This window comes from Cupriavidus oxalaticus (assembly GCF_038900635.1).
GTDB classification, from domain to species: Bacteria; Pseudomonadota; Gammaproteobacteria; order Burkholderiales; family Burkholderiaceae; genus Cupriavidus; species Cupriavidus oxalaticus_B.
Map to the genome: position 1 here is coordinate 566,088 of NZ_JAYMRX010000001.1, position 56,010 is coordinate 622,097.

A 56,010-nucleotide genomic window follows, 5' to 3' on the forward strand; every position below is an offset into this window, starting at 1 on the left:
GTGCCCAGCGCCGTCACCCGGTAATGGATATTGATCGGCATGCCGGTCTGCGGATTCCGGACCTTGGACGGCTTGCGGATCTCTTCGATAAAGCAGCGCGGCGCCGCGGCGGCTTCGCGCAGCGTGACACCGTCGCTGGCGGGAATGACGATCACGCTGGTGTTGGGCTCGGCGTTCACGCTGGTATCCCAGTTGGACGGCACCTCCCAGAACTGGCGGCCGTCTGCATCGAGATAGCCCAGCTTGAGCTGGCCGCTGCTGTCGACCGGCGGCCTGGCTGCGCTGACGATCGCGCTCATGTCCTTGCGGTACATGCGGTTGAACAGCGCGGCCGGCTGCCCCGTGACCACCACCCCCTCGCAAAAGCGCAGCCCCAGCTCCGCCGCCTGGAACGCGACCTGATGGTCGCGGTTGTTGCCCGCGAGGCGTTCGTCGAACAGGCTGCCGCGCATGCTCCATATGGTCAGCAACGACACCACCGCGATGATCACCAGCGCGACCACCAGCACCACGCCGCGCGCGCGGCGCCTGCGCAGCGGCGGCCTGCCCCCTTGTCTGTCCATGCGCTGGCTCATCATCCCACCCGGTTGCGCAGCGCAAAGCTGCTGGTAAAGCGCCGGCGCAGGCGGCCGTCGGCAATGTTCTGCACGTTGTCGGCACAGTCGCGGTAAGTCGTGGCGACATCCGCGTTGACCGGGCTGGGATCCGCCACCAGCAGGCATACGCGAACGCTGACCACGCGGCTCCAGTCGGCCGCCGCCAGCGCGCTGGCCGGCTGGTATTGCGTGACGTTGGCGGAGTCGGCGTCCTGCGCCACGCCGTAGCTCAGCTGCAGGTCCTGGACGTTCTCGAGGATCGGCTCGGCACGCGACGCGGCCATGGTGGCGCCATCCGAGCCGCGGCACATCAGCGTGTTGCCGGTCACGTAGAAGGCGTTTTCGGCGATGCCGCGTGCCACCGGGACTGCGCGCCCGTTGCAGTCGGTGACGCTGGCCAGCGAGCCGTCGATGCGCTGGTAGCGCACCGTGATCGCATCGGCGTTAGCGGTCGCGGGTGCCACGCAAGCGCCCGTGCCGACATCGGCGAGTCCGCCTTCGCAACCAAGCACGGGCGCGCCATCGAACGTGACCGGGCGCGCGCTCAGCAGCGACAGGTCGACACGGCCAAGCCCGGCCAGCCGCAGCTGGTCGCCGATGACCGACAGGGCCCAGCGCGCGCCGTCATCGGCGCTGCGCAAGCCTTCCTGCGTGCGCGTGCTGCGCTGCGTGGTCAGATACAACGCGGTGATCGCCCCCAGCAGCAGCAGGCTGAGCACCAGGGCAATCATGATTTCCACCAGCGAGCGTCCGCGGCTCGCGATGCGGCGCCGGATCAGGGCCGGAGCGTGACGGTCGCGCATGTGACTCCCCTGGTGTCAAACCCGGCCAGCGAGGCGAAATAGGCGTTGGCCGCAGCGGAGCAATCCACGGCGCCAACGTTCGATGCTGGATCCTTCCAGTACAGCTCCAGCCGGTAGCTGACAAAGCCGGCCGGCACCGTACCGGCCGGTGCCGCGACCGCCGGCGAAGTCCATGCCGCGACGCCCGCGCCGGGCAGTTGCGCCGACAGCGCGCGCCACCATTGCGAGACGTCCCAGGCGGCATACTCCGCCCCATCGCACGTGACCCGGCTGCAGTCCTTCGCAGGCGCGGCGGGAGGCTGCACCGCCAGGGCATCCAGGTAAGCGTTGGTGCCTTCGGGCACGCCTTCGGCCAGCCCGGACGCATTGGCGCGGATGCGCTCGGACAGGTCCGTGGCGGCGTCGACGATGGTATAACGCACGCTGGCCCCGGAGCGGTAGCGCAGCGACGCCGCCTGCAGCGACATCATGCCGATCAGCACGATCGCGACCAGCACCATCGTGATCAGCACCTCGATCAGGGTTGCGCCGCGCTGGCACACTGCGGTCCGGCTGCTCAGCTGCATGCTGCCGTCCTCTGGTCGACGCGCCCGGCATGCGACACGCAGATATTCAGCACGCGTTCATCCGATCCGGACGGTGCCACCCGCAAGGCGAGCGCGCCGTCGGCCGCCAGGAAGCCGCGCGCACTGACCTGGATCGCCTGCACCGGCGCCACCAGCAGCACCGACAAGCCGCCATTGCCGGCATCGCGCATGCGGATGATCTCTTCGCCGGCCGCACGGACCTGGTCGTTGTTGGTGTCCTGGAACAGGATCCAGCGGCCGCCCCAGTCCGCCTGCGCGTCCTGCGCGCAGACGGTGCTGGTCGCCGTGGTCGCCCGGCAGATCGTCACCGGCACGTTGCGGCGAATCGCTTCGCTGCGCGCCAGCGAGAACAGGCCAGCCACCTCGGCCGCCGCCGCATCGGCGCGCGCGCGCTCGAGGAAGCGCTGGAACGATGGAATGGCGATCGAAGTCGTGATCGCGATCAGCGCGATCACTACCATCAGTTCAATCAGCGTAAAGCCGGACGAAGGCCGCGGGCGCGCCACGTGTGGAGCGCGCACGCCATCGATGCCCGCGCGATACACGCGGGCAAACGGCGAGCGCCTTCCACACCCGGCTGCGCGGGTGCGAATGGGACTGCCCATGTCAGCGCAACCGGCTGACTGGCAAGCCTTGCTGCCAAGCTCGTGGAACGACCCTGCTCATGATGACCCCCGGAAAATTCCGTTCTGGCGACGGGTGCCTCTCTGCGGAAGCACGCCGTTGCCACACCCGACTGCGTTCTTTTGATTTTGTCAGCCTGCCGTGGCGGCGGGCCTGAGCCGGAAGACTGTGGATCAAGTTCCGGCCGAAGCGATACCCCGGCCATAGTGGGGAATTCAATATGAGGTGTCAATAGCACTTGGCAAGGAGATGATTCTCATTTGTCGCTGGCGGACAACGCAGTGATGGATGGCCGGCGACCGGTTCATCGCGGTCTTACCAAATTTTGCGCATTCATATCGGGCGTCTACAAACCGCATCGCGGCGGCGGGATACGGTGGAGGTCCCGAAACGCCCTGACGCCGCGCGCCATGCACCATCCCTTCGCCCTGTCCAGCCGCCTGCTTCGTCGGCTTTCTCGTTGCTTGCCTCGTTGCTTTCCCCTGCGTGGCACCGTTCGCGGCTACATCCTGTTCGAATCGCTCTGCGGACTGGCGCTCTTCACCGCCGGCCTGGCTTCGCTCGTGATCCTGGGGCCGACGGGACTCGGCTGGCAGCGAGCGCTGGACCAGGCCAGCCATGACACGCGCAGCACGGCAGAGTTGGCCGAACTGGCGCCATGGCCAGCCGGATTACCGCTGAACCGCGTCGGCGCGGGGCTGCCATGAGAACGCTTCCGATGCGCCGCAATGGCCTGGGCTTTTCGCTGACCGAAGCCATGGTCGGCCTGGCGCTCGGGCTGATCGTCGCCGCCGTCGCCACGGCGGCTTGGCAAGTGGCACTGTCGGCCTACCGCAGCGCGGCGGAGCGCGTACTGCTGGAAGAGCGCGGCCAACGCGCGCTCGCCATCCTGACTGCGCTGCTGCGCCAGGCTGGCTGGCATGCCGGCGCGCTCGACGCGTCAGCACCGCCCGCCGTCAGCGGCGCCGATGACTGCGGGCAGCCAGCCATCGCCGAAGTGCCGACGTGCACCCGCCACGGCGTCGCTCACAGCGACGTCCTGCTGGTGCGGTTCAGCGGCCAGGGGCAACCCGGCGATCCGAGCCAGCCTGACGAGACGATGATCGATTGCAGCGGGTATCCGCTGGCGGCACGGATGGCGGGGGCCAGCAGCGCTTCGGATTTTGTCGCGGCAAACATGCTCTATATAGCCACCGCCACGGACGGTGAGCCGCAACTGCTGTGCCGCTACCCGTCCCGCCGCAATGGCCAGGTCGACGGACAGGGCTGGACTTCGGGGGCACTGATCCGCGGCGTCGCATCGATGCAACTGCGCTTCGGGGTGGACCTGGACGGCGACCGTCAGCCCGATGCGTTCCTGCCTGCCGCACAGGTCCAGGCCATGGGAGCGCACGTGTGGCATCGCGTGCTGGCGGTGCAGATCGCGCTTGCGATGCAGGGCGAGCAGCGCGGCGTTCCCCGTGACGCTGCCGTGACGGCGCGCGCCGACGATGCGCTGGCCGACCTGCAGGCAGCACCGGTCGACACGCACCGCGCCAACCGGCGCGTGTTCGCCACGACGGTCCGCCTGCGCAACGCCCCGCGCTGCGAGGAGACGCTATGCTGAGGCCGCACGCCATGACGCAGGCCGGCGGCATCACGCTGCTGTTCGCGGCGACGATGCTGCTGCTGGTCGCCGCCACCGCAGCGGCGATGCTGCAAATGCTTCTGGCAGGCCGGCAACTGGCGCTCGCCGGCCGCGATCGCGAGATCGCGTTCCGGGCAGCAGAAGCCGCCCTGCTCGAGGCGGAGGCGGAACTGCTCGCCGCCGCCGGCGGCAGTGACGACCGCTTCGGCCAATGGCCCGCCCCAGGCGAATGCGGCCGCGGCGCGCAGGCAGCGCTGTGCAACACTGCGCATGCACGCACGCCCGTGTGGCAGCCGTGGCTTAATGGCCTCGCTGCTGACCTGGCGATTGGCGTGCCGGCAAGCGGCGTTGCCGTCGTGCCGGCGGCCACCTTGCCGGAGGCGTTTGCAGGTTCGTACACGGCGCCGCGCTACGTTGCCGAGTTGCTCGACGACGGCCCCATGCTCGACGAAGGCCGGCCGGCCTTGCCGCGGCTGCGCATCACCGCCGTCGGCTTCGGCCGCTCGCCCGCGGTACGGGCCGTCGTGCAGAGCATCGTGCAGCCATGAACGTACGCGCCGCCCTCCTTGCCATTTTGCTCGCGCTGCTGCCAGTCCTGGCGGCTGCGGCGAGCAACGACAGCGCTGCCGGCCAGCTCCCGCTCGCCTACCAGATCGAACCCGGAGCAAGACCCTGGACTGGCCGGTTGCGCGCAGTCGGCTGGGAAGCCTCGCTCGCCGCCACCGACGCTGATCACCAGCCGCTGTCGGGCCTCTGGGAAGCGGGTGCATTGCTGGATGCCAGGCAGCCCGCATCGCGCAGGATCTACACCTCACTGCCCGCCGCACTGCCCCAGCCAGAGCGGCTGGTGGCGCTCCAATGGCCCGACCTGGACGATGCCATGCGCGAGCGACTCGACGTCCAGCAACTGGCCTGGCTGCGCGGCGACAATAGCAATCCCGCACTGCGCCCGCGCGAGACGCGACTGGCCAGCGCGCGTGGCGCACGCGTGCTGGTGGTCGCACCACCGGCGTGGCAGCCGGGACAGCCTGGCCATGCTCCCTTCCGCATGCGCCATGCACAGCGGCCACATATGGCATGGCTCGGCACCGTCGATGGCCAGCTGCACGGCTTCAGTGCCGTCACCGGCGAGGAGCTTGCCGTCTACCTGCCACGCGCGCTGCTGCCGTTCGCCGCCGCCATGGCCGAGTCCGAGGCACCGGTCGCGCCCAATCCCTGCCCCCGCGCGGAAAGCACCGACGCCGTCGTCGGCGGTGCCTGGCGCACGCTGCTGCTGTGCGCGTTCCGCGGCGGGCCGGAAGGCATCGCCGGGGTATTTGCACTGGACATCACCGAACCAGACGCCGCGCTGCCATTGCGGTTGCTGTGGGAACAGGCGGCCACGCCTGAATTGCCGCTTGCCGGCATCGGGCCGGTGCGCGCAGCCGCGCTGGGCGACGGCCAGGCGCAGCGCTGGCATGCCATCGCACTGCTGGCGGCGCCGGCGGAGCCCGGGCTCGCGCTGCTGCCGCTCGACACGCCGGCGTCCTCATGGCGCATGCTGCGCGTGGCCAAGCAAGGCTGCGACGGCAAGCCATCGGCGGCCGCGCTGCGCGCCGTGACAGTGGCCATGGCGTTTGACGGCACTGCGCTGGCCGCGTACGCCACTGATGATGACGGCCAGCTGTGGCGTTTTGCGCTGGGCGATGTCCTGCGGCAGCAGCCCGCGCCGCCGGCCACCTGCCTGCACCGCCTGCGCGGCGGGGCCGGCCTTGCCGAGCCGGCCCCGCCGGTGGTGCTGGGTACGCCGGCGCAACCGCTGGTGGTCTATGCGGCCGGCAACGAACTAGCCGCCGTAGCCGATGGCAACCATGCCGCCAGCCAGCCCGCCAGCATCGAAGTGCGCGCACAGGGCGCCGGCTTTGTCCTCCGGGCCGCACCGGGCCAGAGCACTTTGGCGCAAACGGCGGGTTGGCACCTCGTCCTGCCCGATGCCAACGAACAGGTCGAGCGCGTCAGTCTGGCCTCGCCGGGCTACCTCGTCATCGTGACACGGCTGCCGGACGACAGGCAGCGGACCTACCTGGTGCTGGGTGCCACTGGCGAATCCGTTGGCCGCAACACGGACGGCGCGCCGGTGCTTCCCTTCGTCACCGGGCAAATCAGCGAAGACCCGCCGATCCTCACCCGTCAGGCACTGCCGGGAATGACACCCCAGCCCGGCACTGCCGGCCGCGAGGTCCATGAACTGGCGCTATGGGCAGTGGAGAACGGCGTGGCAGCGCGCCTTGCGCACGTGGTGGCAAGCCGTCGCACAGGCCGGCTCGCATGGCGCGAACTGGCGGGGCCGGCGAAGGAGACGGCACCATGAGTCCGCGCGGCTTCTCCCTGATCGAGCTGATGGCTGCAGTGGTGATCGCCGCGCTGCTGGCCTCGCTCGCCGTGCCCGCCTGGCACGAGCATCTGCGGCGCGGCTGGCGCGCCCAGGCGCGCGCCGAACTGGCCTCTGCCCTACTGGAGCTGGAGCGGCACGCCGCAGGAACCATGAGCTTCGCCCGGCAGCCGGGAGACGACACCGTGGCGGGCGACTGGCCGCGCCCGGTGCCCGCGACCGGCCAGGCACGCCATGTCATTTCGGCAACGCCCTGCCCGGCGGCAAGCCTCGATGCCTGCGTCGAACTGCGCGCCACGCCGCACCAGCCCGACCGGCAGTGCGGCGTGCTGATCCTGCGCAGCACCGGCCAGTGGCTGTCCTGGCCGGAGAACGCCGACCGGCCCGGCCCGTTGCCGGCGGATTGCTGAGATGCCGCGCGTTCCCCGCTGCGCCGGCATGTGCCTGGCCGAGCTGCTGGCCTGCCTCGCCATCCTGGCGGTGCTGGCCGCCATGGCCTGGCCATCCTTCAGCGCACTGCTGGCGCGCCAGGCGGTGGACCAGGCCGCCGACCGGCTTGCCGCGTCGCTGGCGCTGGCGCGCTCCACTGCGATGGCCCGCCGCATCGAAGTGACGCTGCAGCCGCTGGATGGGCAGCCCGGCCTGGACCACGGCTGGCAGCTGCTGGCCGGCCCTGGCCCGGATACGACGCCGCTGGCGGTGGTCGAGCCTGCCGCGTCCTGCCTGCGCGTGGCGCTGCGGCAGACCGGCCGCGACAGCCATACGGTGCGATTCACAGCTGTGGGATACTCTCGGTCTGAGCAAGGCGGCTTCCAGGCCGCCACCTTCGCGCTCAGCTGCCGCGGCGCGCAGCGCCAGGTGCGCCTTGGCGCCCAGGGCCGCATCCGGCTCTGCACGCCTGGCCGCGACAGCGATTGCGACGCGGCGGACGGCTCCGAGCCGCCGTAACCCTGGAACCCCGGACAGACTCTCCTCCCATCCACAGCAAACCGGCCACGAGCTACAGGCGCCATGTTTTCCGATACCGACCACGCCGCCATGCAACAGGCCCTCGCGCTCGCCGCGCGGGGCATGTTCACCACCACGCCCAATCCCCGCGTCGGCTGCGTGCTGGTCAAGGACGGCCAGGTCATCGGCCAGGGTTACACCCAGCCGGCCGGACAGGACCATGCTGAAATCCAGGCGATGAAGGACGCGCTGTCGCGCGGGCTGGATCCGGACGGCGCCACCGCCTACGTCACGCTCGAGCCGTGCAGCCACTTCGGCCGTACGCCGCCATGCGCCGACGCGCTGGTGCGCGCGGGCGTGGCGCGGGTGGTGGCGGCAATGGAAGACCCCAACCCCTCGGTATCCGGACGCGGCCTGCAGCGGCTGCGCGATGCCGGCATCGACGTGCGCTGCGGCCTGCTGGAAAAGGAAGCGCGCGATCTCAACATCGGCTTCGTGTCGCGCATGACGCGCGGGCTGCCGTGGGTGCGGGTCAAGGTGGCGGCGTCGATGGACGGCGGCACCGCGCTGCATGACGGCACCAGCCAGTGGATCACCGGCCAGGCGGCGCGCGACGACGGCCATGCCTGGCGCGCGCGCGCCTGCGCGATCCTGACTGGCATCGGCACGGTCCGCGACGACGACCCGGCGCTGACCGTGCGCGCGCTCGCCACCCCACGCCAGCCGCAGCGGGTGCTGGTCGATTCGCGGCTGGAAGTGCCGCTCGACGCAAAGATCCTGACCCCGGACGCCGGCGAGTTCGCCAAGCCGGTGCTGGTGTTCTGCGCCGTGGAAGACCGCGAACGCCAGCGGGCGCTGGAAGCGCGCGGCGCCGAAGTGGTGGTCCTGCCCAACCCGCACGGCAAGGTCGAGCTGCCCCGGATGTTGCAGGAGCTGGGCCGGCGCGGCATCAACGAATTGCACGTCGAAGCGGGCTTCAAGCTCAATGGCTCGCTGGTGCGCGAACACTGCGCCGACGAGTTGCTGATCTACCTGGCGCCCAAGCTGCTCGGCGACGCGCAGGGCATGTTCAACCTGCCGCCGCTGGCGCGGCTGCAGGATGCCACGCAGTTCCGCTGGCATGAAATCCGGCAGATCGGCGACGACCTGCGGCTGATCGCGCGCCGCAACGACGCGTGACCGGCAAACCCAGATTGACCAAGACAGAAGACACCACCATGTTCACAGGCATTGTCGCGGCCGTCGGCCGCATCGAAACCGTAACCCCGCTGGGTGCCGCCGATGCCGGCGTGCGCCTGCATATTGCCGCCGGCGGCCTGGACCTGTCCGATGTGATCATCGGCGACAGCATCGCGATCCAGGGCGCCTGCATGACGGTGATCGCCATGGGCGCGGACAGCTTCGACGTCGAGGTCTCGCGCGAGTCGCTCGACAAGACCGTCGGACTGGAGCACGCCGGCCGCGTCAACCTGGAGAAGGCGCTGCGGCTGGCCGATCGCCTCGGCGGCCACCTGGTCTCCGGGCACGTCGACGGGCTGGGCGAAGTGTTGCATTTCGCCCCCGTCGGCGAATCGCATGAACTGCGCATCCGCGCGCCGCGCGAACTGGCCCGCTACCTGGCCTACAAGGGCTCGGTGGTGGTCAACGGTGTCTCGCTGACGGTCAACCGCGTCAGCGATGAAGCCGACGGCTGCGTGTTCTCGATCAACCTGATCCCGCACACGGTCGAGGTCACCACGCTGCAGGAACTCAAGCCCGGCGCCCGCGTGAACCTGGAAATCGACCTGATCGCGCGCTACGTGGAGCGGATGCTGTCAGCCGCTGACGCCGGCAAGTAGGCTCGCGCCGCCGTCGCACTTTCCCGCCGCGCGGCCGCCCGCACCGCCTGCCTTGGCGTACAATACCCGGCTTGACTGGGCATCCTGCCGGGCGTATATGCCCTGGCGGGCCAGGCCCGACGCCCCGCCTCAGTCCGGCCGCCTTCCGACGCGGCCACCGTTCCCGTCCGCCTTATTCGCGGCATTTCGCTCGTTTCGCCTCAATTTGCCGTCCTGCACGCCATGACAATCGCCCGTACCGAAGACATCATTGCCGACATCCGTGCCGGCCGCATGGTCATCCTTGTTGACGAGGAAGACCGCGAGAATGAAGGCGACCTGGTGCTGGCTGCCGACTTCGTCACTCCGGAAGCGATCAACTTCATGGCCAAGCACGGCCGCGGCCTGATCTGCCTGACGCTGACTGCCGAGCGCTGCCGCCAGCTGGACCTGCACCCCATGGTCACCCGCAACGGCACCCAGCACGGCACCAACTTCACGGTGTCGATCGAGGCCGCCGAAGGCGTGACCACCGGCATCTCGGCCGCCGACCGCGCCCGCACCGTGCAGGCCGCAGTGGCCCGCGACGCCAAGCCGGCCGACCTGGTCCAGCCCGGTCATATCTTCCCGCTGACGGCCCAGCCCGGCGGCGTGCTGATCCGCGCCGGCCATACCGAGGCCGGTTGCGACCTGGGTGCCCTGGCCGGCCTGACGCCCGCCGCCGTGATCTGCGAGATCATGAAGGACGATGGCACCATGGCACGCCTGCCCGACCTGATCGAATTCGCCCGGGAACATGACCTGAAGATCGGCACCATTGCCGACCTGATCCACTACCGCAGCCGCACCGAGAGCATCATCGAGCGGGTCGGCGAACGCGACATGCAGACGCCGTACGGCACCTTCCACAGCATCGCCTACCGCGACAAGCCGACCGGCCAGGCTCACCTGGCACTGGTGCGCGGCACGCCGACGCCGGACAAGGAAACGCTGGTGCGCGTGCATGAGCCCTTCTCCGTGCTGGACCTGCTGGAAGTGAAGTCGACAACGCATTCGTGGAGCATCCCGGCGGCGATGCAGGCCATCGACCAGGCCGACAGCGGCGTGATCGTGCTGCTGAACTGCGGCGACACCGTCGAGCAGCTGTTCACGCAGTTCACGGCCCTCGACGCACCGCAGACCCGCCCCCGCCGCAAGCCGGACCTGCGCACCTATGGCATGGGCGCGCAGATCCTGAAGGATGTCGGCGTCGGCAAGATGCGCGTGCTGGCCGCCAGGCAGCGCATGCCCAGCATGACCGGCTTCGACCTGGAAGTGACGGGCTACCAGCCCATGAACGGCCAGGCCGACTGAGCCTTCCCGGACTAAGCTTCCCCCAATACCCCGGCCGCGGCGCCAAGCCGCCGCGGCCGCCCCGAAAACTGGAGAACTGAACAATGGATCACGGCTTCTACCCCAGCAACCTCGACGGTGAAGGCCTGCGTATCGGCATCGTGCAAGCCCGCTTCAACGAGCCGGTCTGCGCCGAACTGCTCGAAGCCTGCGTGGCCGAGCTGGAAAAGCTTGGCGTCGAAGGCGAGGACACCCTGGTGGTGACCGTGCCCGGCGCGCTGGAAGTGCCGCTGGCGCTGCAGAAGATGGCCGAGAGCGGCCAGTTCGACGCGCTGGTCGCGCTCGGCGCCGTGGTGCGCGGCGAGACGTACCACTTCGAGCTGGTCTCGAACGAATCCGGCGCCGGCATCACCCGCGTCGGCCTGGATTTCAACGTGCCGGTCGCCAACGGCATCCTGACCGTCGATACTGACGAGCAGGCCCATGCCCGCACCCGCGAAAAGGGCCGCGACTGCGCCCGCGCCGCGGTGGAGATGGCCAACCTGGTCGATGCGCTGGACTCGCTGCGCGGCCAGGAAGACGATGAGGACGATGATGAGTGATACGTCCAACGCCCCCGACAATGCGGGCGGCAATGACGGCGGCAAGTCCGCCGGCAATAACGCCGGCAACAAGCCCGCGGCCCGCACCGAAGCCAAGGCGCCGCCCAAGAGCGCGCGCCGCCGCTCGCGCGAGCTGGCGCTGCAGGGCCTGTACCAATGGCTGCTGAACCGCAACGACATCGGCGCGATCCAGGCCCACCTGCATGACGCGCAAGGCTTCAACAAGGCCGACCGCGAGCACTTCGACGCGCTGCTCAATGGCGCCGTGCGTGAAGAGGCCCGCCTGACCGCCGCGTTCGAGCCGTTCCTGGACCGCACCGTGGACGAGCTGTCGCCGGTGGAGCGCGCCGCACTGCTGGTCGGCAGCTACGAGCTGGTGCACTGCGTCGACATCCCGTACAAGGTCGTCATCAACGAAGCGGTCGAGCTGACCAAGACCTTCGGCGGCGTCGAAGGCTACAAGTACGTCAACGGCGTGCTGGACAAGCTCGCCGCCCAGGTGCGCGCGGCCGAGGTCGCGGCGCGCCGCTAAGGCAATCGCCGGCTGGCTTCCGCGCCGGCCAGGACCTGACGAACACCCGCCGCGGCGGGTGTTTTCGTTTATACGTATGCTTTTTTGCTGAACGGGCTCCGCCCGCCTCTCCCAATCGCCATGGACATGCAACGTCTTGCCACCGCCGCCCGCGTCGCCAATATCAATGCCTTCCACGTGATGGAACTGGCCAAGCAGGCCGCCGAGCTTGAGCGCGTCGGCCGCCATATCGTGCACATGGGCATCGGCGAACCGGACTTCACCGCCGCCGAGCCGGTGGTGCGCGCGGCCGAGGCAGCGATGCGCCGCGGCGTCACCCAATACACTGGTGCGCTCGGCATCCATCCGCTGCGCGAGGCCATCGCCGGCTATTACAAGACGGCCTACGGCCTGGACCTCCCGGCACGCCGGGTGATCGTCACGGCGGGCGCTTCCGGCGCGCTGCTGCTGGCGTGCGCGGTGCTGGTCGAAATTGGCGCCGAAGTGCTGATGCCCGATCCCAGCTACCCGTGCAACCGCCACTTCGTCGCCGCCTTCGACGGCGCTGCGCGCATGATCCCGAGCGGCCCGGCGGAGCGCTTCCAGCTCACCGCCGCGCAGGTCGAGGCCAACTGGAGCGAGCAGACCCGCGGCGTGCTGCTGGCCACGCCGTCCAACCCGACCGGCACCTCGATCCTGCCCGACGAGCTCGGCCGCATCCTGCAGGCGGTGCGCGCACGCAACGGCTTCGCCATCGTCGACGAGATCTACCAGGGCCTGTCGTACGACGCGGCGCCGGTCTCGGCGCTGAGCCTGGACGACAACGTGGTCACGGTGAACAGCTTCTCCAAGTACTTCAACATGACCGGCTGGCGGCTGGGCTGGCTGGTGGTGCCGGACGCGCTGGTCGAGGCCTTCGAAAAGGTCGCCCAGAACCTCTTTATCTGCGCCTCCGCCGTGGCGCAGTATGCTGCGCTCGCCTGCTTCACCCCCGAGGCGCTGGCCATCTACGACGAGCGCAAGGCCGAGTTCCGCCGCCGCCGCGACCTGATCGTGCCGGCGCTGGAGGGGCTGGGCCTGCGCGTGCCGGTGCGCCCGGACGGCGCCTTCTACGTCTATGCCGACTGCCGCGGCGTCAACCACCCGGCCGCCGGCGACGCCGACCGGCTGACGCAGGCAATGTTGCACGATGCAGGCGTGGTGATGGTGCCGGGGCAGGATTTCGGGCCGCATACCGCCAGCGACTACATCCGCATCTCGTATGCGACCTCGCGCGAGAACATCGAAGAAGCGATGACCCGGCTGGCCAGGCTGTTCCGCTGAGCCGCCAGGAGGCACCAAAAGGCGCCAAAAGGCGCCAAGAGGCGCCAGGCAAAGAAAAAAGCACCCCGCAGGGTGCTTTTTCAATTGGCGACCAGTCGCAAGCCTCAGGCGTTGTTCGAGCCGTTGTTGGCTTCCAGCTTCTCGGTCGGCGCGGCATGCTCGGCCGGTGCCTTGCCGCTGCCACCCGCCTTGCCGTTGTCGGCCGGCGCCGCGCGCACGCCGATCAGCTGGCGCAGGCGGGCACGCTCGGCCAGCACCTTGGCGCCGTAGCCGCCATCGGTCGCCGTGGTGGCGCCGACGTAGTACTTCAGGCCGCCCTCGATCGAGCCGGCGCGGGCGATGCAGTCCTTCAGCACCAGCGCACCGATCTTGATATTGGCGTACGGGTTCAGCGCCGCGGCGACGCCGCCCACGGCCTCGTACTTGTCCTGGTGGACCTTGGTCATGACCTGCATCAGGCCCTGCGCGCCCACGCCGCTCTCGGCGTACGGGTTGAAGCTGGACTCGATCGCGATCACGCCCAGGATCAGCAGCGGGTCGATACCGACCTCGCGGCCGGTCAGGTAGGCTGCCTTGACCAGTTGCGCGGTGGCCTGCGCCGCCACGCGGTACTTGCGGGCGATATAGTCGGCCACGGCCGCCTGCTCGCGCGCGGTGCCGAGCGTGGCGGTGTTGCGGGCATCCGCCGCCACGCGCGTGACCGGGATCCGCTCGGCCAGGTGCGCGACCGACGGCACCTTGGCGTTCGCCGCCAGGCCATATTCGTCCACGCCCGAAACCGTCGGCAGGCCGCCCTTGCCGCGTGCCAGACGAGCAGCCGCGGCGTCCGCCGACAGGGCCGGCACGGCTGCGCTGGCCACGGCCGGCGTGGCTTCCGGCGTCGGCATGGCGGCGGCGACCAGCACCGCCGGTGCCTGGTCCCCAGCCAGCAGTGCCGCCAGCGTGGTGCGCCATTCCTGGCTCAGCCACAGCGACACGGCCGAGACGACCGCGACCACGCCAAGGCTGTTCAGCGCGTATTTCAGCGTTGTGCGGCCACCGCGCAAGGCGCGGCCCGCGACCGGATGCGCGAGACGGACCTGCAATGCCCGACTCACTCCGGGTACCGGCTGTCGGAGGCGAACCTGCAAGGCGCGTCCGATACCGGGAAGATGAAGGGTTTTCCAACCGCTCATGCTTACCTCCATCCGTTGCCCGCTTCGCATGCCAGACTGCGGCATACGTCCGATCTCAACGTACTCAAGTAAGGATGCCGCGCCGTCTAGCAGTGACAGCCAAGCATCTGTTGGCAGGCGCTCCCCATGCGCCCAACTGGAAACAGGGTCGACTCTGGGGGAGCCCACCCTGCCACGACTAATCTCGACAACCGTAAAACGCTCCGGCTCCCTGCCGGAGGCAACCGCCTCGGCCCGCTATTGCATCGGGCCGGGAATCTCGGTCTGTTCGATCTGACTGGAGCGAATCGTGCGATCCCCCGCACTTTTTCTATGTGCACCCCTTGACACAAGGGTGAAATCTATGTTGCGACGCAACACTCCATCAGCAAGACCGGATTGTAGGAACGGTGTTATACCTCGTCAAGAATAAGAATAACGATTCACACTACTTTTGGTTATTTGTAACAAGCCTTATCTTGTCGCGCCCGCATCACTCGGGCACCCGCAAACGTAGTCCAGGCCTAGCCTCGCAGACCTTGACGCCACGCTTGCGACGACAAAAAACTTACAATTTCCCCCACCCCGATTTGCTGATTTTTTTGCCGGGGCGCCGGTGTATGTGTATCGTCACCGACCTGGATGCCGCAATGCGCCGGCCGCACGCGGCCCGCGCCAAACCGAATTCACTATGCAATACAAAGACTTGCGCGACTTTATCGGCCAACTCGAGCAGATGGGCGAACTTCGCCGCGTCTCCCGCCCGGTTTCGCCCAACCTGGAAATGACCGAGGTCTGCGACCGGCTGCTGCGCGCCGGCGGCCCCGCCGTGTTGTTCGAGCGGCCCGCCGGCGCGGGGGCCGGTGACGGTATCTATAGCGTCCCGGTACTGGCCAATCTGTTCGGTACGACACACAGGGTCGCACTTGGCATGGGCGCCGAATCGATGGAAGACCTGCGCGACATCGGCCGCGTCCTGTCAGCCCTGAAGGAACCTGAGCCGCCGCGCGGCCTGCGCGAAGCGGGCAAGCTGTTCACGCTCGCCAAATCTGTGTGGGATATGGCACCAAAGCGCGTCAGCAGCCCGGCCTGCCAGGAGGTGGTCTGGGAAGGCAATGACGTAGACCTGGCGCGCCTGCCGATCCAGACCTGCTGGCCCGGCGACGCCGCGCCGCTGATCACCTGGGGCCTGGTCGTCACCAAGGGCCCGCACAAGAAGCGCCAGAACCTGGGCATCTATCGCCAGCAGGTGATCAGCCGCAACCAGGTCATCATGCGCTGGCTGGCGCACCGCGGCGGCGCCCTCGACTTCCGCGAGCATGCACTGGCCAACCCCGGCAAGCCGTTCCCGATTGCAGTGGCGCTGGGCGCCGACCCCGCCACCATCCTGGGCGCGGTGACGCCGGTGCCCGATACGCTGTCCGAGTACCAGTTCGCCGGCCTGCTGCGCGGCAGCCGCACCGCGCTGGCCGGCTGCGTGACGCCGACCCTGTCCGAGCTGAGCGTGCCAGCATCGGCCGAGATCGTGCTCGAGGGCCATATCCAGCCGGACCCGAACCACCCGTCCGGCTACCAGCATGCGCTGGAAGGCCCGTTCGGCGACCACACCGGCTACTACAACGAGCAGGACTGGTTCCCGGTGTTCACCATCGACCGCATCACCATGCGGCGCGACCCGATCTACCACTCCACCTACACCGGCAAACCGCCCGACGAGCCCGCCGTGCTGGGCGTGGCGCTGAACGAGGTGTTCGTGCCGCTGCTGCAGAAGCAGTTCCCGGAAATCACCGACTTCTACCTGCCGCCGGAAGGCTGCAGCTACCGCATGGCGCTGGTGCGGATGAAAAAGCAGTACGCCGGCCATGCCAAGCGCGTGATGTTCGGGGTATGGAGCTTCCTGCGCCAGTTCATGTATACGAAGTTCATCGTCGTGGTCGACGACGATGTCGATGTGCGCGACTGGAAGGAAGTGATCTGGGCCATCACCACGCGCGTCGACCCCAGCCGCGACACGGTGCTGGTCGACAACACGCCGATCGACTACCTGGATTTCGCCTCGCCGGTGTCGGGCCTGGGTTCCAAGATGGGCATCGACGCCACCGACAAGTGGCCCGGCGAGACCACGCGTGAATGGGGTACGCCGATCTCCATGGACGCGGCGGTCAAGGCCAGGGTCGACACCATGTGGGAAAGCCTGTTCGACCGGCCGGCGGGCACCTGACCGGCAACCGTCGCCATCCCCGGCTATCATGTCACGCTGATGCCCGGGTGCCGCCACAGGCGCCCGGGACGCCATCGCCCACCATCCGATACCCGCGACAGACGGGCCCAAGGAGGAGACATGAGCAGCACTGCCCCTTTGACCGAAGGGAACCTGATGTGGACGCCGTCCGAGGCGTTCCGCGACAGCAGCCAGATCGCCGGCTTCATGCGCTGGCTGCGCGCCGAGCGCGGCCTCGCCTTCGATGACTACGACAGCCTGTGGCAATGGTCGGTCACCGAGCTGGAAGCCTTCTGGGACGCGGTGCGCGCCTACTTCGACGTCCGCTTCGACACGCCCGCGGCGCAGGTGCTGGACCGGCGCGCCATGCCGGGCGCGCGCTGGTTCGAGGGCGCCACGCTGAACTATGTGCAGCAGGTGTTCCGTCACGCCGGCACGGGCGCGGCCCGCGAGCGCACCGCCATCCGTTACGCGGGCGAGGCGCAGCCGCTGGCTGAACTCAGCTGGGCCACGCTCGAAGCGCAGGTCGCCTCGCTGGCGCACGCGCTGCGCCAGATGGGCGTGCAGCGCGGCGACCGCGTCGCCGGCTACCTGCCCAATATCCCCGCCACCATCGTCGCCTTCCTGGCCACCGCCAGCCTGGGCGCGGTCTGGTCCGGCTGCGCGCCCGACATGGGCCAGGTGGCGGTGATCGACCGCTTCCGCCAGATCGAGCCGAAGGTGCTGATCGCCGTCGATGGCTACCGCTACGGCGGCAAGACCTATGACCGCGGGCCGGTGCTGGCGGATCTGGTGTCCGCCCTGCCCTCGCTGACCGACCTCGTGCTGGTGCCGCAAGCCGGCGCCGGCGTACCGGCGCTTGCCGGCGTACGCACCCATGCGTGGCCCGACGTGCTCGCGCACGACGCCCCGCTGGCCATCGAGCCGGTGCCATTCGACCATCCGCTGTGGATCGTCTATTCCTCCGGCACCACCGGCATGCCCAAGCCGATCGTGCACGGCCACGGCGGCATCGTCATCGAGCAGCTCAAGCTGATGGCGTTCCACAACAACCTCGGCCCGGATGACGTCTTCCACTGGTACAGCAGCAGCGGCTGGATCATGTGGAACGCGCAGGCCGCCGGCCTGCTGCTCGGCACCACCATCGCGCTCTATGACGGCAACCCGGCCTGGCCCGATGCCGGTGTGCTGTGGCGCTTTGTCGACGATGCCGGCGTGACGATGTTCGGGGCCGGCGCGGCGTTCTTCACCAACTGCATGAAGGCGGGCATCGAGCCGGCGCGCATCGCCGACCTGTCGCGGCTGCGCGGCCTGGGCTCGACCGGCTCGCCGCTGCCGGTCGAGGCCTACGACTGGATCTACCGCCATGTGCGCGAAGACATCTGGCTGGTGCCGATGTCGGGCGGCACCGACTTTGCCGGCTCGTTCGTGGCGGGCTGCCCGCTGCTGCCGGTCTATTCGGGCGAGATGCAGTGCCGCTGCCTGGGCGCCAAGGTGCAGGCGTTCGACGACAACGGGCAGGCGCTGGTCGACCAGGTCGGCGAGCTGGTCTGCACCGAGACGATGCCGTCGATGCCGCTCTTCCTGTGGGGCGATGCCGACGGCAAGCGCTACCGCGACAGCTATTTCGACACCTATCCCGGCGCCTGGCGGCACGGCGACTGGATCAGGATCACGCCGCGCGGCGGCGCGGTGATCTACGGGCGTTCGGACGCCACCATCAACCGCCACGGCATCCGCATGGGCACCAGCGAGCTGTACCGCGTGGTGGAAGACCTGCCTGAAGTGCTCGACAGCATGGTGGTCGACCTGGAGTACCTGGGCCGCGAATCCTATATGCCGCTGTTCGTGGTGCTGCGCGAAGGGCTGGTGCTCGACGAGGCCCTGCGCGACACCCTGCGTGCGCGCATCCGCGAGGCGCTGTCGTCGCGCCACGTGCCCAACGAGATCGTGCAGGTGCCGGGCGTGCCACGCACGCTGTCGGGCAAGAAGATGGAAGTGCCGATCAAGAAGCTGCTGCTCGGCCACGCGCCAGCCAGCGTAGCCAACCGCGATGCCATGGCCAACCCCGATACGCTCGACTGGTACTTCGACTACGCCGCGCGTTTCCTGCAGGCGCGGCAAGCCGAGTCGGCGACGGCATCTGCCTGACAGGCAGCGGCAGGCAGCGGCGGCCGCTAGAACTCGACGTCCAGTTCGCTGATCTCGTCAGGTTCCGCGCGCGCCGCCGCGATCCACTCCTGCAGCTCCGGCATCGCCAGGATCTGCTTGCAGTAGGAGACCGGCTCCGGGTCGAGCATCACGCCGTAGGTGACAAAGCGTGTCACCACCGGCGCGTACATGGCGTCGGCCATGGTGCGCGAGCCAAACAGGTAAGGTCCGCCGTAGCGCGTCAGGCAATCGGTCCAGATCGCCGTGATACGGTCGATGTCCGCCTGCGCGCGCGACCACACCTTCATCCCCGGGAAATTCCCCTTCAGGTTCATCGGCAGCGCCGAGCGCATCGCCGCAAACCCGGAATGCATCTCGCCGCAGATGGCGCGGCAATGCGCGCGTGCAGCGCGGTCCTCTGGCAGCAGGCCGGCCTTGGGGCGGATCTCGTTCAGGTATTCGGCGATGGCGAGCGTGTCCCATACCGTCACGCCCTGGTGGCGCAGGCAGGGCACCAGGATCGACGGCGACAGCAGCAGGATTTCGGCGCGGGCGGCGGCATCGTCCGGCGGCACCAGCACTTCCTCGAACTCCAGGCCGGCAAAACGCGCCAGCAGCCAGCCGCGCAGCGACCACGACGAATAGGTCTTGCTGCTGATGGTGAGTGTGGTCTTGCTCATCACGCCTCCTTGGCGGCGCACTTGGATGGTGCGCGCGTGCGGCACCATATAGCACCAGTCTGATGCCTGCGCCCCGGCACACATCATGAGACGATGCCACGCCGGTGCGGCGGGCGCAGCTTGCACAACTTTACGCATGCATCGCTGCCTTGCGCGTGGCACCGCGCAAATCGCATGCAAGGCGCGCGCCAATGGCATGTATATTGCGGCATGGGGACACCAGAACCACGGGGGCCCAGCCATGCTGTATTACGCGTACCAGACCTACGCGGACATCATACTGCCGGCATGCACGCTGGCGGAACTGGCCGCGGCAACGCTGGCCGCCCATCCCAGGGCGAGCGGCTTCGATGCCGTACGCACGCTGCGCGCCGCGTGCGAGATCGTCGCGCTCGGGCGCCTGACGCACCATCGTCCGGCCTTCGGCATCGACAGCGCGATGGTCGCCGGCCAGCCGGTGCCGGTCACCGAGGAAGTGGTGCTGCGCACGCCGTTCTGCTCGCTGCTGCACTTCCGCCGCCAGGGCATCGGCAGCCAGCCACGCGTGCTGCTGGTCGCGCCGATGTCGGGCCACTTTGCCACCTTGTTGCGCGGCACTGCGCAGACCATGCTGGCCGACCACGACGTCTATATCACCGACTGGCACAATCCGCGCGATATCCCGCTGGTGGCCGGGCGCTTCGGCTTCGATGAATTCGTGCAGCACCTGATCCACTTCCTGCAGGCGCTCGGCGGCGGCACCCACGTCGTGGCGGTGTGCCAGCCTACCGTGGCCGCACTGGCGGCGGCGGCCATCATGGCCGAGGACGGCGATCCCGCCCAGCCGCCCAGCCTGACCCTGATGGCCGGCCCGATCGACGCGCGCGTCAACCCGACCAGGGTCAACGAACTTGCCACCAGCCAGCCGATCGACTGGTTCGAGCGCACGCTGATCGGCATGGTGCCGCTGCGCTTTGCCGGCGGCATGCGGCGCGTCTACCCCGGCCACGTGCAGTTGCTGGCGTTCATGAGCATGAACCTGGAGCGCCATGAGCAGGCGCTGCGCGAACTCTACGCGTATCGGGAGCGCGGCGAGCACGACAAGGCCGACGCCATCCGCGACTTCTATATCGAATACTTCGCCACCATGGACCTGACGGCGGAGTTCTACCTGGAAACCGTCAGCCTGGTGTTCCAGCGCTTTCTGCTGGCGCAGGGTCTGCTCGACGTCGCCGGACGCCGCGTGTGCACGCGCGCCATCCGCCGCACCGCGCTGCTCACGGTCGAGGGCGAACGCGACGACATCTGCGCCATCGGCCAGACCATGGCCGCGCAGGACCTCTGCCCGAGCCTGCGGCCTTACATGCGCATGCATCACGTGCAGACCGGGGTCGGCCACTATGGCGTGTTCAACGGCAAGCGCTGGGAAACGCAGGTGTACCCGCTGGTGCGCAACACCATCTACACGAGCAGCTGAGCCTTCCGCCTGCCCACGGCCTGGCATCGCGCTGGCTTATCATGGCGGCTGCTCGCGCCGGCGTGGCGCCAAGGACCAACATGCCATTGCTTCCGACACAAGACTTCCAGGGCCAGTCGCTGGTCCGGGTCGGCGATGCCGACAACTTCCTGCTGCTCGCCCCGCAATACGGCGGGCGCCTGGTGCGCTGGGTGCACCATGGCGAAGATATTCTCTACTGGCCCGACAACGCTGACTGGAGCCGTCCGGCCAAGGTGCGCGGGGGCAATCCGTTGCTGTTTCCGTTTATCGGCCGGCACTTCGTGGATGGCGTCGCCGGGCAGTGGCGCGACCGGCAAGGCGCCGTGCACACGCTGGCCCAGCATGGCTTTGCGCGCGACCTGCCTTTCGAGGTCGGCATGATCGATGCTGCCGGGTCGATCACCATGACGCTGCGCGACAACACCCAGACGCGGCCGGGCTTCCCCTATGCCTTCGTGTTCGACGCGGTGTACGCGCTTCTGCCCGACGGGCTTGAGGTTACGCTGCGCACCACCAACACCGGAGACCAGCCGCTGCCCTGCTATCCCGGCCATCACTTCTACTTTGCGCTGCCGCATGCGCAGCGTGCCGGGTCGACATTGGCCTTGCCGACCGTCGATCGCGTGCGCCAGTTGCCAGACGGCGCGCCGGGCGCGGCCGAAGCCGGCGAGCCCGTCTACCGGCTCGACGATCCGCGCCTGCAGGACACCTACCACGTCTTGCGCGGCGCGGCCGGCGCCATACTGTCGATGCCGGCGCGCACCATCGCCTTCGAACTCGACGTTGCCGGCAGCGTGCGCTGGCACGCTGTTACAACGTGGTCCGAAAGCGAGCAGTCTGATTTCTATTGCGTGGAACCGTGGGTGGGATTGCCCGATGCGATCCACCACAGGCAGGGGCTGCGCTGGCTGGCACCGGGCCAGTCGGAAAGCGCCGTGTGCCGCCTGCGCGTGACCGGCTGAGCCGGAGCGCCGGGAGCGCCGGTTCAGTGCTCGAAATCCAGCCCGCCGATCAGGATGGCGGGATCCGTCTGCGACAGCGAGCCAAAATCGATGCCGCGCGGCTCCTGCCACGCGCGCAGCTTGCCCGGCAGCGCCGCCAGATAACCGGCAAAGCGCGCCTCGCCTCCGGCGCCAAACAGCCGCTGCACCTCCAGCCCATCCCACGCCAGGGTGACATCGAGCGGATGCGCATGGCGCCGCAATTCCGTTGGCCCGTCACCCGTCATGCGCAGGCGCGGCGGGCGGTTCGGGGCCTCGGCGGGCAAGGCATGCAGCTGCACGCGCCGGTGCTGCTTGCCGATGGTGTCGGCGATGCGGGGCAGGCATTCTGCTTCAAAGCGGGCGTAGAAGTCCGTGGTCAAGGTGGCGGCGTCCTGACGTTGCGAGTCGTTGGCGCCGTGCCCGGTATGGCGCGCCGACGCTGCCAGCCACTATACGCCGCCGCGCACGGCAGCGGACGGCCGGGACACTTGGAAGCCCAATCCCGGCGACAGCACCTCGGGTCTCACCTACTTCTGGGACAGGGTACGCAGGCTCCAGCAGCGTCAGCAACGGCCTTGGCATGTTGATGCCAATGGCAAGCCACATGTCCTAAGCGCCATTCTTCGGACGTCATAGTGGCCCTACCCGCCTTGCACTTTGGTCTCTCATTGGTATGCCTTTGCGGTATGCTCGTTATTTCGGCATTAGTGTCCTAGATTCTCCTTTGCTCCAAACGGGAGATGGGGACGCCGCACGGTCTATGAGACTTGTAGGCGGCGCGGAGGGTTTTGAGAATGCCGATGAACCATCGCATGGAAGGGGAGATCGACAGGATGGGCGTCATCGCCATGGTGGGAACCGTTTTTTACTTTTGGAGGTTTGCAAGCCGGCGGGCAGCAGTCCTGTTGATAGCGTTCCTCGCCTTAGGTTTCGTAGCGTTCTGGACCAATGGCAACGGCAGGCAGTGCGACGGCAAAACTTGGTTCTGCGATCTCGTTCCAGACAGTGCCAAGGTAGTAGCTGCTGCACCGCAAGAGCCTGAGCCATGTCCAGTGGAAGAGCCGATCACCACCCGAGTATTCCAGAGCGACGCGGCCGACGCTGAAGTCCATCGTCTGATTCAGAATGGCGTTTGCCAGCAGACTGCAATAGACCGGGTCGCAAATGGCTGGAAGGCGCCATACGATCCAGAATACGAGTCAACGCTTCGCAAGTGAATTATATAAACCTACGCCGTCGCATCACCTGCTCGAACAGAACAGGCTTGCGCTGCCGCGGTCTGATCTGCTCTGGCACGTGCTAACGCTGGGACTTGAAGGGGTGTGGGACGAGGGGCGCGGGCTCGGTATATCTGAGAGAGGAGCGTCGCGCGAATGAATCAAGATCAAGCGGCCGGGAGCAATGCCGCAGCAATTCGCACGATAGGGGGAAGTGAAGTGCCGACGCGCCGGCTTGTCACTTTGGTGTAAACGGACTGCCACTGACTGCCGGTCCGCCCAGCGACGGGCAAATGCTATGAGAGAGCACAGGCCTATGTCAAGGTAGAGGCTGAACTCTGCTTCAATGACCAGTATCAATACGTCGTGGCCAATATCGCCAATACGTCTGGCATGGACCGGCCGCAGAATCATGCTAGAATCCGCTCCCAGTTAGCCAAGGCGGGCGTCGTATAATGGCTATTACCTTAGCTTCCCAAGCTAAAGACGTGGGTTCGATTCCCATCGCCCGCTCCACCTCAAGTCGAGACAAGCCGCCTTTGCCACCGTTGACACTGTTACGGTGATCTGCCCGGCGGCTTTTTTGTTGCCATGCTTCCCCAAGACCCCAGCACCGGACCGACGCCGTCCGATGACGTCACGCCGGTGGATAACGGCCAGCAGCCGTCCGCCTCCTCCCCTGCCGATCCCGAAGGCGTCGCGCATCCGCGCCGCATCCGCTCGTTCGTGCGCCGTGCCGGGCGGACGTCGACCGGCCAGCAGCGCGCCATCGACGAAGTCGGCCCGCGCATGCTGGTGCCGTACGCGCCGCAGCCGCTGGACTGGGAAGCCACATTCGGCCGCCAGGCGCCGTCGATCCTGGAGATCGGCTTCGGCATGGGCGAGACCACTGCGCATATCGCCGGCTTGCGGCCGCAGGACAATTTCCTGGGCTGCGAGGTGCATGAGCCTGGCGTGGGCGCCCTGCTCAAGCTGATCGACGAGCGCGGCCTGGAGAATATCCGCATCCTGCAGCACGACGCGGTCGAGGTCATCGCCCACATGCTGACCGACGACAGCCTGGACGGCGTGCATATCTATTTCCCGGACCCGTGGCACAAGAAGCGCCATAACAAGCGCCGGCTGGTGCAGCCGCCGCTGGTGAAGGTGCTGGCGGCGCGGCTGAAGCCGGGTGGCTATATCCATTGCGCGACCGACTGGGAAGAGTACGCGCACCAGATGGTCGAAGTGCTGGCGGGCGAGCCGCTGCTGGAGAACACCTCCAGCGCGCCGGACGGCTTTGCCGAGCGGCCGGACTACCGGCCGGTGACCAAGTTCGAGCGGCGCGGCGTGCGGCTCGGGCATGGGGTGTGGGACGTGGTGTTCCGCAAGCGTGCCTGAACGCAGTCGCAAGGCGCAAACAAACAAAAAAGCGTGGCAGGTGCCACGCTTTTTTGTTGTCTGGATGTTCGCCCCGCTTATGCGTGCCAGGACACCAGGCCGGAGTAAGCCGTGAACAGCACCACGATGCCGAACGCAATGCGATACCACGCAAACGGCTTGAAATCATGCGTGGCAACAAAGCGCAGCAGCCAGCGCACGCACAGGAACGCGGACAGGAAGGCGAACACAAAACCGACGGCGAAGATGCCGAGGTCGTCCCCATTCAGCAGCGCACGCGCCTTGTACAGCTCATAGACCGTCGCGCCGAAGATCACCGGGATCGCGAGGAAGAACGAGAACTCGGTGGCCACCTGCCGCGACAGCCCGAACAGCATGCCGCCGATAATGGTAGCGCCCGAGCGCGAGGTGCCCGGCACCAGCGCAAAGCACTGCGCCACACCCACCTTGAGGGCATCGCCCCAGTTCAGGTCGTCGACCGATTCGATGCGCGGCGCGCCCGCCTTGGCCGCTTCCAGCAGCGCATTGCCCTGCGGATGCGAGACCGTGCCGCGGCGCGCGTCACGCCATTCGGCCAACAGGATCACCACGCCGCCGACGATAAAGGCCAGCGCCACCGAGATCGGGTTGAACAGGTGGGCCTTGATCCATTTGCCGAAGATGAAGGCCAGGATGATCGCCGGCGCGGAGGCGATCACGACATTGACGGCGAAGCGCTGCGCCTTCGGCTCCGAACCCAGGCCGCGCACCACGCTGCCGATGCGTGCACGGAACTCCCAGCAGACCGCCAGGATGGCGCCGAACTGGATCACGATCTCGAAGATCTTGCCTTTTTCGTCGTTGAAGTCGAGCAGTTGGCCCGCCAGGATCAGGTGGCCGGTACTCGAGATGGGAAGGAACTCGGTCAGTCCTTCGACAATGCCGAGGATCACGGCTTTCAGGGCAAGTGCGATTTCCATGCGGAACGGAGAAACGTTGTCATCGGCGTTGCCCGGCATGCGCCGGACCGCCTGGATTGTTGTTCGAGCGCCCGGGTCACCCGGGGGCGATCAGGGGCGATTGACCTTGACGTTGATGCCGTCAGGCAAAACGGTAATTGTACCGGGCTCGACTTGCGTGCCGGCAACCCGCAGCTGGTCTTCCCGGAACGTATAGAGCGGATAGCCCTGCAGCAGCTGCTCGGCCAGGATGCCGCCCAGCGCATTGAGCTGGCGCGAGAACTGCGCCGGCATGCCCTGCACATCGAAGCGCCGCACTTCGGGGTCCTGCAGCACCACCGAGCGCGTTGGCGCGTCATAGCGCAGCCCGCTGTCCAGCGCGAAACGCCCCGTCAGCGCCTCGCGGAAGAACAGCTTGTTGTCGATGACGGCGTCGAACTGCACGTTGACGCGGTTGCGCACCGAGTCCAGCGTCAGCTGCGGATTGGTGAGCTGGATATCGAACAGCTCCATATAGCGCTTGTTGAACGGGAACTTGCGCTCCAGCGCAGCCTGCAGCTGGCTTTGCGAGAACGTGTACTCGTTGCGGAACGCGCCGCAGGCGGCGAGGCCGGCGGCCAGCGCGGCCGCGCCAGCGACGGCCAGCCAGCGCCGTCGGGAAGTCCGGATCATGTTGCCTCCGAGTTCAGGAGTTGATGGCGGGCGCGCCGGCACGGTGGCCAGCGTCACCCGCGTGAGCCGGGCCGTGCAGGCGTGGCCTGCGGCGCGGTCAGGATTTCGAGTCGGGTCAGCCAGTGCAGCGCGGCATCGCGCGAGTCGCCGCACATTTCCGCCGAGGGCTTCAGGCCGGCGCAGAACGCCGGCCGGTCAGGGCGGCCGAACACCGCGCAGCGCATGTCTGGCAGCAGCTGCGCGCACGGCACGCCCGCTGGCTTGCCCTCAGGCATGCCCGGCAGGGCCGAGGCAATCGACGGGGCAATGCAACAGGCGCCGCAGCCAGCGCGGCAGGAAAGGTGTGACCGGCAACTCATCGCGTGGTTCAGGGAGGCCGCGGGGTGCCATGGCAGGCAAGGCGGCTGACAACAAGACGCCATTGTGCCCGAAGGGCCGCCATCCTCATGTAAGAAAAGGAAAGCGCCGCGTGCGAGATCGCACTGGCCTGGCCCCGAAAAGGCGCAACACGCGCCCCAGGGATCACATGTCTCGGATTCGCCTCGGTGTGTACCCTAGCCCACCCCGACCGCGCTTGACCCTCATATGGCGCTACCCTACATTACTGACCCATAAGTTATTAACATCCAGCCCCGCCGCACCGTGCCCCGCAGTCCTCGCAAGACACCCGTGAAATCACCCGCCGATCCGCACAAGGACGCCGATGTGCCGCGCTGGAGCCGGCGCAAGGCCGCACGCCCGCAGGAGCTGGTGGCGGCGGCGCTCGACCTGTTCGTGGAGCGCGGCTACGCCGCCACGCGCCTCGAAGACGTGGCTGCGGCAGCGGGTGTGTCCAAGGGCACGGTCTACCTGTACTTCGCCAACAAGGAAGAGCTGTTCAAGTCCGTGGTGCGCGCCAACCTGGTCCCGGCCCTGTCGCGTGGCACCGAGCTGGTCGACCGCTACGAGGGCAGCACGCCGGAACTGCTGCGCGAACTGCTGCGCGGCTGGTGGGGACTGATCGGCGCCACGCCGGTGGCGGGGCTGACCAAGCTGATCATGGCCGAGTCGGCCAACTTCCCGGACATCGCCCGCTTCTATAACGAAGAGGTGGTGGTGCCCGGCGATGAGCTGTTCGCCAGGGTGCTGGCGCGCGGCGCGGCGCGCGGCGAATTCCGCCCGAAGCCGGCCAACCCCACCACCACGCTGATCTGCGCCCCGCTGATGTTCCTGATGCTGTGGCAGCGCTCACTGCGTGCCACCTCTGGAAAAGACCTCGATCCCGAGATCTTCCTCGACCAACTGCTCGACACACTGCTGTTCGGCCTGACCACCGGCGAGGCGCGCGAGCGCCCGCTGCCGCCGCAGCAAGGCCCCTACATATGGGAGCGCATCCGCGACGAAATATTGGCGCAAGGCGCCGAAGATGCGGATGGAGGTGCGGACGGCGATGCCGCGAACGATCCTGGCATGCGCCCGGGAAAGCCAATATGAAACGAAAGATCCTGCTGATCGCCGTGGCCTGCGCCATCGTGGTGCTGAGCGCCGTGGCCGCCGTGCGCAAGGCCGGCAGCGCGCGCCAGCCGCAACCGCCAGCACAGGCCGCTGCCAGCGTGGTGGAATTTTTGCAGACCGATCTCGTCAACGTGGACCGACAGGACCTGCAGGTGTCGCTGCCGCTGTCGGGCAGCCTGCGCGCGCTGAACCAGGCGTCGGTCAAGGCCAAGGTCTCGGGCGAGGTACAGCAGGTGCTGGTGCGCGAAGGCGAGCCGGTACGCGCCGGCCAGGTGATCGCGCGCATCGACCCGACCGAATATGAGGCCAGGGTGGCGCAGGCGCGCGGTCAGATGCTGGCCATGCAGGGTCAGTTCCAGAACTCGCGCCAGACCTGGGAGCGCAACCGCGAGCTGGTCGGCAAGGGCTTTATCTCGAAGACCGCATTCGACAAGTTCCAGTCCGACCTCGACGTCGCCCGCGCCAACCTCGATGCCGCCCAGGGCGGCCTGGCGGTGGCGCAGAAGGCGCTGGCCGACACCGTGGTCAGGGCGCCGCTGGACGGCATGGTCGCCGCGCGCGCGGCGCAGCCGGGCGAGAAGGTATCGCCCGATACACGCCTGGTCGACGTGGTCGACCTGCGCGTGCTGGAACTGGAGGCGCCGGTGCCGATGGCCGACGTGGCGCGCGCCAGCGTCGGCCAGGCGGTCGAGCTCGACGTGGAAGGCGCCGGGCGCTTTACCGGCAAGCTGGTGCGGATCAACCCGGCCGTCATGCAGGGCACGCGCAGCATCATGGTCTACGTGCGCGTGGAAAATCCCGAGGCGAAGCTGCGCGCCGGCATGTTCGCGCGCGGCGCGCTGGTGCTGGGCCAGCGCTCCGGCGTGGTGGCGGTGCCGGCCTCGGCGGTGCGGATGGAAGGCGAGCGCGCCTTCGTCTACGCCATCGACAAGGACGTGCTGGCAGAGCGCCCGGTGCAGCTGGGCGTGCGCGACGAGAGCAGCGGGCTGGTGGAGATCGTCTCCGGTCTCGACGCCGGCACCGAGATCGTGCGCACCAACCTCGGCACGCTGCGCAGCGGCAGCCAGGTTCGGCGCGTGAAGGCCTGACGCTCACGCACGAATCGGAACGCGCCCATGTGGTTCACTCGCCTGTCCATTCGCAACCCCGTGCTGGCCACCATGATGATGATGGCCTTCATCGTGGTCGGGCTGTTCTCCTACCAGCGCCTGCCGGTCGACCAGTTTCCCGACATCACCTTCCCGGTGGTCGTGGTGCAGACCGAATACCCGGGCGCCGCGCCGGAGTCGGTGGAATCCGACGTCACGCGCAAGGTCGAGGAGATCGTCAACACCATCTCCGGCATCGATGAAATCTTCTCGCACTCCTACCAGGGCACCTCGGTCGTCGTCATCAAGTTCGACTTGAGCGTCGATGTCGGCCAGGCCGCGCAGGACGTGCGCGACAAGATCGCGCTGATCCGGCCGCAGTTCCGCGACGAGGTCAAGGACCCGCGCGTGCTGCGCTACGACCCGTCCGACGCGCCGATCTTCTACCTGTCGGTGTCCAATGCCCCGGGCGCCAACCGCAGCCAGCGCGAGCTGACCACCATCGCCGACCAGATCGTGCGCAAGCGGCTGGAGACGGTGCGCGGCGTGGGCGCGATCAATATCGTCGGCGGCACCAAGCGCGAGGTCGAGATCCGCATCCGCCCCGCGCAGCTGGAGGCGCTGGGCATCGGCGTCGACCAGGTGATGAACGCGATCCGCAACGAGAACCAGGAGCTGCCGGCGGGCGAACTGCGGTCCTCGTCCACCGAGACCGTGGTGCAGATCAAGGGCCGCGTGCCTACGCCCGACGCCTTCCGCCAGATCATCGTGGCGCGCCGCGCCGGCCAGCCGGTCACGCTGGGCGAGATCGCCGACGTACGCGACGGGCAGGAAGAACAGGAAAGCCTGGCGCTGCTCGACGGCAAGCGAGCGCTGTTCCTGTCGGTGGTGAAGGCGCAGGGCCAGAACACCGTCGATACCGTCGACGGCCTGGTGCGCATGACCGACGAGGTACGCAAGCTGGTGCCCGCCGGCGTGCAGCTCAACGTCGTCAACGACACCGCGCGCGGCATCCGCAGCAGCGTGAAGGAGGTGCGTTCCACGCTGCTGGAAGGCGCGTTCCTGACCGTGGCGATCGTGTTCCTGTTCCTGGGCTCGTGGCGCAGCACCGTCATCACCGGACTGACGCTGCCGATCGCGCTGATCGGCACCTTCGGCGTGATGTATATGTGCGGCTTCACGCTCAACGTGATCACGCTGATGGCGCTGTCGCTGTGCGTGGGCCTGCTGATCGACGATGCCATCGTGGTGCGCGAGAACATCGTGCGCCACAACCTGATGGGCAAGGACCACCGCAGCGCGGCGCTGGACGGCACCAACGAGATCGGGCTGGCGGTGCTGGCCACCACCTTCTCGATCGTGGCGGTGTTCCTGCCCGTGGGCTTCATGGGCGGGATCATCGGGCGCTTCTTCCACCAGTTCGGTATCACTGTGGTAGCGGCAGTGCTGATCTCGATGTTCGTGTCATTCACGCTCGACCCGATGCTGTCCTCCGTATGGCACGACCCGGACCTGCACGGCACCGGCAACAAGAAGAGCTGGTATGGGCGCACCATCGGCCGGATGCTGGACTGGTTCTCGGCCCGCATGGACCGCCTCGGCAACGGCTATGCAGCCATGCTGGGCTGGGCGCTGAAGCACCGGCTGGCAACCGCGATCATCGCGGCGGTGACCTTCTTCGGCAGCTTTGCGCTGGTGCCGCTGATCGGCACGGAATTCGTGCCCAATGCCGACCTGGGCGAGACGCAGGTCGGCTTTACCACGCCGGTGGGCACGTCGATCGAAGTGACCGAGGCCAAGGTGCGGCAGGTGGAAGCCGCGCTGAAGTCCTTCCCGGAAGTCGCCTACACCTACGCCACCATCAACTCGGGCAATGCATCGGGCCGCAACAACGCGCTGGTCTCGGTGCGGCTGACCGAGCGGCGCGCGCGCAAGCTCTCGACCGCGCAGCTCAACCCGCTGATCCGCGAGCGGCTGGCGGGCATCGCGGGCATCACGCTGACCATGGTCGGCATGCCCGATGGCGCCGGCGGCCAGAAGGCGATCCAGGTTTCGATCCAGGGCGATGACCTCAACGAACTGCGCCGGCTGTCGCAGGAAGCCGGCAAGCGCATGCGGGCGGTCTCCGGGCTGGCCGACCTCGATTCGAGCATGAAGGACGACCGCCCCACCATCGAGATCCGCATCCGCCGCGAGCTGGCCTCCGACCTGGGCGTGGGCGTGGCGCAGATCGGCAACGCGCTGCGCCCGCTGCTGGCGGGCGACGCGATCAGCTCCTGGCGCGCGCCCGATGACGAGAACTACGACGTGCGCGTGCGCCTGCCCAGGGACGCGCGCACCGGCATGGCCGACCTGAGCGCGCTGATGATCGCCAGCAGCCAGACCAACGCCGATGGCTCGCCGAAGATGGTGCCGCTGCGCCAGATTGCAGAGCTGGTGCCGACCACCGGCGCCAACCAGATCAGCCGGCGCGACCTGAACCGCGAGGTCGAGCTGACCGCCAACGTCGCCGGCCGCTCCGCCGGCGAGGTGGCGCGCGACGTCAAGGCCACACTGGACGGCATGAACTGGCCGGCGGGCTACAAGTACCGTTTTGGCGGCTCGACCAAGTCGATGAACGAGTCCTTCGGCTACGCCGTGTCGGCGCTGGCGCTGGCGGTGATCTTCATCTACATGATCCTGGCCTCCCAGTTCGCCAGCTTCTTCCAGCCGATCGCGATCATGACCTCGCTGCCGCTGACGCTGGTGGGAGTGTTCGCCGCGCTGCTCCTGTTCCGCTCGACGCTGAACATGTTCTCGATCATCGGCTTCATCATGCTGATGGGGCTGGTGACCAAGAATGCGATTCTGCTGGTCGACTTTGCCAACCAGGCCCGGCAAGGCCATGTAGATGGCGCCGATGGCCGCCAGCCGTTGTCGCGCGAGGCCGCGCTGGTCGAAGCCGCGCGCGTGCGCCTGCGCCCGATCCTGATGACCACGCTGGCGATGATCTTCGGCATGGTGCCGCTGGCCTTCAGCCTGGGCGAAGGCGCCGAGCAACGCGCGCCGATGGGCCAGACGGTGATCGGCGGGATCATTACCTCGTCGATCCTGACGCTGGTGGTGGTGCCTGTGATCTATACGTATCTTGACGATTTCGGCGCGTGGCTGCGCCGGCTGTGGCAAGGCAAGGCGGCCGCGCCGTCACCGACCCACGTCGCGGCCGCCGCCACCCGCCCGGCCGCACAGGAATTGCCGCGGCCAACGGAGGCCAGCGCGGAATGAACCGGACGACTCCCGCAGGGTTAAAATAACGGGTTAGACAAGACTGTCCGGCCGTGGGCACCGCGCGGCCGGCGCACAGAACGACAGCGGTTGGCCTTGGTAAGGAATGGCAAGATGGATCTCGAAAAAGCCCGATTCAACATGATCGAACAGCAAATCCGCCCGTGGGACGTGCTGGACCAGGAAATCCTGGACCTGCTGGCGGTGGTCAAGCGGGAGCAGTTCGTCCCGGCCGCGTACGCCTCGCTGGCGTTCGTCGACATGGAGATTCCGCTGCCCGCCGGGCAGAACATGCTGCCGCCGCGGGTCGAAGCGCGCATCCTGCAGGACCTGGCCGTGCGCAAGCATGAAAACGTGCTGGAAATCGGCGCTGGCTCGGGCTACATGGCCGCCCTGCTGGCCAACCGCGCGCGCCACGTGCTGACCGTGGACATCGTGCCCGAGCTGGTCGAGCTCGCCCGCACCAACCTGGCCAACGCCGGCGTCACCAACGTCGACGTCGCCGAAGGCAATGCCGCCGACGGCTGGGCCGCCGCGGCGCCGTACGACGTGATCTGCATCTCGGGCTCGCTGCCGGCGCTGCCGCAGTCGATCCTCTCCCAGGTCAAGGTGGGCGGCCGCATCGCCGCCATCGTGGGCGAACTGCCGGTGATGGAAGCGCGCCTGATCACGCGCGTGTCCGAGACCGAGTACCAGGTCGTCAACCTGTTCGAGACCGCGGTCAAGCCCCTGCAGGGCGCGGCCCGACCGTCGCAGTTCCAGTTCTGAGGACAGTTTCATCATGCAGGTAATCAAGCCGACCGAACTGGCCCAGTGGCTGGCCGATGCCAGCCGCGCCAAACCGGTCCTGCTGGACGTGCGCGAAGGCTGGGAGGTGCAGACCTGCGCCATGCCCGGCATCACCCACATCCCGATGCGCGACATCCCGGCGCGCGCCGCCGAACTGGACGAAGACGCCGACATCGTCTGCATCTGCCACCACGGCATGCGCAGCATGCAGGTGGCGGCGTTCCTGGAGCGCCAGGGCTACGCCAAAGTCTACAACCTCACCGGCGGCGTCGACGCCTGGGCCAGCGAGGTGGACCCGGCGATGCCGAAGTACTAACGCGAACCGACGGCCAGCCCGCGCGGGCCGGCCGCTTTCTCGCGCACCGCAAGCAGCATTCCGAAGAAGAAACGACCGTAGGCCGCGGCCCGCGCCCGGCAACCTGGAGGTGTCATGACGTTTGCGCCCAACGCCCTGTCCGGAGCGATCCGGACACGCCTGGCGATCGCGGTTTCCATGCTTGCCATGCTGCCCGCGGCACCGGCAGGCGCGGCCGACCTGCTGCAGGTCTATCGCGATGCGCAATCCAATGACGCCCAGTTTGCCAGTGCCCGCTCGCAGCTGCTCGCCACGCGCGAGAAGCTGCCGCAGGGCCGCGCCGGGCTGCTGCCGCAGGTCGTCGGCACCGCCGGTGCCAACCGCACCAAGCTCGACCAGACTGCCTCGCTGCCGATCGGCGGCTCGCCCAGCGCTTCGGGCACGCGTTTCTTCAACAACAACAACTGGCAGTTGCAGCTGAGCCAGCCGCTGTTCCGCTGGGACCGCTGGGAAACCTACAAGCAGGGCGAGCTGGCCGCGATGGCGGGCGAAGTCACCTTCCACCAGGCCGAGCTCGACCTGATCACGCGCAGCGCACAGGCTTACTTCGACGTGCTCGCCGCGCAGGACAACCTGTACCTGGCGCGCGCGCAGAAGAAGGCCATCGGCGAGCAGCTGGAACAGGCCAAGCGCAACTTCGAAGTCGGCACCGCCACCATTGTCGACTCCAACGACGCCCAGGCCCGCTATGACCTGGCGACCTCGACCGAGATCGCCGCGCAGAACGACCTGGAGATCAAGCGCGCCACGCTGCAGCAGATCACCGGCAAGCCGGTCGACGAGCTGATGGGCCTGCGCTCCGAGGCACCCATCCCCGGCCCGCAGCCGGCCGACGTCAACGCCTGGGCCGCGCAGGCCGAGACCAGCAACTTGCAGGTCAACCTGGCCGGCTACAACCTGGAAACCGCGCAGCGCGAAACCAACAAGGCCAAGTCCGGGCACCTGCCATCGGTCGATCTGGTGGCGTCGTACGGCTTCAACAACCAGACCGGCAGCGCCACGCAGGCGATCTCTACGCACTACAACGCTTCGCAGATCGGCGTGCAGCTGACCATGCCGATTTTCTCCGGCGGCCAGATCCAGTCGCGCGTACGCGAGACCATCGCGCTGGCGGACAAGGCCGCGAGCGACCTGGAATTCGCGCGCCGCACGGCCGCGCAGACCGCGCGGCAGACCTATTCCGGGGTCTCCAATGGCCTGGCGCAGGTCAAGGCGCTGGAAGCCGCGGAGCGTTCGGCGCAGAGCGCGGTGGAATCCAACCAGCTGGGTTATGAGGTCGGCGTGCGCATCAATATCGATGTGCTGAATGCCGAGGCGCAGCTGTTCTCCACGCGGCGCGACCTGGCCAAGGCGCGCTATGACACCATCATGAACGGCCTGCGGCTGAAGGCGTCGACTGGCGTGCTGCAGGAAGCGGACGTGGTGCAGATCAATACGCTGCTGACTTCGGTGCCGGGGTCCATGTACAAGCTGCCGGTGCCGGGGCAGGCGGGCGGCAAGGCGCCGGCAAAGGCGGCGGCCACCGCAGACCGTCGCGGTGCGCGGCGCGATGGCGGAACGCCGCGCTCCTGATTCCACTGACACGATGCAAACGGGCCGCAATTGCGGCCCGTTTGCTTTGTGGGGGATACCGGCGACAACTTGTTTGCTCCCCTCTCCCGCTTGCGGGAGAGGGGCAGGGGGAGAGGGCAGGCGTATGGCAAGCACGATGACCTCTCACTTCGTTGAGGCGCTGGCCCTCTCCCCCGCCCCTCTCCCATAAATGGGAGAGGGGAGCAAACCAGCAGCTATTGCGCCCGCGTCCGCGACTCCACCTTCAACAACTGCCACCGTATCGACGACGCATCCGCCGGCGGGTTCGGCACCTGGTATTCGCGCACGCGCAGCTTGTACGAAACCCCCTGCTCGAAATCCAGCCCCTCGATCGGCCCATACCAGAGCTGCCACGGCGCGTCCGGCGACTCGCGCCAGCGATAGCACATCATCTTGCCGACGCCCGAACACTCCACGCGCTGCGAATCGATATAGACGATCTTCTCCACGCCGCCCGCCGCAGCGCTCGCGCCACGCCTGCCCACGCCTTCGCGCTCGGCAAACTGCAGCAGGTCGCCGCTGGCGGTCTTCCAGATAACCTGCCGTCCAGTGCTGCCCGCCGACGGCTGCGTGCCGACGGTGGTAAGCGACGCCTGCATCGCCTTGAGCAACGCCGATTCCAGTTCCATGCGCGGCGGCGGGCAGGCCATGCGCGTGCCGGCGACGCGATCGAAACGCACGCCGGTGTCCGTCTTGCCGTAGCTGCCGGTAAAGCGGTTGCAGCCGCTGGTGCCGCTGACAGTGCCCTGCGCGGCATCGATGCCATCGCTGAACTCGAAGATGACGGGCTCGCCGTTATCGCCATGCGGGATCTCGCGCAGCGTGCCGTCGGCCTGCTGCCAGCGCACCAGTTCCCAGCGGCTGGGACCGGACGGCTGCGTCTGGTTGAGGTTGGCGCCGGCGCTGGGCAGCCCTGGGGCAGGCGCGGTGGCGCAGGCGGCAAGTGTGGCGGCGGCCGCGAGCGCAATGGCCGCGCTGCGCAGGCCGATGCTCCGGCCGACGTTCCGGCATATATCGCGAAGGGGTGTCTGCATTTTCGGAAAGCTCCTGTGACTTGGGCGGGAACGCCGCTGGCAAGCGATTGACGATCGCAGGGCAGCGTCCGCGCTTCATGCTGGCTTAGAGCCTGGCGGATTCATGCAAGTTTCAGCATTGCCGGCTGCACAATGCTGCCGTCTAGTGTAACGTGCGCCCCATGTCTCGCCGCGGCCGGATGCCGGGCGCGGCCCTTCATGTCTCCGAGTACCTCAATACAACTCGGCTCGCGCTGATCGCCTTGCTCACCACCACGCATATCCCGCCTTCCGGCCGCAACATCTGCTTCCTGACCGGCACGCTGAACGCCATGGCCGGCGCCGAACGCATGACGGCGACGCTCGCCAATGCGCTGGCCGCGCTCGGCCATAACGTGACCATTCTGAGCCTGTGGGACCAGGACAGCCAGTTCGCGCTCGACCCGCGCATCCGGCATGAAGCGCTGTTTGCGCAACGGCCTTCGTTCAAGCGGGCTTACCTGGCCACCGTGGCGGGCATCCGCCGCCATTGCCTTGCGCACCGGACCGAAGTGCTGGTGCAGGTCGACACCATGCTCGCGCTGTTCGTGCTGCCCGCCACCGCTGGCCTGGGCCTGCACCATATCGCCTGGGAGCATTGCCACTTCGACGAGGACCTCGGCAAGCCGGCGCGCAAACTGGCGCGGCGGCTCGCGGCACGCTTCTGCCGGCAGGTCGTGGTGTTGACGGAACGGGATCGCCAGCGCTGGCGCGAAGCACTGCGGCCGCGCAGCGATATCGTCTGCCTGCCAAACCCACTGCCATTCCCGATGCCGCCGGAACCCGCGCCGCGCACGCAGCAAACCGTGCTCGCCATGGGCCGGCTGGTTGCGGCCAAGGGGTTCGACGTGCTGCTGCATGCCTGGCAGCAGGTCGCCGCGCAGGCGCCGGGATGGCAATTGCTGATCCACGGCGAGGGCGAGGAACGCCCTGCCCTGTCCGCGCTGATCGTTGAGTTAGGGTTGCAGGACCGCGTCAGCATGCCGGGTATCTGCCACGATCCGGAGCAGGCGTACGGGCGTGCGTCGGTGTTCTGCCTGAGTTCGCGATACGAAGGCTTCGGGCTGGTGCTGATTGAAGCCATGGCGTTTGGCCTGCCCATCGTCTCGACCGATTGCGAGACCGGCCCGCGCGAACTGCTTGCGCCCGGGCACGACGCGCTGGTGGTCGCGACAGGCAATGTGGATGCGCTTGCGCAAGCGCTGCTGACCGTGATCCGCGAGCCGGCGACTGCCGCCCGGCTTGCCGACGCCGGGCGCCGCAAGGCCGCCGGCTTTGCGCTCGAACGGATCGCGCTGCAGTGGGATGCGCTGGTCAGGACGCCATCGGCTGCGGCGGTGCAACCCCGACCTGGCCGCTAGTGTTCCAGTGCTGGCGCCAGCGCCGCCAGCGTGCGCACGGTCGCACCGCGATGCAGCCCGGCGAAGGTCTGCGCATGCGCCCGCATATCCGCCAGCCGCGCGCGGTCCGCCAGCACGCTGCCAGCAGTGCGCACCAGTTCATCCGCATTGTCGACGCGCAGGCACGCGCCCGCGGCAATGGCATCTTCGGTCGCCTGCGCAAAGTTGAAGGTATGCGGACCGATCAGCACCGGCGTGCCGACCGCGCACGCCTCGATCAGGTTCTGTCCGCCCAGTGGCAGCAGGCTGCCGCCGATAAAGGCGAGGTCCGACGCGGCAAAGTACATCGCCATTTCGCCCATCGAATCGCCCAGCAGGATATCCGCGTCCACTGATACCGTCTCGCCGTCGAGATTTAGCGCACTGCGGCGCGCCACCGAGAACCCCGCGCGCCCGGCCATCGCCGCCACTTCATCGAAGCGCTGCGGATGGCGCGGGATCAGCAGCAACGCCGGGCGCGGCACGTCGCCGGCCAGCGCCCGCCAGCGCGAGAAGGCGTCGAGCAGCAGCGGCTCCTCGCCTTCGCGGGTACTGGCGGCGGCCAGCACCTGGCGCCCATTGAAGGCCTTGCGCAGCCGCTCGCCCAGCGCCATGCCCGCCGGCGGCGGCTGCATGTCGAACTTGAGGTTGCCCGTGATCTGCACCGCCGGCACGCCCAGCGCGCGGAAGCGCTCGGCATCGCCAGCAGTCTGCGCCAGCACACCCGCGAAGTCGCGGTACATCGCCGAAGCCGCGCGCCCGAAGCGCGCCGTGCGCCGGAAGCTGCGCGGCGACAGGCGCGCATTGACCAGGTACAACGGCACGCCCGCCTTGCGCGCGCCGCGCACCACGTTGGGCCACACCTCGGTTTCCATCAGCATCCCCGCCTCGGGCCGGAAATACCGCAAAAACCGCCGCACCAGCCATGGCAGGTCGTACGGCAGGTAGCACTGCAGGATGCGCGGCTCGTTGCCGAACAACTGCGCGCCGGTCTGGCGCCCGGTCGGCGTCATGTGCGTCAGCAGCAGGCGGTGGTGCGGATAGGCGCCGAGCAAGGACTCGATCAGCGGCTGCGCGGCACGGGTCTCGCCAACGGACACGGCGTGGACCCACAGCCACGGCCCCTGGTTCGGCAGGCTGCCATAGACGCCCAGCCGCTCGCCGACATGGTGCAGGTAGCCGGGCTCCTTGCGCGCGCGCCATGCCAGCCGCAACAGCGCCAGCGGCAGCACCGCCACCCACAACAAGCTATAGATCAGGCGCAGCATCAGGCAGGGACCCCGCGCACGCAGCAGGCGGCCTCGTAGACTTCATCGACCGATGGCACCATGCCGTCGTCGCCGACGTTGGCGATGCGCTCGGACCAGTACCCTTCGGTCTTCCAGCGCCACGTGGCGGTATAGATTTCCACCGTCGGCCGGCACAAGGCCGCCGCGATATGGACCAGGCCAGTATCGACCCCGATCACCACTTCGGCACGGTTGATCAGGCCAAAGCCCTGCATCACCGAGAACTTCGGCAATACCCGGGCCTGCGGCACGCCAGCGGCAATCTCTTCGGCGGCCTGGCGCTCCTTGTCGTTGCCCCAGGGCAGCACCATGGTCAACCCTTCGGCGGCCAGGCGGTTGCCCAGCGCGTGCCAGTTCCGCACCGCCCATTTCTTGCGCGCCCCCGCCGTCGCGTGGAAGCAGACGGCATAGCGGGCCGGCAAGTCCGCCCACAACGGGTCATCGACATGCAGCGACTGCGCCGCCGGCCCGAAAAACCGTGGCGGCTCCGACGGCGCGATCCCTGTTAGCGCCGAGCCCAGCAGTCGCGAGCGCTGCACCGAATGGGTCTGGCGCGGCACGCGCACCGCGTCCGTGTACAACAGGCGCGCCGCCGGCTCATAGCCCGAGCCCTGTGTCGCATTACCCAAGCCGATGATCGGTGCACCCGGCGCGCGGGTCGCCACGCGCGCCACCACCGCGGTCTTGAGCAGGCCCTGGCTTTCGATCACGGCGTCGTAGCGCTCCTGGCGCAAGCCGTCGCGCACGGCACCGATCTCCTGCCAGGTCGCGCCCTGCAGGATGCGCTTGCGCCAGCGCCGCAGCGCGAACGGGATCACCCGTCGCACCTCGGGCAACAGGCGCACCAAGTCCACATAGCCCTCTTCCACCACCCAGTCGATCTCGGCACCGGGCCAGCGCGCGCGCAGGTCGTGCACCAGCGGCATGTTGTGCACAACGTCGCCGAGCGACGACACCTTGACCAGCAGGATGCGCGGCCGCTCCGGGAGCGTGAACGGCACCGCGGCCGGCATGGGCTGCGCCACGCCGGCCGCGCCGACGGCATCCGAAGCCGGCGATGCCGGCGGCACCGCCGTGCGCTCAGAACGGGAGTTGAGCATCCGGTTTCTCGGCCAGGATCACACGCTTGAACTCGGCCTGGATGCGCGCCAGTGCGGCGTCGTTGTCCGCCTCGAAACGCATCACCACCACCGGCGTGGTGTTAGACGGACGCGCCAAGCCGAAGCCATCCGCGTATTCCACGCGCACGCCATCGATCTTGTTCACCTCGCGCGCGCCTTCGAACTTCGCGTTCGCCTTGATCTTGTCGAGCAGCGTGAAGGGCTCGCCTTCCGCGCACTTGAGCTGCAGCTCCGGCGTGTTGTTGGCGTTCGGCAGCGCGTTCAGCACCGCGCTCGGATCGGCGTGGCGCGACAGGATCTCCAGCAGGCGAGCGCCCGTGTACAGGCCATCGTCAAAGCCATACCAGCGGTCCTTGAAGAACACGTGGCCGCTCATCTCGCCGGCGATCGGCGCACCTGTTTCCTTCAGCTTCGCCTTCACCAGCGAATGGCCGGTCTTCCACATCAGCGGCTCGCCGCCATGCTCGCGGATCCACGGGGCCAGCTTGCCGGTGCACTTCACGTCGTAAATCACCTGCGCCCCCGGATTGCGCGCAAGGATCTCTTCGGCAAACAGCATCAGCTGGCGGTCCGGGAAGATCACCTGCCCGTCCTTGGTCACCACGCCCAGCCGGTCGCCGTCGCCATCGAAGGCCAGACCCAGCTCGCAGTCGGTCTCGCGCAGGGTCTTCATCAGGTCCTGCAGGTTCTCGATATGCGCCGGATCGGGGTGGTGGTTGGGGAAGTTGCCGTCGACCTCGCAGAACAGTTCGGTCACTTCGCAGCCCAGGCCGCGGAACAGGTCGCCGACGAAGGCGCCGGCAACGCCGTTACCGGCATCAAGGGCGATCTTCATCGGGCGGGCAAGCTTGACGTCGCTGGTGATGCGGTCGAGGTACTTTTGGCGCACATCGACCTGCTTGTAGGTGCCGGCGCCGCTGCTGAAGTTGCCGGCTTCGATGCGCTGGCGCAGGGCCTGGATCTGCTCGCCGTAGATGGCCTGGCCCGCGAGGACCATCTTGAAGCCGTTGTAGTCGGGCGGGTTGTGGCTGCCGGTGACCATGATGCCGGAGGTGGGGCGGACGCCGTCGAGTTCGGTGTTGGTGGCGAAGTAAACCATGGGGGTGGCGACCATGCCGAGGTCGATGACGTCGAGGCCGGCGGCGCGCAGGCCCTCTACCAGGCCAGCGATGAGGTCCGGACCCGAAAGGCGTCCGTCGCGTCCGACGACTACCGTTTTTTCGCCCAATTTGGCGGCTGCCGAACCGAACGAGTGGCCGATCTGGCGTGCAACGTCGCGGGTGAGGGTTGTACCCACGATGCCGCGAATGTCGTAAGCCTTAAAGATAGAAGAATCAATTGGCATGAGTGTTTCGGTAGGGTTGATGTTTGGCATACCTTCAAATCACTGATCTTGCACAGCAGCATTGTGCCTGAAGAGGAAACTGGTCACCGCCCTAAATGTGACACATAAATTACCTACAGCGTTCGTAGCGCCGTCAATGCTCTCTGGCGCACATCAATAGATCGCTTATTGTCCCGCGGTTATAATCCGTGCGCCACGATTGCGGATCAGGCCCAAATGCCCTGCAGGCAGCGCATTGAAAGCCAAAGGCCGTAGCCCTGCACACTTGTACACTGCACATTTTCGATCCTTTTGACGGCAGTCGGGTAGTGAGAGCAAGCAAGAAGTTGCAGCTGCAAAATTTTGTAAATCCGTACAGTGACGCACCCACAACGCGTGTGAATGTGTGGCTAGATTCACTAATGACAAAACCTAATAGCTTTTCCCCTCCTCCACCGACGGTCCGCGCGCGAGGTTCAGAACTCATCAGGCGCTCCAGCCGGATGGTCGGCTGGGCGTTGGTGGGGCTGATCCTACTCGGCCTGGCCATGCTAGCCGTGGAAGGCTTGCGCCAGACCGGCATTGTTACCGTCCTCTTCACTCGCACATTGCTTTGGTCGGGCGCTGCATATCTCTTTGCCCTCACATTGATGCTGCGCTCGCTTCATCTGCCGCCCGTTGAGGGAAACAGCCTGGTTGGCCTGTCGGTAACGCTGGCATTCGTAACCCTGCTGCTATGCTTCGCCGTGCTCCGGCTTGAGTACTCGCGAGTTGCGTTGTTGCTCAGCTATTTTGGCACCCTGGTATGGACGTGGTTTGGCTATCGTCTATTCGTTCGCAACTATGTGCCGGTGTTTGGATACACCGACCCCGCGACGCTCGCGCAGCTCGAGCAGATCCTGAACATGCCGGGCGCGGCCCCGCCAAGCCCAAACCGGTTCGAGCCCATTCATTCCCTGCAGGAGGCCATCGGTTGCGACGCACTGATGGTGGACCGGCATGCCGTTGCCGATCCGGAGCGAACCCGGAAGCTATCGCTCCTTAAGCTCACCCATGTCCGAATGTATTCGGTCGAACGCGTCGGAGAAATGCTTACCGGACGCGTGGGACTGGCGCATATCGATGAAAATTTCCTCGACGACTACGCCAAGCATTACTTCTACGGCTACCTGAAGCGGCTGATGGACATCCTGGCGGTAATGGCAATGGCGCCGCTTGCCCTGCCAGCAAGCGTCCTCGTAGCACTTGCTGTTCGTCTGGAGTCCAAAGGACCTGCTGTATTTCGCCAGATGCGCGTTGGCCTCTTCGGCCGTCCCTTCGTCATGCTCAAGTTCCGGAGCATGACCACCGAAGACGACGCTCCTGCGCAATTCGCCAAAAAGCAGGATCCCCGCGTTACGCGGGTCGGACGCGTCATCCGCAAATACCGGCTCGACGAAATCCCGCAACTATGGAACGTGCTGACCGGTGACATGAGTCTGATCGGGCCACGGCCGGAACAGGTGCCCATGGTCGAGCAGTTTTCGCAGAGCATTCCCTACTACCCGTATCGTCACCTGGTCCGGCCGGGCCTTTCGGGGTGGGCACAAGTCCAGCAAGGCTATGTAGGTACTCACGAAGAGACCGTGACGAAGCTGAGCTACGATCTTTACTATGTGAAGCACTGCTCGTTTGCCCTGGACCTCTTGATCGCGGTCAAGACCTTGCGAACCTTGCTTACCGGATATGGTGCGCGTTGAACCAGCCCGAAACTTCCGCTCAGTTGCCATCCCTGCGTATCTTGCTGGTGACAACCGGCTTGCGCATGGGCGGTGCTGAACAGCAAGTTGCGGCCCTGGCGAAAGAATTCATAGCACGCGGGCATCGTGTCGGCCTGATCAGCCTGACTCCGGATTGCGAAGTCCCAATGCCCCAGGACGTGGAGCGACTTATGCTGGACCTGCGTAAGACGCCCCTGTCGACGGCCAAGGCGCTATGGGCGGCGCGGCGCTTTGCCACGGAATGGCAAGCAGACATCGTGCACTCGCATATGTTCCATGCGAACGTGTTTGCGCGGGCATTGTCGCGCATCAGCTCACTGCCCCCTTTGCTCTGTGCCGCACATAGCTTCTCGGAGGGTGGCCGGCTAAGGATGCTCTGCTATCGCCTCACGGACCGCTGGTGCGCGCTGACGACGCAAGTCAGTGAAGCCAGTCGTGCAGAGATGATTCGTGCAAGAGCCGTCAGCCCTTCCCGCGTGCGGGTAATGTACAACGGCATTGACACAGAGCGCTTTAGGCCGGACCTGTCACTGCGCAACCAGACTCGTGCCCGCCTCGGCATCGATCCGGGCACGCGACTGATCCTGACTATCGGCCGCCTGGCCGCGGAGAAGGCGCAAGTATCCCTGATCGATGCCTTCCATCGAATGGACCGATCCGTCCCGACCCGGCTTTTCATCGCCGGCGATGGACCGGAGCGCACGGCAATCCAGGCGCGAATTGCCGAGTATGGATTGGGCGATGCCGTTACGTTGCTGGGCACAAGGAACGATATCCCGGCCTTGCTCAATGCGGCAGATCTTTTCGTACTCTCGTCTCGCCTTGAGGGGATGCCACTGGTGATAGGCGAGGCGCTGGCATGCGGGCGGCCGGTCGTCGCCACCTCTGCGCCAGGTGTCAAAGAGTTGATGGGAGATATCGGCACCATCGTTCCAATCGGCGATACCGAAGCACTGGCGCGGGCGATGACGCAATCGCTAGCCGCAGAGACGCGCGTGCATGGCCTGGACGAGGTTCGCCGACAACGAATTGCGGCGCATTTCGGGATTACCGCTGCCGCCGACCGCTGGCTGTCGCTCTATCGCGAGTTTTGCGAGAAAGCGCCCGCGCGCGCGCGCAGCACGTCCCCATGCACTGGCGCATAGCGAGCAATGTAGGGTGGATGCTGTTCGACCGTTGTGCGCAAGTCATTGCGGGCATCGGCATCGTGGCGATCCTGGCGCGGACGCTCGGGACGGACGGATTTGCAGCGTTCCAATATGCTCAATCACTGGTTCTCATCGGAGCGTCTGTAGCTCTGGTATGCGGTGGCGAAGTTGTCGTACCCCGGCTTGTGGCGGTAGCGGACGCCGTAGCGCAACATCGACTTCTCGCCCATGTATTCCGGCTTCGCTTGCTGGCCTCATGCTGTGGTTACTTGCTGGTTTGCAGCTTCCTCGCCATTTCTGCGCATGCGCACGATAGCTTGCAACCGGCATTGATCCTCGGCATTGCAATCCTGCTGCGCGAGCCATCTGGCGTCGTGACAGCCTGGACGCAGGCGCACACCCGAACCCGACCCACCGTACTGATCAGCCTCGTCTCCCTGGCTTTGAAGACAGGTGCGGTGATCGCGCTTGCCGCCGCTGGAATCCATGCAGTGGGCGCCTACGCGACTGCATTTGTGCTGGAACCTCTGCTGGCTGCGATCCTGCTCGCCGCGTTCTATCGCGGACATATGCCACGGCATGCCGTCGCATTCGACCGCCAGCTAGCCCGACAACTTTTTCGCGACGGATCGCTGTTCTGGATCAGCTTCATGATGATGATGGCGGCCCGCCGAGTCGATCAGCTGATCTTGCGGCCGCACGTCCCGTCAGCAGAATTTGCATCGTATGCCGCAGCGATGCAGATCGTGGACAACTACACCACCCTCGCCACCATCCTGGCAAGCGGCATCGCGCCGCTCTATGTGTATTCGCGGGATGCCGCTGTGGGCATTCGCAATGTACTGAAGCTTGCAATCTTCAGCACTGTCGTAGGGGCAGCCGGCGCGGCAGTCCTGGTTCTCCTGGCGCCTTGGATCGTCCACCTGTTATACGGCGCGGCCTTTGCCGAGGCCGGTTCGCTGCTGCGTCTGACCGCCCTCGCGTCGCCCTTGATCTTTGCCGACGTCGGGTTCACTGTTCTTGCCGTCTACCTTCGCAGACCTGCATGGATTGCCGTCAAATGGGGCCTTGCATTGCTGGCAACTGTTGCCGTCGATCTGGCGCTGATCCCGCGGTACGGCGCGCTTGGCGCCATCCTTGGCTACACGGCAGGCAACGCACTTGCCATGCTGACCGGTCTGTGGATGTGGCGCCAGGCGCGAAAGCTGCGGGGGACTATCGCGAGCGGAGCCGACGTATCCAGCGGATAACAATCCATGCCCGTTGCATGATCAGCAGGTGCACGCCTGTAAGCACCAGAAAGGCAATAAAGAGGATTGACTCCGGCACGCCCTGCTTCCACGCCACCACGCCGATCAGGCCGAGAAGGAAATTGCCGATCAGAAGGACCCAGACCGCCTGCTTGCTGTTCAGGCCCATACGCAGCAACAGGTGATGCAGGTGGGTACGATCAGCAGCCAACGGGTTCTTGCCCTGGATGGCGCGGCGCAATACGACCGCAAGCAGATCAATCAGGATCAGCCCAACTACCCACAGCATAACCGCCGGCGGCACGGGGCCGCCCGGGTTGTACTCCTTTTGCGAAAGCTCGACGGAGAACCAACTGATGCCATAGCCAAGCATGAGGCTTCCCGCATCGCCCAGGAAAACCAGCCGGCGACGCAAGGGACTTGGCATGTTAAACAACAGGAATCCGGCAATGGCGCCACATACGAGGAGACAGATTCTGTAGGCGCCTGGGTTGCCGATATCGTTCGCCAACCAGGCAAACCAGCCGAAAACGATAAACGAAAGCCCTCCCGCAAGGCCATCCATGCCGTCGGTCATGTTGATGGCATTGACTACGGAAAGAACAGCCAGCAGGGTCAGCGGGATCCCCCAAGCATGCAGGATAACGTCCCGCTTGCTGAGAAGGTCTCCTAGCGAATGCAGGTACACCTCACCCCACGAGGTCATCAGGATGGCCGCGGTGAACTGAAATGCCAGCTTGCTCACTGGCGGAATGCCATTCAGGTCGTCGAACAGTCCAACCAGGGCAAGCAGCGTCAGGCCAACGTAAAGCGGGGTGTACTGATCATAGCCGCGCACAAACATTGCCGTGGATACCCAGATCGCGATCAGGATCGCGATGCCACCGACCAGCGGAGTCGAGCCTTCGTGCCGCTTTCTGCCACCAGGGTGGTCAAGCAACCCGCCGCGTGTTGCCAATGGACGCAGAATCAGTACGGCACCGGCACTCAAAAAGGCCGCGATTGCGGGGAGCCAGAATAGTTCGAACATGAAAACTCAACAGAAATCAGTAACACCCCGGGGGCGCATCGGCGATCGCGTAGAATGTCGACGTCCCGCCCGGGCCCGGGTCCGGACTTCGGCTATTGAAGCCGGCGGCAGTCAGCCAATTTGGCTGCACATCGTGACGCCCCGATGGTAGGGCCTGCCTTCCGCGTTGTGCAACCGCACGACTACAGTATTTTCCATGCTCTCGCCTATTTTTCTTGTATCGCGTAACGGGGTAAATAACATGGGCGGCGTCGAGCGCGTCGTACAGCTGCTCCAGAATGACCTGACAACATATGCCGCCAAAGTAACCCTGGTCGACGAAACCATGGTTTTACCACAATTCCTGCGCGGAACGCGGCTTGCGCAGTTCGCCTTTCCGGTCGCCGCCTCCCTGTGGCTATGGGTGAAAAGATTATTCGGCGGCCAGTTCCTGACCATTTCAAATTCCTCGTACACACCCCTCTACCCGGCCGATGCGGTAATCGTCCACGGATCTGCCGCCGGCTATATTCGTGCCCTCGCCAAGTCGGGCAACCGTTTCCTGGGGATGCGCATCCTGGCGCGCCTCGAAGGTCTCACCATGCATTTTGCCCAAAGGGTAATTTGCGTTTCCGAAGTCGTACGCGACCTGTGTGTCAATCATCACGGGGTACCCGCCGAGAAGTGCCTTGTGATACATAATGGCATTGATGCCTCGCTGTTCCACGCCAGACAGAAATTCATCGATGGCGTCGTCCGGCTTGGCTTCGCGGGACGGCTTGAATATGGCAAAGGCTTGCCGTACCTGATTGAAATAGCGCAATGGGTCGGCACCCGGCCGGACATGCAGCTGGTCATAGCGACGACCAGCGAGGTGCCGCCCGCACTGAGGGTCATTCCGGGCATCAAAATCCTTCCCGGCCTTCTCCCAGATCAGATGTCAACGTTCTACGACATGATTGACATCATGGTGCTGCCGTCCCTGTTCGAAGGGTTCGAACTCGTCACGCTCGAGGCGCTCGCGTCCGGCGTGAGCGTGTTGGGCACCCGCGTAGGCGCCTGCGACGTGTTCTTGCGGCGCGGGCTGCCCTGGGTCAGCGAACTGCCGACAGACAGCCAGGAATTCATCAGGCAAACTACGCCGATTTTTGAGCGTCTGCGACAGAATAGCGATCCCAGCGCCATGCACGCATTCATTCAGACTTCTTTTTCCATCGAGCGCTTCTGCAACCAAATTCGCGCACAACTTCAGCTGAAAAACTCGTGAACGTCCTGCTGATTTCACCCAATGGGCTTCAGGAGCTTTCCGGCGGTGGCCTCTATCTTCGGTCTCTGGCCCAGGCGCTATGCGCATCGCCCACCGTTAGCCGGCTTACAGTGATGAGCAAGTCCATGGGTAGCGCGGAAAAATTCGAATTTCCCGCTTCCTGCAAGCGCATCTACCTGAAAAAGAACAAGCTCAGGGATGTAGTGGCACGCCTGGGGCTTTGTCCCACCTACTTGATGACCTACCGCAGCAGGTTAGCGCGCGAGGCGCGCGATGCGGACGTCATACTGTTCCACAACTCGCGCCTCGGCCGGCTCATGTCCGGCATCCGAAAAGACGTGCCAGGCAAGACATTCGGGATTCTGAGCGACAATGTGGAAGCTGTGCTGAAGGGCCAGCACAGAGGCGAAAATTTGTTACAGAGAGTGTGCGACGCACTGGACACCCAGCTCATTCGCCACGCGGAGGCCCCGAGCCGCTCCGCCGATTTCATGACCTTTATCACGGAGGCCGATCGCTCACTGTTCGCTAGCGAATATGGCATACCGGCGCGTACCGGCATATTGCCCATCTCACTGTCTCGCGGGGTACCCGACATGATCGGAGGGGCGGATACGGACCGGCCTGCACAAGTATTGTTCACGGCCCACTTCGGCTTTGCGCCGAACCAGACCGCGTTGCGACACTTTGCCGAAGTGGCAAAGACGTTCACCGACAGCGGTTCGACCGTCCAGTTTGTTGTTGCGGGCGCGCGTGCAGCCGAAATGGCCGAGCCTTACCGGTGGCTGCATGTCATCGACAGTCCCGAACCGGGCCGTATGTCTGCTGCCTTTGCCTCCGCAAGCGTCTACCTCGCCCCCGTGAGTTGGGGCAGCGGCATGAAGACCAAGGTCGCCGAAGCTTTGTCCTTCGGCCTTCCGGTGATCTGCATGCCTAATGCAGCCGTCGGATATGAGGCGATGCTCTCCGACGACCGCTATCGTCAAGCTATATGCGTGGTGGATGATGTGGCCGAAATGACACAGAACCTTCACAGAATCTTACAAACCGGCGATCGGGCCTCCCTGAGAAATGCAGCATTCGCTGCATTCGATGCTTTATACTCGCAGGCATCGCAGACCCGTCGACTGGAACTGCTTCTCCTTGCACAATGATCACACCGAGCGCGAACAGACTGGTTAGCGTCATTACGCCCGTTCATAATGACGGGAAGTATATTGGCGCGACCGCCAGTTCGATTTTTCAGCAGAGCCTTACCGATTTCGAATGGATTTTGGTCGATGATGGCTCAAATGGCGAGACGGCCGCCGTCCTCGCTCGCCTTGCTGCATCCGATCCGCGCATCCGTGTTATCACCAACCCCACGGCATATGGCCCCGCGCGTGCGCGCAATACCGGAATTGCGGCTGCAACGGGAGAGTATATTGCCTTTCTCGATGCCGATGACATCTGGGATGCCAACAAGCTGGAACAGCAAGTCAGGTTTATGCGCAGTCATGACCTGGATTTCAGTTATCACGACTATATTCCATTTGAAGACGGCAGCGGCCGTCCATTATCAAAGATTTGCGGACCAAACCGGCTGACATTATTTTCCCATAATGCACGACGCGGCATCGGATGCCTGGCGGTTATGCTTAAGCGGAAAATTGCCGGCGACGGCGTATTTCCCGCCATGCCACCTGGCCTGGTCGCGGAGGACTTTGCCGCCTGGGCGATACTTATCAAGGGTGGCCTGCGCGGAGAGCGACTGCCCAAGGCGCTGGCCTGGTACCGCGTACGCAAGCGTTCGTTCTCCTCGAACAAATTCCGTTCCGCGCACTCCGTCTGGTTCATCATGCGCACGATGGAGGGGTTCGGCAAGATTACGTCAGCATTTTTCCTTGCGAGTTACCTGTTTAACGCCATGACCTCGCGACTGGTGGCCCGCGTCTCAAGTCCCCTACAGACACTGGCATCGCCTCCATGGCATTGAACGCGCTGATCTCGGGTCTGGGCGTTCTCCTGAAGTTGCTTTGCGGCCTTGCCGCCAACAAGATACTGTCCACGCAACTGGGTCCGGCCGCTTTCGGTGCGTGGGGTAATGTCTTCAGCCTTGCCACCCTCTACACCACATTTGCGAATGGTGGCATCTCGCAGGGTCTCGTCGCACAGCTTTCCGCGCCGTCGCAAGACGCGCGGGCCCGCGCCCGCTGGCTAACTGGCGGGATGCTGTTTGCGCTGGGCGTACCAGTGATCATTGCCATCTGGCATGCGACATTCCGGCAGTTTGGCATTGTCAGTGGTGCCATGGCACTGGGGCCGGTCGCGGCCCTGGCGTTGGCATTGCTTGCCGGCCTCGCCCTTCAGATCCAGTCCACAGTTCTCGCACAGGGCCGTTCACGCCTCAATGCCATGGTGGCGGCGTTCTCCGGCGTCACGGGACTATTGAGCTACTGGATATTCGTCACCCCGGGCTCAGTGCAAAGTGCGGTTCATGCGATGGTTGCCGGCTTTGCCGCAACGCTGGTGATCTGGATCGCGGTGGCTACCGGCACTCGTACCCGCTGGCACGCCGGGGCTGGGCGGACTGGCGAAGGACTGGCTGCCGCGCGTTCCCTGGCACCCTATGTGGCGATTGCCCTGGCGCCTGCAGTCGTCGGTACAGCGGCTGTCATTGCCGTGCGACAGATCGTGTCGTTGCAGGTGAGCCCGGAAGCGGCAGGGCTGTGGCAAGGGATGTTCCGCATCTCGGACGCGGTGATCGCGATGGCACAGGCTGTGGTCAGCTTTGTGCTGCTGCCGGAAGTATTCCGCAGCAGCACGCCCCGTCTCGCGCTGAAAGCCAAGCTGCCAGCTTATGGATTACTTGTGGCAGCGGGTTTTGCGGTTGGCGTGACGATCCTGTGGGGCGGCGCAGACATCGTCGTCAGGATTCTGTACTCTGAAGAATATGCCGGCATTTCGCCACTGCTGTGGATCGAGTTGCTCGGGGATGCATTCAAGGCTCTGGCAATGCCGCTGGTAGCATTCTTTATCTATCAAAGGAATCTTCGCCTTTCCTGGGCTCTCGAACTGACCTTTTCGGCCTGCTTCGTGGTGGGCACATACATACTCACAGGCATGGCCGGTCTGCCCGGTGCGGCGGTGGCATACGCCATCGCGAACCTCATCCTTCTGTCTGTTGCACTCGTCTTATTCCTAAGGACCCAGGATGCCTAATTATTCCTTTGCGGCAATACTGGTGCTTGCCATTGCTAACCTGATCAGCGGCGCCTATGGCGTGCTCAGCTGGCAGGCACCGATCACCGCACTGACATTCTTTCTCTGTGTGCACAGGGCAAGTCAAGCCTCTTCGAGCAGGTTCAATCCGGCGTTGCTGTTGTGTCTCACGACCAGCCTGTTTCTGGTGAGCCGCTTCCTCATCACCTATATCTCTGGTTGGGCGGACTACCGCTATGGCGACTGGTTCCTGATGGGCCCGATGGACGAAGTGCTCGTATCCAAGGCCCTGTCCGCCATTTGCTTGTTCCTTTGTGGAATCGCGCTTACCGCAGGCAAGCTGGGCGAACTCATGCAGCGCCGGGACGAGTATCTCGGCACCTTTGCCTTGCGCGCCGGCCTAGTGTTCTTGCCGTTCACGCTTTATCGCGTGTATGTCAATATTGGTACCTGGAGGAGCGGCGACTATCTCGCGCTCTACAAGTATGGCGGCCCTGGCGGCTTGCCTTATGCGCTTGGCGGCTGGCTTGTACTCTGCGTGTTTGCCTTCCTGGCATCGCGTCCCCGGCTGCGCTTGGCGTTCATGGCATACGGTGTTGGGCTGCTGCTCTGTCTACTGGACATGTTCAAGGGAGCGCGCGGCATCCCGATGGCGCAGGTCATCGCCTTGACCTGGCTCTTCGTTACGACACAGCAGATCAAGGTGTCATTGTGGAAAGCAGGTTGCGCGGCAATCGGAATGGCCCTGGTCGCCGACATCGTCGGGCGCGTCCGCATGGGTATGCCTGTTGCGACCGCCATTTCAGCCGACCCTTTTGAGGCATTCTTTGGCTTTTTCTACGGCCAGGGTGTCAGCCTTATTTTCGTAGTCTCGACGTTGAAGAACCTGGCGTCATTCGTTCCCTTTGTCGACGGCGTCCGGTCGACATTTGCCCTGTTTATTGATGGCTACCACCGCTATCTTGGCGATCTCCCGCTGGGACAAACCCTGGATTTTGCGCATCAAACCGCAAGCCTCGCGCACCGAGTGTCCTTTATTGTCGACGCAGAAATGTACTTGAACGGCAAGGGCATGGGCGGCTCGGCGGTGGCGGAGTCGATGCTCTACTCGCCCGTGTTTGGACCGCTCGTTGCCGGATTGTTCACAGGAGGCTGCCTGCGCTTGCTCTATCGCGCCGCACAGATGTCACAGCGTGGCTTGTTTGTTTTTGCCGCTACACTGCCGTTCTTCCTCTTGGTGCCGCGCGAGAACCAACTGTTCTTTGTGGTGCCGCTGCTCAAGGCCGCACTGTTTGCCGCACTCGTCCACGTTATCGCCAAGGTTCATGTCAGACAGCCTGCCTAAGGTAACCGTCGTCGTCCCAACCTACAAGCGCGCCCATCTGCTTGAACGGACGATTCCTTCCTACCTCCAGCCTGAAGTAGCACAGCTGGTTCTCGTGGACGATTGTTCGCCGGACGATACGTCTCGCGTGGCGAAGCAGCTAATGGAGCGTTTTCCGCAGGTGACGTATTTGCGCAACGACGTCAACGGCAAGCAAACCACCTCCAAGAACCGGGGCAAGGCACTCGCGCGCACTGAATTCATCTATTTCGGTGACGATGACTCGATGCTGAGCCCGGGCGCTCTGGCCATCCTCCTGCAGACGGCACGAGAAACCTCAAGCGATATCGTTGGGGCATCCGCGCTCTACCTTTGCGACGACAAGGATACCGAGGCCGCTGTCATCGCCCGGCGCAAGACCGCAGTCACGGTCGACCAAGTGGTCAACCTGACCAGGCTGGAGTTTGACTTTGCGGCACTGGCACACGGCCCGCTCGAAGTGCCGGTCTGCCATGCATCGTTCCTGATTCGCACTGAAGCAGCCAAGGCAATTGACTTCGACACGCAATACGTCGGCAACTGCTATCGTGAAGAAACCGATTTCCTGGTGCGTTCGCGCGCACGGGGATGCAGGATCACGTACGAGCCGCGGGCGCTGCAGATCAACCTGCCGCCCTCGCAGGCAACCGGCGGCGCCCGGGGACGCGGGCGCCTTTCCTATGAAGCCTATGCGCTGTACAACACTGCGCGGTTCCTGCTCAAGAATCGCAAGGCGCTAAAGCAGGCCGACGCCCGCTGCAATGCCGCGCTGATGCTGTGCTGGTATGTCGAAGGCCGGGTGAGCGCAGCGCTGTCGCGTGCAAGTCGCGTCATCGCGCGGCGTGTCATGGGACGGGCATAGGCTGCGTCCACCCCGCCAATTCAGCTGGGCCTATGCGCGCGAAAGCGCGTCACATCGATCCAGGCTGCTGCGCAGTATCCGGACAGCTTCCGATGGCGGTCGCTCCGACATGCGCACGAAGTAAAGCCTGTCTGCACGCGGCAAGGAGGCCAGCACGTCCACGGCAACGCGCGCGGCAGTCAGCGCGAGTGCGCCGAGCGCATACGACATCTGGCGCTGCCCGACGAAATACCTGAGCTGTGCGGCCAGCAGCGATCGACGTGCCAGCAGGGTCTTGCGCAGGTTGAAGCTTCCCTGACGATACCCCAGCAGGACCTCTTCCAAGCATGCAAAGCGGCTTTCGGCATGGCTTCGCAACAGCAGTTCCTGATCTTCCGCGCGCATGACTTCAGGCAAGCCGTAGTGATAGCGGATAAACCACTCACGACGTCCCATCCAGCCCGGGTGAGGTAACGGGATTCCTCGCCACGGGCGAGCGCACATGGCTTCATGCGAACCGGCAAATGGCAGCAGCCCAAGGATTTCGCCATCGCTGCGGAAAGCCACGGCACGGCAACCTACCAGATCGACATCCGGGTGCGCATCGAGAAAGCCCACCTGTCGCGCGAAGCGCTCGGGAAAACTCACGTCGTCCGCATCCATGCGCGCAATATAGCGACCGCACGCCATATCGATGCCAACGTTGAGCCGCCGCGCAAGGCCCAACCGGCGACCGTCCTCAATGACGCGCACGCGCGGATCGGCGATACCTTTGGCCACGGCCACCGTTCCGTCGGTCGAGCCATCATCAAGAACCAGAACCTCGAAATCCTCAAACGTCTGCGTCAGCAGCGAGCGCAATGCCAGGTCAAGCGTATGCTCGGCGTTCCACGCCGGAAGCAGGATCGATATAGTGGGCGCCATGCCGGAATCCTGATTCATCAGCGCTGCCGCCCCATGTCGCTCGCGATAGCAGCCCACATGGCAGCGAGCCCCGCATCGAAGTTCTCCTTCGGCTCCCACCCCGAGCAACGCATAAGCTTGGTGCTGTCGAGGATGTTGGCCGAAACATCAAACTGCCGCGCTTCCGCGAAACGGACCTTGACCGAAAGCCTGTGTCTGGCGGCAATCGGTTCGATGGCGGACAGGACCTCACGGTTGTTCCGGCCGATGCCGGAGCCGACGTTGTAAATCTCACCCACACCACCGCTTTCCAAAACCGCCACGATGCCTCTGGCAACATCCGCCACGTGGATGTAGTCACGGACCGTGCCCGATTCGCCAAACACCGTGACTTCCTGCTGCTGCAGGATCGCTCCCATCGCCGTCGCGATAAAGCCCTGGCCCGTAAACGGCTTCTGCCCCACGCCGTATGCGTTAGCGGGCCTGACAATGCTCACCGGTATGCCATGCAGGCGCTGGAACATCAGCCCATACTTCTCCTGCGTGAGCTTGGTGATGCCATATGGCGAGACCGGGTTGGTGGTGCTGGTCTCCACGAGCGGCAGCGTGTCGGCATGCCCATAGACCGTGCCTCCCGAGGAAACCACCACGAGCTTACGCAACTGCAGTTGTCGCGCCGCCTCCAGTAGGCCGACCGTCGGCGGCAGGTTGGCGAGGATGTCGAACACCGGATCGGCATAGCTGGTCTGTGGCACGGTGGCGTAGGCGAGGTCGATCACCTCGTCGACGCCCGCCAGCTTGTCGAGCCAGTTCACGTTTTCCTGGGCAACCGACCCATATGCAACGGCGTCAGGCAGCCCGGCAGGGCGTTCGGCACGCCGGCCCAGCACAAGCACGTCCCGACCTGCAGCAAGCAGTTCCCGCACAAGCCACTGGCCAATAAAACCGCCACCGCCAATTACACAACTACGCATGGTAGATCCACCCTCTCCGGCCTTCATCCCTGAAGGCGAACACAGCCCTCATGATCGCGACGACAAGGCCACAAATTGCTTCATTTCGACAGCTTGCGCACCGCGCAGGATCGCCTCGTAGCGATCGGCTATGCGCGCCCATGTGAATTGCTGCTGCCAGCGCGCGCGCGCTACGTCGCCGAGTTCCGCGAGCTGGGTGGGCGACTCCATCAAGCGCTTCATCTCGGCCGCCAACTGCTCCGGAACGGCACGGGTATAGCCCCGCTCGTCCTTGGGCGCGGGACATATCACACCCCCACCGGTCCAGCGCGCGATCTCGTCGGCGTTGCCAACGGGAACCGAAAGGAAAGGTGTTCCAGCCGCGGCGGTTTCGAACAGGACCAGAGGCGAGTATTCGATATTCGATGCAAACACGAACAGGTCGGCGTTCATGTACGCCTGGACCAGTTCCTGACGCCCCAGATTGATCTTCAGCACTTGCTTGTTCGCTTGCCCGCTGGCGCGATCCACCCAAAACCGAATGGGATCTGCAGCCCTGCGCATGCGGCCCGGCAGCCAGTTGATGTGCCCGCCAGCTTCAAGCTGCGCTGCTGCAAGTGCATAGATGCGGGTACGGACGCCGGCCCAGCCTTCGCGTCGGATGACACCGAACGAACGCCATGCAAGTCCCGACACGCGACGCACGCGCCGTCCGAGAGAACCGATCACCCGCTTCGCTGCCTTGGCCGCGGCGGATGACTCCTTGGTCCCCGCCCCCTCATTCGCCGGCTCGGGAATCACCACCGCGGGTGCTGGCGGAGGATTGCCATTCAGGATCAGCGTGACATGGCGGCGCCCGTTGCGCAGTCTGGCAAACGCTTCGGCAATCTCCTTGTGGCCCTTGACGCCGGTGATGCTGCCGACGGTGAGGAAGACGAAGCTGTTATCCGGGATATTGTGCCGCCGCCGGAACATCTTGTCCTGTTGCACCGAGAATTCGATCTCGCACGCCCCGTTCGGCAGAATCGTGTGATGCTCGAGACGATGCTGCCGCGCGAAGTCGATATCCCGATAGCGTTCAGCATAGAAGATCAGGTGATCGAACTTGCGCAGCACATCGGGCAATGCTTCAAAGTACTCGGCGTAGGACGGCTCGTATAGCCCGGAGAATCCGCAAGGGATAAACACCTTGCGGACGCGGATACGGTCGAGGACCGGCCACAGGGCGTCAAAGGTCCACTGCTGCGCAGCCTTGATCATCAGCGCATCGCCATCGAAGGCCGTCACGAAGTCCCGGTAACGCTCCACTTCGCCGTGCATGCCGCGCACCGAGTTGCCGGTCACGCCGAACTCGACGATGTGCACGCCGTTGTGCTCGGTGAAGTCGCGCTCAGCCAGACGTGTCGTGGCAACGGTCACGTGATGGCCCCGTTGCACGAGTCGCTCGGCCAGGTGGCGCATGACTTCCTGGACCCCGCCTACACTCGGATAGTAGAACTCGCAGCAGAATAGTATCCGCATGACATCGTCCCTTGGTTTGCAGTCAGCGAGTC

53 protein-coding genes and 1 tRNA gene (2 of these 54 running past the window's edge) are annotated in these 56,010 nt (G+C 65.7%); 35 read left to right on the top strand and 19 right to left on the bottom strand.

What is annotated here, in order from left to right:
• The 4 genes in view from VSR71_RS02640 to VSR71_RS02655 are tightly spaced (at most 11 nt apart) and all read right to left on the bottom strand, a layout consistent with a single transcriptional unit that may run on beyond the window.
• Nucleotides 1-563, bottom strand: partial view of a pilus assembly protein gene (locus tag VSR71_RS02640; RefSeq protein ID WP_342912372.1) — the 5' portion only. It extends 52 nt beyond the left edge of the window; the window shows 563 of its 615 coding nt (coding positions 1-563); the start codon lies at nt 561-563; the stop codon falls past the left edge of the window.
• Between the two features lie 11 nt (nt 564-574).
• Nucleotides 575-1,399, bottom strand: coding sequence for a PilW family protein (locus VSR71_RS02645; protein WP_342912373.1), 825 nt, complete (start codon nt 1,397-1,399; stop codon nt 575-577).
• Nucleotides 1,372-1,965 (bottom strand): type IV pilus modification protein PilV, encoded by a 594-nt coding sequence (gene pilV, locus VSR71_RS02650; RefSeq protein WP_342912374.1) that lies wholly within the window; start codon nt 1,963-1,965, stop codon nt 1,372-1,374. The genes VSR71_RS02645 and pilV overlap by 28 nt, the downstream gene beginning before the upstream one ends.
• Complete coding sequence (locus tag VSR71_RS02655; protein WP_342912375.1) at nt 1,956-2,591, bottom strand: GspH/FimT family pseudopilin; 636 nt, start codon at nt 2,589-2,591, stop codon at nt 1,956-1,958. Before VSR71_RS02655 ends, pilV begins: the two co-directional genes overlap by 10 nt.
• A 429-nt stretch (nt 2,592-3,020) precedes the next feature.
• Here VSR71_RS02655 and VSR71_RS02660 point away from each other — a divergent pair, with 429 nt between their 5' ends.
• The 12 genes from VSR71_RS02660 (at nt 3,021) to VSR71_RS02715 (ending at nt 13,141) form a co-directional block, all read left to right on the top strand.
• Nucleotides 3,021-3,317, top strand: a complete 297-nt coding sequence (locus VSR71_RS02660) for a hypothetical protein (RefSeq protein ID WP_342912376.1) — start codon at nt 3,021-3,023, stop codon at nt 3,315-3,317.
• The gene (locus VSR71_RS02665; protein WP_342912377.1) at nt 3,314-4,216 is read left to right on the top strand and encodes a PilW family protein; all 903 of its coding nucleotides are present in this window, start codon (nt 3,314-3,316) and stop codon (nt 4,214-4,216) included. Before VSR71_RS02660 ends, VSR71_RS02665 begins: the two co-directional genes overlap by 4 nt.
• Before the next feature lie 11 nt (nt 4,217-4,227).
• On the top strand, nt 4,228-4,785 hold the full coding sequence (locus VSR71_RS02670) for a pilus assembly protein (RefSeq protein WP_342912378.1): 558 nt from the start codon (nt 4,228-4,230) through the stop codon (nt 4,783-4,785).
• A complete protein-coding gene (locus VSR71_RS02675; protein WP_342912379.1) occupies nt 4,782-6,587 on the top strand; it encodes a pilus assembly protein PilY in 1,806 nt (601 codons plus the stop codon). Before VSR71_RS02670 ends, VSR71_RS02675 begins: the two co-directional genes overlap by 4 nt.
• Nucleotides 6,584-7,018 (top strand): prepilin-type N-terminal cleavage/methylation domain-containing protein, encoded by a 435-nt coding sequence (locus VSR71_RS02680; RefSeq protein WP_342912380.1) that lies wholly within the window; start codon nt 6,584-6,586, stop codon nt 7,016-7,018. Before VSR71_RS02675 ends, VSR71_RS02680 begins: the two co-directional genes overlap by 4 nt.
• 1 nt (nt 7,019) lies before the next feature.
• Entirely contained in the window at nt 7,020-7,556 is a 537-nt protein-coding gene (locus VSR71_RS02685) for a GspH/FimT family pseudopilin (RefSeq protein ID WP_342912381.1), read from the top strand.
• Between the two features lie 63 nt (nt 7,557-7,619).
• The gene (ribD, locus tag VSR71_RS02690) at nt 7,620-8,735 is read left to right on the top strand and encodes a bifunctional diaminohydroxyphosphoribosylaminopyrimidine deaminase/5-amino-6-(5-phosphoribosylamino)uracil reductase RibD (protein WP_342912382.1); all 1,116 of its coding nucleotides are present in this window, start codon (nt 7,620-7,622) and stop codon (nt 8,733-8,735) included.
• A 38-nt stretch (nt 8,736-8,773) separates the two neighbouring features.
• Nucleotides 8,774-9,394, top strand: a complete 621-nt coding sequence (locus tag VSR71_RS02695; RefSeq protein WP_342912674.1) for a riboflavin synthase — start codon at nt 8,774-8,776, stop codon at nt 9,392-9,394.
• 222 nt (nt 9,395-9,616) lie between these two features.
• A complete protein-coding gene (ribBA, locus tag VSR71_RS02700; RefSeq protein ID WP_342912383.1) occupies nt 9,617-10,726 on the top strand; it encodes a bifunctional 3,4-dihydroxy-2-butanone-4-phosphate synthase/GTP cyclohydrolase II in 1,110 nt (369 codons plus the stop codon).
• An 83-nt stretch (nt 10,727-10,809) separates the two neighbouring features.
• Nucleotides 10,810-11,307 (top strand): 6,7-dimethyl-8-ribityllumazine synthase, encoded by a 498-nt coding sequence (gene ribH, locus VSR71_RS02705; RefSeq protein ID WP_029045447.1) that lies wholly within the window; start codon nt 10,810-10,812, stop codon nt 11,305-11,307.
• The gene (gene nusB, locus VSR71_RS02710) at nt 11,300-11,839 is read left to right on the top strand and encodes a transcription antitermination factor NusB (protein ID WP_342912384.1); all 540 of its coding nucleotides are present in this window, start codon (nt 11,300-11,302) and stop codon (nt 11,837-11,839) included. The genes ribH and nusB overlap by 8 nt, the downstream gene beginning before the upstream one ends.
• Nucleotides 11,840-11,959: 120 nt before the next feature.
• Entirely contained in the window at nt 11,960-13,141 is a 1,182-nt protein-coding gene (locus tag VSR71_RS02715) for a pyridoxal phosphate-dependent aminotransferase (protein ID WP_342912385.1), read from the top strand.
• A 104-nt stretch (nt 13,142-13,245) separates the two neighbouring features.
• Here the strand turns inward: VSR71_RS02715 and VSR71_RS02720 are convergent, their stop codons facing one another.
• Nucleotides 13,246-14,316 carry a lytic transglycosylase domain-containing protein gene (locus VSR71_RS02720; protein ID WP_342912386.1) on the bottom strand — a complete coding sequence of 357 codons (1,071 nt, stop codon included), beginning with the start codon at nt 14,314-14,316 and terminating at the stop codon, nt 13,246-13,248.
• Between the two features lie 670 nt (nt 14,317-14,986).
• On the opposite strand from VSR71_RS02720, the gene ubiD reads away from it, so the two are divergent.
• Both ubiD and VSR71_RS02730 read left to right on the top strand, forming a co-directional pair.
• The gene (ubiD, locus tag VSR71_RS02725; protein WP_342912387.1) at nt 14,987-16,516 is read left to right on the top strand and encodes a 4-hydroxy-3-polyprenylbenzoate decarboxylase; all 1,530 of its coding nucleotides are present in this window, start codon (nt 14,987-14,989) and stop codon (nt 16,514-16,516) included.
• Nucleotides 16,517-16,636: 120 nt separating this feature from the next.
• Nucleotides 16,637-18,667 carry an acetoacetate--CoA ligase gene (locus tag VSR71_RS02730; protein WP_342912388.1) on the top strand — a complete coding sequence of 677 codons (2,031 nt, stop codon included), beginning with the start codon at nt 16,637-16,639 and terminating at the stop codon, nt 18,665-18,667.
• A gap of 26 nt (nt 18,668-18,693) precedes the next feature.
• Here VSR71_RS02730 and VSR71_RS02735 read toward each other — a convergent pair whose 3' ends face one another.
• Nucleotides 18,694-19,347: a glutathione S-transferase family protein gene (locus VSR71_RS02735; RefSeq protein WP_342912389.1), complete on the bottom strand. Its 654-nt coding sequence runs from the start codon at nt 19,345-19,347 to the stop codon at nt 18,694-18,696.
• Nucleotides 19,348-19,588: 241 nt separating this feature from the next.
• Here VSR71_RS02735 and VSR71_RS02740 point away from each other — a divergent pair, with 241 nt between their 5' ends.
• Both VSR71_RS02740 and VSR71_RS02745 read left to right on the top strand, forming a co-directional pair.
• Complete coding sequence (locus VSR71_RS02740; RefSeq protein WP_342912390.1) at nt 19,589-20,803, top strand: polyhydroxyalkanoate depolymerase; 1,215 nt, start codon at nt 19,589-19,591, stop codon at nt 20,801-20,803.
• Between the two features lie 80 nt (nt 20,804-20,883).
• Complete coding sequence (locus VSR71_RS02745) at nt 20,884-21,786, top strand: aldose epimerase (protein ID WP_342912391.1); 903 nt, start codon at nt 20,884-20,886, stop codon at nt 21,784-21,786.
• Between the two features lie 23 nt (nt 21,787-21,809).
• Here VSR71_RS02745 and VSR71_RS02750 read toward each other — a convergent pair whose 3' ends face one another.
• Entirely contained in the window at nt 21,810-22,187 is a 378-nt protein-coding gene (locus VSR71_RS02750; RefSeq protein ID WP_342912392.1) for a DUF5594 family protein, read from the bottom strand.
• A gap of 420 nt (nt 22,188-22,607) precedes the next feature.
• On the opposite strand from VSR71_RS02750, the gene VSR71_RS02755 reads away from it, so the two are divergent.
• The 3 genes from VSR71_RS02755 to trmB all read left to right on the top strand — a co-directional run bounded on the left by VSR71_RS02755 (nt 22,608) and on the right by trmB (nt 24,404).
• Nucleotides 22,608-23,024 carry a hypothetical protein gene (locus VSR71_RS02755; protein WP_342912393.1) on the top strand — a complete coding sequence of 139 codons (417 nt, stop codon included), beginning with the start codon at nt 22,608-22,610 and terminating at the stop codon, nt 23,022-23,024.
• A 441-nt stretch (nt 23,025-23,465) separates the two neighbouring features.
• A tRNA-Gly gene (locus VSR71_RS02760) sits at nt 23,466-23,540 on the top strand.
• A 75-nt stretch (nt 23,541-23,615) separates the two neighbouring features.
• Nucleotides 23,616-24,404, top strand: a complete 789-nt coding sequence (gene trmB / locus VSR71_RS02765) for a tRNA (guanosine(46)-N7)-methyltransferase TrmB (protein ID WP_342912394.1) — start codon at nt 23,616-23,618, stop codon at nt 24,402-24,404.
• 77 nt (nt 24,405-24,481) lie between these two features.
• Here trmB and VSR71_RS02770 read toward each other — a convergent pair whose 3' ends face one another.
• From VSR71_RS02770 to VSR71_RS02780, 3 genes are all read right to left on the bottom strand, one after another.
• Nucleotides 24,482-25,363: an undecaprenyl-diphosphate phosphatase gene (locus VSR71_RS02770; protein ID WP_342912675.1), complete on the bottom strand. Its 882-nt coding sequence runs from the start codon at nt 25,361-25,363 to the stop codon at nt 24,482-24,484.
• A gap of 90 nt (nt 25,364-25,453) precedes the next feature.
• Nucleotides 25,454-26,014: a DUF1439 domain-containing protein gene (locus VSR71_RS02775; protein WP_342912395.1), complete on the bottom strand. Its 561-nt coding sequence runs from the start codon at nt 26,012-26,014 to the stop codon at nt 25,454-25,456.
• 53 nt (nt 26,015-26,067) lie between these two features.
• Entirely contained in the window at nt 26,068-26,373 is a 306-nt protein-coding gene (locus VSR71_RS02780) for a YkgJ family cysteine cluster protein (RefSeq protein ID WP_342912396.1), read from the bottom strand.
• A 283-nt stretch (nt 26,374-26,656) separates the two neighbouring features.
• Between VSR71_RS02780 and VSR71_RS02785 the strand changes: the two genes are divergently transcribed.
• The 6 genes from VSR71_RS02785 to VSR71_RS02810 all read left to right on the top strand — a co-directional run bounded on the left by VSR71_RS02785 (nt 26,657) and on the right by VSR71_RS02810 (nt 34,576).
• Nucleotides 26,657-27,487: a TetR/AcrR family transcriptional regulator gene (locus tag VSR71_RS02785; RefSeq protein ID WP_428979335.1), complete on the top strand. Its 831-nt coding sequence runs from the start codon at nt 26,657-26,659 to the stop codon at nt 27,485-27,487.
• Entirely contained in the window at nt 27,484-28,596 is a 1,113-nt protein-coding gene (locus tag VSR71_RS02790) for an efflux RND transporter periplasmic adaptor subunit (protein WP_342912398.1), read from the top strand. The genes VSR71_RS02785 and VSR71_RS02790 overlap by 4 nt, the downstream gene beginning before the upstream one ends.
• Before the next feature lie 27 nt (nt 28,597-28,623).
• Complete coding sequence (locus tag VSR71_RS02795; RefSeq protein ID WP_342912399.1) at nt 28,624-31,860, top strand: efflux RND transporter permease subunit; 3,237 nt, start codon at nt 28,624-28,626, stop codon at nt 31,858-31,860.
• A 114-nt stretch (nt 31,861-31,974) separates the two neighbouring features.
• Nucleotides 31,975-32,628 (top strand): protein-L-isoaspartate O-methyltransferase family protein, encoded by a 654-nt coding sequence (locus VSR71_RS02800; protein ID WP_133092447.1) that lies wholly within the window; start codon nt 31,975-31,977, stop codon nt 32,626-32,628.
• Nucleotides 32,629-32,641: 13 nt separating this feature from the next.
• On the top strand, nt 32,642-32,965 hold the full coding sequence (locus tag VSR71_RS02805) for a rhodanese-like domain-containing protein (protein WP_116317890.1): 324 nt from the start codon (nt 32,642-32,644) through the stop codon (nt 32,963-32,965).
• A 114-nt stretch (nt 32,966-33,079) separates the two neighbouring features.
• Complete coding sequence (locus tag VSR71_RS02810) at nt 33,080-34,576, top strand: TolC family outer membrane protein (protein ID WP_342912400.1); 1,497 nt, start codon at nt 33,080-33,082, stop codon at nt 34,574-34,576.
• Nucleotides 34,577-34,791: 215 nt separating this feature from the next.
• Here VSR71_RS02810 and VSR71_RS02815 read toward each other — a convergent pair whose 3' ends face one another.
• A complete protein-coding gene (locus tag VSR71_RS02815; protein ID WP_342912401.1) occupies nt 34,792-35,631 on the bottom strand; it encodes an META and DUF4377 domain-containing protein in 840 nt (279 codons plus the stop codon).
• Nucleotides 35,632-35,942: 311 nt separating this feature from the next.
• On the opposite strand from VSR71_RS02815, the gene VSR71_RS02820 reads away from it, so the two are divergent.
• On the top strand, nt 35,943-37,010 hold the full coding sequence (locus tag VSR71_RS02820) for a glycosyltransferase family 4 protein (RefSeq protein ID WP_342912676.1): 1,068 nt from the start codon (nt 35,943-35,945) through the stop codon (nt 37,008-37,010).
• Here VSR71_RS02820 and waaA read toward each other — a convergent pair.
• From waaA to VSR71_RS02835, 3 genes are read right to left on the bottom strand one after another with little or no spacing between them, the layout of a single operon-like run.
• Nucleotides 37,007-38,296 carry a lipid IV(A) 3-deoxy-D-manno-octulosonic acid transferase gene (gene waaA, locus VSR71_RS02825; protein WP_342912402.1) on the bottom strand — a complete coding sequence of 430 codons (1,290 nt, stop codon included), beginning with the start codon at nt 38,294-38,296 and terminating at the stop codon, nt 37,007-37,009. The genes VSR71_RS02820 and waaA overlap by 4 nt on opposite strands.
• The gene (waaC, locus tag VSR71_RS02830; protein ID WP_342912403.1) at nt 38,296-39,417 is read right to left on the bottom strand and encodes a lipopolysaccharide heptosyltransferase I; all 1,122 of its coding nucleotides are present in this window, start codon (nt 39,415-39,417) and stop codon (nt 38,296-38,298) included. Before waaC ends, waaA begins: the two co-directional genes overlap by 1 nt.
• The gene (locus VSR71_RS02835) at nt 39,398-40,783 is read right to left on the bottom strand and encodes a phosphomannomutase/phosphoglucomutase (protein WP_342912404.1); all 1,386 of its coding nucleotides are present in this window, start codon (nt 40,781-40,783) and stop codon (nt 39,398-39,400) included. Before VSR71_RS02835 ends, waaC begins: the two co-directional genes overlap by 20 nt.
• A gap of 482 nt (nt 40,784-41,265) precedes the next feature.
• Here VSR71_RS02835 and VSR71_RS02840 point away from each other — a divergent pair, with 482 nt between their 5' ends.
• From VSR71_RS02840 to VSR71_RS02850, 3 genes are read left to right on the top strand one after another with little or no spacing between them, the layout of a single operon-like run.
• Nucleotides 41,266-42,501, top strand: coding sequence for a sugar transferase (locus VSR71_RS02840; RefSeq protein ID WP_342912405.1), 1,236 nt, complete (start codon nt 41,266-41,268; stop codon nt 42,499-42,501).
• On the top strand, nt 42,498-43,667 hold the full coding sequence (locus VSR71_RS02845) for a glycosyltransferase (RefSeq protein WP_342912406.1): 1,170 nt from the start codon (nt 42,498-42,500) through the stop codon (nt 43,665-43,667). Before VSR71_RS02840 ends, VSR71_RS02845 begins: the two co-directional genes overlap by 4 nt.
• On the top strand, nt 43,652-44,920 hold the full coding sequence (locus tag VSR71_RS02850; RefSeq protein WP_342912407.1) for an oligosaccharide flippase family protein: 1,269 nt from the start codon (nt 43,652-43,654) through the stop codon (nt 44,918-44,920). Before VSR71_RS02845 ends, VSR71_RS02850 begins: the two co-directional genes overlap by 16 nt.
• Here VSR71_RS02850 and VSR71_RS02855 read toward each other — a convergent pair.
• A complete protein-coding gene (locus VSR71_RS02855; protein WP_342912408.1) occupies nt 44,886-45,950 on the bottom strand; it encodes an MraY family glycosyltransferase in 1,065 nt (354 codons plus the stop codon). The two genes, VSR71_RS02850 and VSR71_RS02855, sit on opposite strands and share 35 nt — an antisense overlap.
• A gap of 196 nt (nt 45,951-46,146) precedes the next feature.
• Between VSR71_RS02855 and VSR71_RS02860 the strand changes: the two genes are divergently transcribed.
• The 6 genes from VSR71_RS02860 to VSR71_RS02885 are packed head-to-tail and all read left to right on the top strand — an operon-like array spanning nt 46,147 to nt 52,622.
• Nucleotides 46,147-47,196: a glycosyltransferase family 4 protein gene (locus VSR71_RS02860; RefSeq protein WP_342912409.1), complete on the top strand. Its 1,050-nt coding sequence runs from the start codon at nt 46,147-46,149 to the stop codon at nt 47,194-47,196.
• On the top strand, nt 47,193-48,350 hold the full coding sequence (locus VSR71_RS02865; protein WP_342912410.1) for a glycosyltransferase: 1,158 nt from the start codon (nt 47,193-47,195) through the stop codon (nt 48,348-48,350). The genes VSR71_RS02860 and VSR71_RS02865 overlap by 4 nt, the downstream gene beginning before the upstream one ends.
• Complete coding sequence (locus VSR71_RS02870) at nt 48,347-49,171, top strand: glycosyltransferase family 2 protein (RefSeq protein WP_342912411.1); 825 nt, start codon at nt 48,347-48,349, stop codon at nt 49,169-49,171. Before VSR71_RS02865 ends, VSR71_RS02870 begins: the two co-directional genes overlap by 4 nt.
• Nucleotides 49,162-50,397 (top strand): hypothetical protein, encoded by a 1,236-nt coding sequence (locus VSR71_RS02875; RefSeq protein ID WP_342912412.1) that lies wholly within the window; start codon nt 49,162-49,164, stop codon nt 50,395-50,397. The genes VSR71_RS02870 and VSR71_RS02875 overlap by 10 nt, the downstream gene beginning before the upstream one ends.
• On the top strand, nt 50,390-51,742 hold the full coding sequence (gene wzy / locus VSR71_RS02880; RefSeq protein ID WP_342912413.1) for an O-antigen polysaccharide polymerase Wzy: 1,353 nt from the start codon (nt 50,390-50,392) through the stop codon (nt 51,740-51,742). Before VSR71_RS02875 ends, wzy begins: the two co-directional genes overlap by 8 nt.
• Nucleotides 51,723-52,622, top strand: a complete 900-nt coding sequence (locus VSR71_RS02885; RefSeq protein ID WP_342912414.1) for a glycosyltransferase family 2 protein — start codon at nt 51,723-51,725, stop codon at nt 52,620-52,622. Before wzy ends, VSR71_RS02885 begins: the two co-directional genes overlap by 20 nt.
• A gap of 30 nt (nt 52,623-52,652) precedes the next feature.
• Here the strand turns inward: VSR71_RS02885 and VSR71_RS02890 are convergent, their stop codons facing one another.
• The 4 genes from VSR71_RS02890 to VSR71_RS02905 form a co-directional block, all read right to left on the bottom strand.
• Nucleotides 52,653-53,543 (bottom strand): glycosyltransferase family 2 protein, encoded by an 891-nt coding sequence (locus tag VSR71_RS02890; RefSeq protein ID WP_342912415.1) that lies wholly within the window; start codon nt 53,541-53,543, stop codon nt 52,653-52,655.
• Nucleotides 53,543-54,505 carry an NAD-dependent epimerase/dehydratase family protein gene (locus VSR71_RS02895; protein WP_342912416.1) on the bottom strand — a complete coding sequence of 321 codons (963 nt, stop codon included), beginning with the start codon at nt 54,503-54,505 and terminating at the stop codon, nt 53,543-53,545. Before VSR71_RS02895 ends, VSR71_RS02890 begins: the two co-directional genes overlap by 1 nt.
• A gap of 21 nt (nt 54,506-54,526) precedes the next feature.
• Entirely contained in the window at nt 54,527-55,918 is a 1,392-nt protein-coding gene (locus tag VSR71_RS02900; RefSeq protein WP_428979336.1) for a glycosyltransferase family 4 protein, read from the bottom strand.
• A gap of 82 nt (nt 55,919-56,000) precedes the next feature.
• Nucleotides 56,001-56,010: the end of a glycosyltransferase family A protein gene (locus tag VSR71_RS02905; RefSeq protein ID WP_342912418.1), read on the bottom strand. Its footprint extends 983 nt past the window's final position; the window shows 10 of its 993 coding nt (coding positions 984-993); its start codon lies beyond the right edge, outside the window; it ends in the stop codon at nt 56,001-56,003.

Excerpts from the sequence above, each read along its gene's own strand:
- VSR71_RS02860 (WP_342912409.1), top strand. The coding sequence starts at position 46,147 with ATGCTCTCGCCTATTTTTCTTGTATCGCGTAACGGGGTAAATAACATG.
- ribD (WP_342912382.1), top strand. The coding sequence starts at position 7,620 with ATGTTTTCCGATACCGACCACGCCGCCATGCAACAGGCCCTCGCGCTC.
- VSR71_RS02795 (WP_342912399.1), top strand. The coding sequence starts at position 28,624 with ATGTGGTTCACTCGCCTGTCCATTCGCAACCCCGTGCTGGCCACCATG.
- VSR71_RS02780 (WP_342912396.1), bottom strand. The coding sequence starts at position 26,373 with ATGAGTTGCCGGTCACACCTTTCCTGCCGCGCTGGCTGCGGCGCCTGT.
- VSR71_RS02670 (WP_342912378.1), top strand. The coding sequence starts at position 4,228 with ATGACGCAGGCCGGCGGCATCACGCTGCTGTTCGCGGCGACGATGCTG.
- VSR71_RS02755 (WP_342912393.1), top strand. The coding sequence starts at position 22,608 with ATGAACCATCGCATGGAAGGGGAGATCGACAGGATGGGCGTCATCGCC.
- VSR71_RS02840 (WP_342912405.1), top strand. The coding sequence starts at position 41,266 with ATGGTCGGCTGGGCGTTGGTGGGGCTGATCCTACTCGGCCTGGCCATG.
- VSR71_RS02735 (WP_342912389.1), bottom strand. The coding sequence starts at position 19,347 with ATGAGCAAGACCACACTCACCATCAGCAGCAAGACCTATTCGTCGTGG.
- VSR71_RS02770 (WP_342912675.1), bottom strand. The coding sequence starts at position 25,363 with ATGGAAATCGCACTTGCCCTGAAAGCCGTGATCCTCGGCATTGTCGAA.
- nusB (WP_342912384.1), top strand. The coding sequence starts at position 11,300 with ATGAGTGATACGTCCAACGCCCCCGACAATGCGGGCGGCAATGACGGC.
- VSR71_RS02730 (WP_342912388.1), top strand. The coding sequence starts at position 16,637 with ATGAGCAGCACTGCCCCTTTGACCGAAGGGAACCTGATGTGGACGCCG.
- ubiD (WP_342912387.1), top strand. The coding sequence starts at position 14,987 with ATGCAATACAAAGACTTGCGCGACTTTATCGGCCAACTCGAGCAGATG.
- waaC (WP_342912403.1), bottom strand. The coding sequence starts at position 39,417 with ATGCTCAACTCCCGTTCTGAGCGCACGGCGGTGCCGCCGGCATCGCCG.
- wzy (WP_342912413.1), top strand. The coding sequence starts at position 50,390 with ATGCCTAATTATTCCTTTGCGGCAATACTGGTGCTTGCCATTGCTAAC.
- VSR71_RS02875 (WP_342912412.1), top strand. The coding sequence starts at position 49,162 with ATGGCATTGAACGCGCTGATCTCGGGTCTGGGCGTTCTCCTGAAGTTG.
- VSR71_RS02645 (WP_342912373.1), bottom strand. The coding sequence starts at position 1,399 with ATGCGCGACCGTCACGCTCCGGCCCTGATCCGGCGCCGCATCGCGAGC.
- VSR71_RS02790 (WP_342912398.1), top strand. The coding sequence starts at position 27,484 with ATGAAACGAAAGATCCTGCTGATCGCCGTGGCCTGCGCCATCGTGGTG.
- VSR71_RS02835 (WP_342912404.1), bottom strand. The coding sequence starts at position 40,783 with ATGCCAATTGATTCTTCTATCTTTAAGGCTTACGACATTCGCGGCATC.
- VSR71_RS02715 (WP_342912385.1), top strand. The coding sequence starts at position 11,960 with ATGGACATGCAACGTCTTGCCACCGCCGCCCGCGTCGCCAATATCAAT.
- VSR71_RS02680 (WP_342912380.1), top strand. The coding sequence starts at position 6,584 with ATGAGTCCGCGCGGCTTCTCCCTGATCGAGCTGATGGCTGCAGTGGTG.
- VSR71_RS02655 (WP_342912375.1), bottom strand. The coding sequence starts at position 2,591 with ATGGGCAGTCCCATTCGCACCCGCGCAGCCGGGTGTGGAAGGCGCTCG.
- VSR71_RS02815 (WP_342912401.1), bottom strand. The coding sequence starts at position 35,631 with ATGCAGACACCCCTTCGCGATATATGCCGGAACGTCGGCCGGAGCATC.
- VSR71_RS02820 (WP_342912676.1), top strand. The coding sequence starts at position 35,943 with ATGGCCGGCGCCGAACGCATGACGGCGACGCTCGCCAATGCGCTGGCC.
- VSR71_RS02850 (WP_342912407.1), top strand. The coding sequence starts at position 43,652 with ATGCACTGGCGCATAGCGAGCAATGTAGGGTGGATGCTGTTCGACCGT.
- ribBA (WP_342912383.1), top strand. The coding sequence starts at position 9,617 with ATGACAATCGCCCGTACCGAAGACATCATTGCCGACATCCGTGCCGGC.
- VSR71_RS02890 (WP_342912415.1), bottom strand. The coding sequence starts at position 53,543 with ATGAATCAGGATTCCGGCATGGCGCCCACTATATCGATCCTGCTTCCG.
- VSR71_RS02775 (WP_342912395.1), bottom strand. The coding sequence starts at position 26,014 with ATGATCCGGACTTCCCGACGGCGCTGGCTGGCCGTCGCTGGCGCGGCC.
- VSR71_RS02885 (WP_342912414.1), top strand. The coding sequence starts at position 51,723 with ATGTCAGACAGCCTGCCTAAGGTAACCGTCGTCGTCCCAACCTACAAG.
- VSR71_RS02695 (WP_342912674.1), top strand. The coding sequence starts at position 8,774 with ATGTTCACAGGCATTGTCGCGGCCGTCGGCCGCATCGAAACCGTAACC.
- VSR71_RS02895 (WP_342912416.1), bottom strand. The coding sequence starts at position 54,505 with ATGAAGGCCGGAGAGGGTGGATCTACCATGCGTAGTTGTGTAATTGGC.
- VSR71_RS02720 (WP_342912386.1), bottom strand. The coding sequence starts at position 14,316 with ATGAGCGGTTGGAAAACCCTTCATCTTCCCGGTATCGGACGCGCCTTG.
- VSR71_RS02900 (WP_428979336.1), bottom strand. The coding sequence starts at position 55,918 with ATGCGCCACCTGGCCGAGCGACTCGTGCAACGGGGCCATCACGTGACC.
- VSR71_RS02740 (WP_342912390.1), top strand. The coding sequence starts at position 19,589 with ATGCTGTATTACGCGTACCAGACCTACGCGGACATCATACTGCCGGCA.
- VSR71_RS02745 (WP_342912391.1), top strand. The coding sequence starts at position 20,884 with ATGCCATTGCTTCCGACACAAGACTTCCAGGGCCAGTCGCTGGTCCGG.
- pilV (WP_342912374.1), bottom strand. The coding sequence starts at position 1,965 with ATGCAGCTGAGCAGCCGGACCGCAGTGTGCCAGCGCGGCGCAACCCTG.
- VSR71_RS02665 (WP_342912377.1), top strand. The coding sequence starts at position 3,314 with ATGAGAACGCTTCCGATGCGCCGCAATGGCCTGGGCTTTTCGCTGACC.
- VSR71_RS02685 (WP_342912381.1), top strand. The coding sequence starts at position 7,020 with ATGCCGCGCGTTCCCCGCTGCGCCGGCATGTGCCTGGCCGAGCTGCTG.
- VSR71_RS02660 (WP_342912376.1), top strand. The coding sequence starts at position 3,021 with ATGCACCATCCCTTCGCCCTGTCCAGCCGCCTGCTTCGTCGGCTTTCT.
- trmB (WP_342912394.1), top strand. The coding sequence starts at position 23,616 with ATGCTTCCCCAAGACCCCAGCACCGGACCGACGCCGTCCGATGACGTC.
- VSR71_RS02855 (WP_342912408.1), bottom strand. The coding sequence starts at position 45,950 with ATGTTCGAACTATTCTGGCTCCCCGCAATCGCGGCCTTTTTGAGTGCC.
- VSR71_RS02805 (WP_116317890.1), top strand. The coding sequence starts at position 32,642 with ATGCAGGTAATCAAGCCGACCGAACTGGCCCAGTGGCTGGCCGATGCC.
- VSR71_RS02870 (WP_342912411.1), top strand. The coding sequence starts at position 48,347 with ATGATCACACCGAGCGCGAACAGACTGGTTAGCGTCATTACGCCCGTT.
- VSR71_RS02675 (WP_342912379.1), top strand. The coding sequence starts at position 4,782 with ATGAACGTACGCGCCGCCCTCCTTGCCATTTTGCTCGCGCTGCTGCCA.
- VSR71_RS02800 (WP_133092447.1), top strand. The coding sequence starts at position 31,975 with ATGGATCTCGAAAAAGCCCGATTCAACATGATCGAACAGCAAATCCGC.
- ribH (WP_029045447.1), top strand. The coding sequence starts at position 10,810 with ATGGATCACGGCTTCTACCCCAGCAACCTCGACGGTGAAGGCCTGCGT.
- VSR71_RS02810 (WP_342912400.1), top strand. The coding sequence starts at position 33,080 with ATGACGTTTGCGCCCAACGCCCTGTCCGGAGCGATCCGGACACGCCTG.
- waaA (WP_342912402.1), bottom strand. The coding sequence starts at position 38,296 with ATGCTGCGCCTGATCTATAGCTTGTTGTGGGTGGCGGTGCTGCCGCTG.